A 57,671-nucleotide genomic window follows, 5' to 3' on the forward strand; every position below is an offset into this window, starting at 1 on the left:
ATCAGGTCGCGCCGCCGGTCGCCGTTCCTGCCGGCGAGAAGTCCGTGGTTCCGATCGAGCCGGTGCTGTTCGGCAGCGGCGCATGGCTCGAGCAGACCGGCGATGCCACCTCGCTCGTGGTCCCCATTCGGGTCCCGATGCCGCTGATCAAGCGGCAGGTCGTGGTGCCTCTGCCATCCGCCGCGGCGGCCGCTCCGGGGCAGCCGCCGATCGTGGCTGCCGGGCCGCGCGTCGGTGCCGCCACCGGCATGGTGATGGAAGCCGTGCATATCGATCAAAGCACGCTCGGCTCGCGGCCCGGCTACAAGCCGAACTTCATCGGCAGCGGCAAGCTGTCGGTGCCGTTGCCGAAGATTCCGGCCGGGCTCAAGTCGAAGGTGGCGACGCTGAAGGGCAAATCGGGACAGTCCGAGCTGAAATACTTCAACTACAGCGTGGTGATGAACAAGGAGCGCAAGTTCGCCTTCTTCAGTTGCGTCAACATCGACGGCGCCAAGCAGCAGGATGTCGGCAAGCGCGAAGGCGACCGCTGGCTGCGCGATCCCCGCATCGACGAGGCGTTCCAGATCGGCGACGAGTTCTACAAGAAGCAGGCCACCCTCGAGGCGGATCGCAGCGCCAATCCGTTCGATCGCGGCCATCTGGTCCGTCGGCTCGACGCCACCTGGGGCGATACGGTTGACGACGCCAAGGCGCATGGCGACGATTCATTCCACTTCACCAACTGCTCGCCGCAATTCTTCTCGTTCAACCAGGGCAAGCAATTGTGGGCCGGCCTGGAAGACTATACGCGCGACGTGCTGCTGAAGAACGAGGAGAAGGGCATCGTCATGAACGGGCCGGTGTTCGACGGCCCCGACGCCGACGGCGGCGACCTGCCCAATCCGTCCGGCCGGCCGCACAAGGATCCCAGCTTCGGCGGCGTCCAGATTCCGAAATATTTCTGGAAGATCCTGATTACCAAGGATGACGATGACAGCGGCCTGAAAGCCGCCGCGTTCCTGATGAGCCAGCGCGACCTGATCATGGACATCGATCGGATCCAGGAGAAGCTGTCGGAGGCCGACGTCAAGGTGTTCCAGGTCTCGATCGCGGATTTGACGAAACTGACCAAGCTCGATTTCGGCAATCTCGATTCCGTCGATACCCACGAGGCGACCGCCGTCGGGCCGCGCCGGATCGAGACGTTCGATGACATCCGGATCTAGCAGGGGCCGGTCGCCGCCATCTCAGGCGGCGATGACGCGCTCATCGCCGCCGAGGCAGGCCGCAAATCCCTGCAGCGCGCTGTACTGATGCGCGGTGCGGCGCCGGATGAACAGCGTCTCGACCCGTGCGTGCTGCTCCTTGAGTTTGTGGATGTTGATCTCGCGATGGACGTGATCGCGTTCGACCACGGCACGCGGCAGCATGGTCACGCCCATGTCGGCGGCGACGCAGCCGATCATGCCGTCCAGCGTGCCGAACTCGAGGCGGACTGCCGAGGGCCAGCCGAATTCGGCCAGCACCTGCTCGAGACGCTGGCGGTAGGTGCAGCCGGTGCGGAAGACGAGAACCGTCGGTCCCGATTCCGGCGTCCCGGCGCGCAGCGCGGCGAGCGAGGTCCAGCGCTTGGCGGTGACCAGCACCAGCTCCTCGCTGAATGCGACCGTCGATGTCAGCTCGGCGTGCTCGATCGGAGCGGCGACGAAGGCGCCGTCGAGCGAGCCGTCGAGCACCGCGGCGACGAGATCGGCGGTCGGCGCGGTGCGCAGCGTCAGCCGTACGGCGGGATAGCGGCGATGGAAGTCGGTGAGCAGGGCCGGCAGCCGCACCGCCGCCGTGGTCTCCATCGAGCCAATCGACAGCGGCCCCTTCGGCTCGCCATCGTCGCGCGCGGCGAGCACGGCCTCGCGCGACAGCGCCGCCATCCGTTGCGCGTAGGGCAGCAGGCGGCGGCCGGCGCCGGTCAGCGTCATGCCGCGGCTGTGCCGCTCGAACAGGGCGGTGCCGATCTCGGCTTCCAGCGCCTTGATGCGCTGGGTAACGTTGGACTGCACCGTATTGAGCTCTTCGGCGGCGCGGGTGATGCCGCCGAGCTGCGCAACCGCTGAGAAGGTGAGGAGATCGGTCAATTCCATCGCGAACTCCGTTTCATATTAGAGATGGTAGCGTTCTCTAGTATTTATTTTCCGAGAATGTTAGGCGCGCTTAGGCTTGAAGTCCAGAACAGGGAGCAAACGCATGCCGGTAAGCACCGAATTGACGGCACGTCTGGGCATCCAGCATCCGATCCTGCTGGCGCCGATGGACACGATCAGCGGCAGCCGGCTGGTGCGCGCGGTCAGCGACGCCGGCGGCTTCGGTATTCTGGGCGGCGGCTATGGCGACCGCATACGGCTGGCGACGGAGACCGCGCAGCTGAAGGGTTTTGCAAAGCCGTTCGGCATCGGCTTCATCACCTGGAGTCTCGCCAAGCAGCCCGAACTGCTCGACATCGCGCTCGAAGCACGGCCGCGCGCGGTGATGCTATCATTCGGCGATCCCGCGCCGTTCGCGCCCAAGATCAAGGCCGCGGGCGCGCTGCTGATCTGCCAGGTGCAGAGCGAGGATCTTGCACAACAGGCGCTCGACTGCGGCGCCGACATCCTGATCGCGCAGGGCACCGAGGCCGGCGGTCACGGCGCCTCGCGCACCACAATGGATATCGTGCCGGCGATCGTCGATTTCGCGGCGGGCCGCGTGCCGGTCGTTGCCGCGGGCGGCATCGCGGATGGCCGCGGCCTGGCCGCGATGATGATGCTCGGCGCATCAGGCGTGCTGATGGGAACGCGGTTCTATGCCAGCGCCGAGGCTGACGCAGCCGATGAGGCCAAGCAGCGGATACGCGCGGCGCGGAGCGGGGAGACCGTGCGAGGCGTGGTGTTCGACTGGTCGCGCAAGCTGATGTGGCCGGCGCCGTTCACCGCGCGCTCGCTGGTCAACGATCATCTGCGGCGCTGGAGCGGCCGCGAGATCGAACTGATGCAGCGTGCCGACGAGATCGCGGTGGACTACGCCGCGGCAAAGGCGGCCGGCAATTTCGAAGTGGCCGCCGTGTTCGCCGGTGAGTCCGCCGGGCTGATCCATGATATTCCTCCGGCAGCCGAGATCGTCGGCCGCATCGTCGCCGAGGCGGAACAGAGCCTGCTGGGACGGCGCAATTTCTTCCCTACTCCCCTTGTGGGAGAAGCCGGCTCGCATCGATAGATGCGAGCCGGATGCGGGGTCTGTGTCCGCGGAGACATAGCCCTCACCCGGCGCCTTCGGCGCCATCCTCTCCCACAGGGGGAGAGGGTACTTCCGAGCAAGCAAGGAAAGAGGCACACCATGTGGCCAGACCGTCGACTGATCGAGCGCTTCAAGACTGAATTCCCGATCGTGCTGGCGCCGATGGCCGGCGCGATGGATGCGGAGATGGCGATCGCGGTGGCGCAGGGCGGCGGTCTCGCCTCGCTACCTTGCGCGATGCTGTCGGCGGAGAAGGCGCGCGAGCAGGTTAACATCGTCCGCCAGCGCGTGGCGGGCCCGGTCAATCTGAACTTCTTCTGTCACCAGGCGGTCGACGCCGATCCGGCGCGCGAGGCGACATGGCGGCAGCGGCTGGCGCCGTATTATCGCGAGCATGGCCTCGATCCGAACGCACCGGTGAACGCCGCGAACCGCGCGCCGTTCGATGCCGCCTTCTGCGCGGTGGTCGAGGAATTGAAGCCGGAAATCGTCAGCTTCCATTTCGGGCTGCCGGACGAGAAGCTGCTGGCGCGCGTGAAGGCCACCGGCGCGATCGTGCTGTCGTCGGCGACGACGGTGCAGGAGGCGATCTGGCTGGAGGAGAACGGCGCCGACGTCATCATCGCGCAGGGCGCGGAGGCGGGCGGGCATCGCGGCATGTTCCTGACCGAAAACATCGCCGAGCAGCCCGGCACTTTCGCGCTGGTGCCGCAGGTGGTCGATGCTGTGACGGTGCCTGTCATCGCGGCCGGCGGCATCGCCGACGGGCGCGGCATTGCGGCGGCGTTCGCGCTCGGCGCCGCCGGCGTGCAGATCGGCACGGCCTATCTGCGCTGCCCGGAATCCAGGGTGAGCCCGGCGGCCCGCGTCGCGCTGGCGCAGGCACGCGACGATTCGACGGTCATCACCAATGTCATGACCGGCCGGCCGGCCCGCGGCGTCGCTAACCGTGTGATGCGCGAGGTCGGTCCGATTTCGTCAGATGCCCCGCCGTTCCCGCATGCCGCGACCGGTCTCGCGCCGCTCAAGGCGGCTGCCGAAAAACAGGGCAAGGTCGATTTCACCAATCTGTGGGCCGGGCAGGCGGTCCGGATGGGCCTCGAAATGCCCGCCGCCGAGCTGACCCGGGCGCTGGCGGGCGCCGCTTTGGTGCGGATGAGCCAGCTCGGGGGCTGATTCGCCCGCTTTCAAGCGCGGTTGCGGCGCAAAACCGAGCTCTGCTATACGGCGGGCTGACCTTTCAGCCCCGAGACCATATATAATGTCCGTAGACGCCACGACCGTCCGCCGTATCGCGCATCTGGCGCGGATCGCGGTCAGCGATGCCGAAGTTCCGCACCTCCAGGGCGAACTGAACGCGATCTTAGCCTTTGTCGAGCAGCTGTCGGAGGTGAACGTCGAGGGCGTCGAGCCGATGACCTCGGTGATGCCGATGGAGATGAAGAAGCGCCCCGACGTGGTCAATGACGGCGAGATCGCCGAAATCGTGGTCCGCAATGCGCCCGATACGGCGGAGCATTTCTTCGTGGTGCCGAAGGTGATCGAGTAACCAACCCGCTTACGGAAACGGCGAGCCGATGTGTCTGCTCTGCGACGATGAGAAGGCCTACAAGGCCTATATGGATTTCCTCGACGCGATGGAGCGGAAGGGCAAGGTCGCCGATCCCAACGAGGCGATCGACGCCGTGCTCGACCAGCTCGAGGCGCTCGATGCCGAGCGCGCCAAGACCAACAAGGCGAAGCTCGACGATCCCGCCAACGACAAGACCCTGTCCCCGTTCTTCTGCAGCCCGATTAATAAATGACTGATTTGACATCGCTGACGATCGCCGAGGCCCGCGCGGGTCTCGCGAGCAAATCCTTCACCGCGAGCGAACTGACCGACGCGCATCTCGCCGCGATCGAGGCCGCACGCGTGCTCAATGCCTATGTGTTGGAGACGCCGGACCGCGCTCGCGAGATGGCGAGGGCTGCGGATGAGAAGATCGCGAAGGGCGAGGGCGGCCCGCTCGCCGGCATTCCTCTCGGCATCAAGGACCTGTTCGCGACACGGGACATCCGCACCACCGCGTGCTCGAAGATCCTCGGTAATTTCATTCCCCCCTACGAGTCGACGGTAACCACGCAGCTCTGGCGCGACGGCGCCGTGCTGCTTGGCAAGCTCAACAACGACGAGTTCGCGATGGGCTCGTCGAACGAGACCTCATGCTTCGGCCCGGTCACCAATCCGTGGCGGCGCGACGGCTCCAACACCACGCTGGTGCCGGGCGGCTCGTCCGGCGGCTCGGCGTCCGCAGTGGCGGCGCAGCTCTGCATGGGCGCGACGGCGACCGACACCGGCGGCTCGATCCGCCAGCCCGCCGCGTTCACCGCAACCGTCGGCATCAAGCCGACCTATGGGCGCTGCTCGCGCTGGGGCATCGTGGCGTTCGCATCCTCGCTCGACCAGGCCGGCCCGATTGCGCGCAGCGTACGCGACGCGGCGATCCTGATGCGCTCGATGGCGGGCCACGATCCGAAGGACACGACCTCGGTCGACATCGCGGTGCCCGACTACGAAGCTTCGATTGGCAAGTCCGTGAAAGGCATGAAGATCGGCATCCCCAAGGAGTATCGCCTCGACGGCATGCCGGCCGAGATCGAAAAGCTTTGGAGCGAGGGCGCGGATTGGCTGAAAGCTGCCGGTGCCGAGCTCGTCGAGGTATCGCTGCCGCATACCAAATACGCGCTGCCGGCCTATTACATCGTGGCGCCCGCCGAGGCGTCGTCGAACCTCGCGCGCTATGACGGCGTACGCTACGGGCTGCGCGAGGGCGCCAAGAACATCATCGAGATGTACGAGGACACCCGCGCCGAAGGATTTGGCGCCGAGGTGCGCCGCCGCGTGCTGATCGGCACCTATGTGCTGTCGGCCGGCTATTACGATGCGTATTATCTGCGCGCGCAGAAGGTGCGCACGCTGATCAAGAAGGATTTTGAGGACTGCTTTGCCAAGGGCGTGAACGCGATCTTGACGCCGGCGACGCCGTCGGCCGCGTTCGGCATCGGCGAGAAGGGCGCCGATCCGGTCGAGATGTATCTCAACGACATCTTCACGGTGACCGTGAACATGGCCGGCCTGCCGGGCATCGCGGTGCCCGCGGGCAAGGATTCGCAGGGCCTCCCGCTCGGTTTGCAACTGATCGGCCGCGCCTTCGACGAGGAGACGCTGTTCTCGCTCGGCGACGTCATCGAGCAGGCTGCCGGCCGCTTCACGCCGGCCAAATGGTGGTGAACGATGGCGGATTTCCGCGCCAGTCTCGCGGAGGCCGCGCCTGATCAGGCGTTGTCGCCGCCGCTTGCCGCTTTGTGGTGGGCGGCGAAGGGCGACTGGGACCAGGCGCACCGCATCGTGCAGGACGAGAGCGACGCCAACTCGGCCTGGGTGCATGCCTATCTGCATCGCGTCGAGGGCGATCTCGGCAATGCCGGCTACTGGTATCGCCGCGCCGGCCAGCCGGTCGCAAATGACGGGCTCGAGGCCGAATGGGGACGGATCGTCTCCGCGCTTTTGACTGCACGCGGCTAAGTGCGCCGGTACCGTTTAGCCCGTTTTGCCGCATTAACCGTATTTCGCCCGCCATGCCGCCGCCCAGATTGGCCGTGATACGCTGATGGAACCGGGGGCGGGGGCCAAGCGGCAAGAGAGTATCGTGCGTAGGTCGGGCATAGGGGGATGGCTGTCGGCGGCCGGGACGGCGGCGGTCCTCGCGGCAGTCTTGGCGGGCTGCGCCTCCGTCTACAATCTGCCGGGCAACGTGCCGCTCGGCGCGGCGCTCGCCGACAGCAATGGCGTCAGCGACCTTCCGAGCTATGAAGACGACCTGCTGCTTGCCTTGTCGTTCTCCGGCGGTGGCACGCGCGCGGCGGCCTTTTCCTTCGGCGTGCTGCAGGAGCTCGATCATACACGTTCCGGCGCGGCCGGCAGCAAGACGCTGCTCGACCGCGTCGACTTCGTCTCGGGGGTATCCGGCGGTTCGATCACCGCGGCCTACTTCGGATTGAAGAAGCGTGCGGCGCTCGACGATTTCCGCGAACGTTTCCTGCTGCGCAACGCGGAGGAGGGACTGAAGACCCGGATCTCGCTCGGCAATATCGGGCGTGCGCTGGGTGGTGGCGTCAACGACAGCCAGTTCACCGACTGGCTCGACAGCAATCTGTTCAACGGCGCGCGCTTTGGCGCGCTACCCGACGACCGCCGGCCGCGGGTCTGGATCAACGCCTCCGACATCTACAACCGTACGCCGTTCGTGTTCGGCAAGACCTCCTTCGACGCGCTGTGCAGCGACATCCGCTCCTACCGTGTCGCCGAGGCGGTGGCGGCGTCGGCCGCGGTGCCGCTGGCGTTCGCGCCGATCGTGCTGGAAACCTTCCCCGGCGGCTGCGCCGCGCCGTTGCCGCCGTGGCTCGAGCGGGTCCGCAACGATCCCAACGCGCAGCCGCTGCTGCGTTCCTACGCCGAAGCGCAGGCGCGTTACCGCGACGGCTCGATGCGCTACGTCAAGCTGCTCGATGGCGGCCTCGTCGACAATTACGGCCTGTCCGGGCTGAGCATCGGCTTGCTCGCGGCCCAGCGCCCCTACGAGCCGCTGAGCGAGCGGCAGGCCGCAAAGCTCAGGCGCATCCTGTTCCTGGTGGTCGATGCCGGCCGCGGCATCTCCGGCGATTTCGTGCAGACCCTGGAAGGACCCAACGGCGTCGAACTGGTGTCCGCGGCTGCCGACACTGCGATCGATGCTAGCGTGCGCTCGAGCTACGCCGCGTTCACGACGCTCGCCGACGACTGGTCGGGCAAGCTGAAGCGCTGGCGCTGCGGACTGTCGGCGGCGGATCGCGCAAAACTCGGCGTCGGCGCCAACTGGAAATGCGGCGACGTCGCGATCTATGTCGAGCGGCTCGGCTTCGACCGCCTCGGGCCGGCCCGCGCCGGCATCCTGAACGCGATCCCGACCCGGCTCGCGCTGCCGCAGGAGCAGGTCGACCAGTTGATCGCGGGCGGCGCGGATGCGCTGCGTGCGAGCAAGGCCTATCAGCAGTTCCGGCGCGGACTGTAGACGCCGCGGATGCCGGTTCGGGGCGGCTTGACTGGCGCCATTGGTTGCGCGAAGCCGAGAACAATCCCAGATATTATACCCTATCCGGAAACCCGATCCATGAATGCACCTGCCGCCCCCCACAAACTAATCAAAGGCGCGACCGGCGACTGGGAAGTCGTGATCGGCATGGAGATCCATGCCCAGGTCACCTCGAATGCAAAACTGTTCTCAGGCGCGTCGACCGCGTTCGGCGGCGAGCCCAACAGCCACGTCTCGCTGGTCGACGCCGCGATGCCGGGCATGCTGCCCGTGATCAACGAGGAGTGCGTCCGCCAGGCCGTGCGCACCGGCCTCGGGCTCAACGCCAAGATCAACCTGCGCTCGGTTTTCGACCGGAAAAATTATTTCTATCCGGACCTGCCGCAGGGCTACCAGATCAGCCAGTACAAATCGCCGATCGTCGGCGAGGGCGAGGTCGAGCTCGAGCTCGACGGTGGCCGCAGCGTCACGATCAGCATCGAGCGGCTGCATCTGGAGCAGGATGCCGGCAAGTTGCTGCACGATCAGTCACCGACAATGACCTATGTCGACCTCAACCGCTCCGGCGTCGCGCTGATGGAGATCGTCTCCAAGCCCGACATCCGCGACGCGGAGCAAGCCAAGGCCTACGTGACCAAGCTGCGCTCGATCATGCGCTACCTCGGCACCTGCGATGGCGACATGGAGAAGGGCAGCCTGCGCGCCGACGTCAACGTCTCCGTGCGCAAGCCCGGCGGTCCGCTCGGCACCCGCTGCGAGATCAAGAACATGAACTCGGTCAACTTCATCGGCCAGGCGATCGAGTACGAGGCGCGGCGCCAGATCGAGATCATCGAGGACGGCGGCACGATCGAGCAGGAAACCCGGCTGTTCGACCCGAACAAGGGTGAGACGCGCTCGATGCGGTCCAAGGAAGAGGCGCACGACTACCGCTATTTCCCGGATCCCGATCTGTTGCCGCTGGAGTTCAGCCAGGCCTTCGTCGATGATCTCAAGGCCCATCTGCCGGAACTGCCAGATGAGAAGAAGTCCCGGTTTATCACGGGCTTCGGTCTCTCATCCTACGATGCGAGCGTGCTGGTCGCCGAGCGCGAGAGCGCCGAGTTCTACGAGGCGGTGCTCACCGGCCTCGCCGACAAGGCACGCGACGGCAAGCTCGCCGCCAACTGGGTGATCAACGAGCTGTTCGGCCGTCTGAACAAGGAGAGCATGGACATCGCGTCCTCGCCGGTGTCGGCGACGCAGCTATCCGCGATCGTCGATCTGATCGGCGAGGGAACGATTTCCGGCAAGATCGCCAAGGACTTGTTTGAGATTGTCTGGCAGGAGGGCGGCGATCCGCGCGCGCTCGTCGAGGCGCGCGGCATGAAGCAGGTCACCGATCTCGGCGCGATCGAGAAGGTGGTCGACGACATCATCGCCGCCAATCCCGACAAGGTCGAGCAAGCGAAGGCGAAGCCGCAACTGGTCGGCTGGTTCGTCGGTCAGGTGATGAAATCGTCAGGCGGCAAGGCGAACCCACAGGCGGTCAACGATCTCCTGAAGTCCAAGCTCGGCATCTGAACCAGGCGGACAACGACGTTGGCTGCGGCGCATGATCGATCCCGATCATGCGCTCGCGCCGTCTCCTCGGCGTCGCCGCATGCGCGTGAACGCGACGTAATCCCGCCTCACACCCTCCCTCGATCGTCGCATCGACGCGCTCGCCGCCGAATCGCCGGAGCCGTGGTTGGACCGGGAATCGGGTTCTGATGACCTCAGACGAGGCAAAACAGGGCTTACCCACGAAAATATTTTCGTTGCCAAAAATTGCGACTCGGAGGTCGTGACGCGCCGTTTCACGTCGTCGCTTCCGACTCAACGCAACGACGAATGCGTTTCGCTCCGTCGAATGCAAATTCAGGAAAAGCCTGCAATACAAGCGTTTCCCGCGACGTTGACAAATGCCGATGTCGGCGGCGTCTGCATTTCTTGCATCGTCGCGCGAACGCATCGTCGATTTGTTCGGCGGTGCGCGCTGCGCGCAGACGCACCGCTGCGTCAACACTTCCTTAAGCGGGACACTGTTTTTTTTGGCCTGTTGGTGTATTCGGGAAGTAGTGCATATCGATTCCCGAGTGCACGCAGCGAAGTAGAGCCATCTCACATACTGGAGGGCAACATGGCTAAGAAGGCAAAGAAGGCGAAGAAGGCGAAGAGCGCAGTGAAGAAGACTGCGAAGAAGACCCGCAAGGTCGCCAAGAAGAAGAAGTAAGCCTCTCGCCTCGAGAGGTTCGCCGGCGGAAGCCGGCACGTCGCGAGAGCCACGGGCGGACTGCTGAGAGGCACATCCATCTAGGCTCTAGCTGACGAAAGAGGGTGTCGGCGAGACATCAGGTCAAACGGCTGGATCGAATTTCGGAGAGGGCCCCTTTCCCAAACCGGTCCGGCAGAAGAACCAGAGATTTCTTCGTTCGGTGCGGAGCCCCGTTTGGTTCCGCAATTTCACCGGCAGCAGTGCCGGGCTGAAATCTGGTCCTGACGTGTTCGCCGACCCCCTCGATCCGGCGGCAAGCGCAATCCGCGCCCCGGTCATTATTTTCCCCAAAGCCAGTTCGATATCGTCACGCGGCCTCCAGGCCGGGTCGGTCGTTGTGCTTGCGCAGCCCGAGGCACGTGCCGCCACCCGCGTTCCGTCCGGCCGACGGTCTCCTCCGTCAATCTCAAGCTAACCGCCCGCGGTGTTCGCCGCGACGCTGCCGACGCGCGGCCATTCTCTGCAATGGTTATCGTTGTCCCAAAGGCAAGGGTAAACCGGCGTTCATGAATGCCAAGAAGTGCCTGCGGCACAGGCACTTCTGCGATTCCCGGAAGCCGTGTCCGCGCGGCGGATTTACATCCCGTTCATCGCGATACTTAAACCGCTCTTCAAATTTGATGGGCCATATTCGCTTCAACAAGCCGGCAAACGGCAGACGCTGATCCAAGGATTAGCGCGGCGCATGATCGGAAGATTGGCGCGGGGAGACAGAAGGCGTTTTGACAGTGGACGGGGGCCGCGCTCGGGGGAGGGCGGCCAAACAACAATAAGGGGAAAGACGATGTTTCAGGGCTTTATCGATCAGGACAGCGCCATTCCGGTTGCGGCGACCGCGATCCAGGACGTGCTGTTCGAGCGCGGACTGTATTGGGCCAGCGGCCGCTCCGGCGTCGTCAACCTCGTCGCGGCGCACAAATGGTTCAACCTGGCGGCGCTCAAGGGACGCACTGATGCGATCGCGCACCGCCGCGAAGTTGCCGAGCAGATGTCGGAGTCCGACATCGCCGCTGCGCAGCGTGAAGCCCGCGCCTGGATGTCGACGAACTAAGCTCACTGCGTTCGTTTGGCTTTGCCTTGGGGGCCTTCGGGCCCCTTTGTCATGTCTGGGCGCCGCGATCCGACGAAGGGTCGCGTAGCCCAGACGGCCGGTTGCCGGGCGTTATGATCGAACCGGCGAGGCGGTTCGCATCGTGGCCGCCGCGATCAGTGCGGCAACGATGTTGGCGGCCGCGCTGATCGCAACCGGAATGACGTAGCTGTGGCTGAAGTCGAACACGAAGCCTGCGGCGCTCGGGCCCAGCAGCGTGCCGATCGCGACGCTGGTGTAGAGCAGGCCGATGATGCCGCTGACATGGCGGCCGCCGAAATGATCGGTGACGACGGCGGGCAGGATCGCGACCCAGCCGCCATAGAACACGCCGAACAGCAACGCGAAGGCTACGAGCGACCAAAACCCGCCGGCACCAGCCCAGATCGCCAGCGAGACGGCCATCCCGGCGTACATCGCGATCAGGAACGCGTCCCGGCCGACGCGGTCGGCGATCCCGCCCAGGAAGAAGCGGCCGGCCGTGCTGCCGACGCCGATCAGTCCGAGCAGCACGGCGGCGGTGGTCGCCGTCACCTGATGATCGACGGCATAGGGCACGAGATGGACGAAAGGCACGAACACGCCGAACGCGCTGATCAGGCACGCCGCGTAGAGCCCGGCAAAGCGCAGCGTCCGTACCGCATCGCGGATCGAGACGCCGTGACGGACCTGTGCGCTTCCGCCAGCTTCAAGGGGATCGCCGTCCGGTCCGGTTCCATGACCGCGCGGATCGTCGGCGATCAGCAGCGATGACCCGACGCCGGTCACGGCAGCCAGGATGCCCAGCACGAGATAGGCGTCGCGCCAGCCGATGGCTGCGATCAGCCAGGTCGCGAGCGGCGGCATCACCAGCGTGCCGACGCCGATGCCGCTGACTGCGAGGCCCGACGCGAAACCGCGCCGCCGGACGAACCAGCGCTGCACGGCGCCGAGCGTCGGGACATAGGCGCAGCCGACTCCGGCGCCGATGCCGATGCTGTAGGCGGCATAAACCTGCAGGATGGTCTGGGCGCGGCTGGCGAACAACAGACCGAGACCGACCAGCGCCATGCCGAGTGCTGCGAGCCTGCGCGCGCCCCAGCGGTCGGCCAGCGGGCCCGAGATCACGCCGAGGCCGAAATACAGGAAGCCGGCCAAGGAGAACACCAGCGACACGGTGCCGCGCGAGGCACCGAACTCGCGTTGCAGCGACTCTACGAAGGACGAGAAGGTGTAGGCGCTGCCAAACCCGATGAAGGTCACGATGAAGGCCGCTGTCACGACGTACCAGCCGTAGAATGGCTTTGCCTTGCGACGGCCGGTGCTCACGGCTGTGCTTCTCATGATGGCTCCGATCGTGTTGGGTGGCTGTGTGCGTTGACCGGCGGGTAGAGCAGCATCTGCGTGCAGCGGAACAGCGCGATGGTCTTTCCGGTGACCTCGCTGCGGATCTCGGCATCCCACACCTGGGTCGTGCGTCCGGCATGGACGAGGCGCGCATCGCAGCTCACCGCTCCCTGGCGCGCGGTGCCGATGAAGTTGGTCTTCAGCTCTCCAGTCGCGAAGCCGCTTGCACCTTCCGGCAAGGATGCGAGACAGCCGAAGCCGCAGGCGGTGTCGGCGAGCGCGACGATGGTCGCGCTATGCAGGAGGCCGTGCGGCGAAAAATGTCTTGCCGTGATCTCGAAGCGGCCACGGACCAGACCGTAACCGGCTTCGATCCAGCGAAACTCCAGCAGGCCCGGCAGGCTGCCGGCTTGCGAGGCATTGATCTGATCGATGCGCGTGCTCATGCGGCTTCTATGGAACTAGAAAATCTAATCTGGCCGGCAAGACGCACTGCCTTGCGTGGCCGGTTACCGAAGGATATCCTGATAAATGGATCGGGAAGCGCAGAGCCGCAAACCAGAATTCCTGCGCATTTCAGATTAGAAAATCTAAGCCATGGAGCAGAAGCTTCCGCCCCTGAATGCGCTCAAGGCGTTCGAAGCCGCCGCCCGCCATCTCTCGGTGAAGCTCGCGGCCGAGGAATTGTGCGTGACGCCTGGCGCAGTCAGCCAGATGCTCAAGACACTCGAACTGCATCTCGGCACGAAACTGTTCGAGCGGGTGCCGCGCGGCATCTATCTCACCGACGCCGGGCGCGACTATCTGCCGTCGATCCGCAACGCGTTTCGCCAGATCGCGGAAGCCTCGCGCCGTGTCGCGGCCTCGAACGATGCCGGCGTGCTCACCGTCAGCGTGACGCCGTTCTTTGCATCGGCCTGGCTGGTACCGCGCATGGCCTCGTTCCAGCATGCGCATCCCGAGATCGATTTGCAGATCGTCACCGGCAACGCGCTGGTGGACTTCTCGCGCAGCGGCATCGACGTCGCGGTGCGTCACGGCCTTGGCCGCTATCCGGGTCTGCGCAGCGACCGCGTTGTTACCGTCGAGATGGTGGTGGTCGCGGCGCCGTCGCTGGTCGCGCAGCGCGGGCGGCCGCAATCTCCGGATGACCTAGCGGACTGGCCGCAGGTGCATGACGCCGAGCGCAAGGGATGGAGCCTGTGGTTTCAGAGCAACGGCATCGCGGACGTCCGCGCGCCGCGCGGGCCATCGTTCGACGATTCCGGTCTTCTCTTGAAGGCGGTGCTGTCGGGGCAGGGCGCGGGGCTGCTGCCGGCAGCGATGGTTGCGAATGAAATCCGCGACGGCGCGCTGATCCAGTTGCTTGAGACCGCGCAGATGGAGGAGTTCGCGTATTATCTCGTCTGCCCCGACAACCGGCAGCAGCTCCCGAAGATCGCGGCGTTCAGGGAGTGGATATTGGGCCCGCTCGCGCAGTCGGCACCGGCGGACCGGTAACTGGCCGCACGCTTCTATCGATAGGACACGTTCGGCGGCACCCCAAAATGCCTGCGGAACATCGCGGAGAAGGCGCTCTGGCTGGCATAGCCGCTGTCGAGCGCGACGTCGACGACCCGTTCGCCGCGCGCCAGACGCTCGAGTGCGAACAGCAGGTGCGCCTGCTGGCGCCATTCGCCGAAGGTCATGCCGGTCTCCTTTGCGAACAGGCGGTGCATGGTCTTCGACGTCAGCTTTAATCTGCGGCCGCTCGGATAATCGATCTCCATCGCCGCCATTGGCCGTGTCGTAGCGTGATGGCTGAAATGTCGCGTGATCAGTTCGTCCAGCACGTCCCAAATTCGCCAGGTGTGGTCATCCTAGCGTGAGACGGATGACCAGCACCTTGCTAAGTCGCGGCCGATTTGGCACTCTTGACGCGGACCCGTCATCTTATTGGGGGCGTTATGCATAAGTCATTTCTTGCAATCATTGCCGCGGCCGCTGTGACCGTCGTCGTGTCGTCGACGGCAGCGCGCAGCGCCGAGTATGTGATCGGCGACGCGCCGTATCGGCTCGATTACGGCCACGACCGTCCGATCGAAACGGGTTGCCTGAAATGGAATTGGCAGCTGTATCAGTGGCAGGACCTCTGCCCGGTCTACATCCGTCCCAAGGCCTACATGTACCCACGAGGCGGTCGCGTGGTGCTTCGCACCAGAGGGTGAGGCTGTCTCCCGATGATTTCGCCGCGTCACGCCGAGCGTGCTGACGCGGTCGCTGCGCGAGAGCATGCGTGACACGCACGACCCGTCGCGCGAAGACAATCCTCAATCAGGACTAAACACTATAGCGTCGTCCGATCGCGCTCAGTGCGCGATGGTGCATGCCACTTGGCTGTGCTTGCCGAAGTTGAGCAGGGCGCTTTCGCCGAAGCCGTCGAGCCAGATGCCGCGGCCGGCATAGCGATAACCCACGCCCATCGGCACATGCCGCACGTGCACGCCGCCGTGACGGCCGGTGCGAAGCGAGGCCGTCACCACTTCGCCCTCGACCGTGACAGCGCGCGGGCACAGCGGATAGTTGCGGCCATTCTCACAGGTGAAGACGATCTCGGAGCAGCTGCCGACCGGTGCTTTCGTGATCAAGCCAAGGTCCGCCGCCGCTACCGGCGCAGAACTGCCGAATGACGTCACACCCAAAGCCAGAAGGCCAGCGACGGCGTAACGAAAGCGAATATGCATCAGGGCCCCCTCGTGGCGATACACGCGGCAAATCAGTAAAAAATATCCCTGGTAAATGAGCAAAAATATCCTGCAACGTCAAACCCGAGCGGGCCTGGGAGGTCAGGCGGGGATCGGGTGTTGCAACTTTGCTGCAGTGGATCGGAATTGAACTGGAAGTCGTTTCACGGCGCCGCCGCGCCTTTACTCGCCACAATTGGCCTGCAACTGGTTGATCGATACCGAATCTCGTCGTGGAGCATTTCTTCACGGACCTGATCCGGACCCACATCGCGAGCGGTCCGGAATTGCTGTTGGGGGCGGGAATGATCGTACGGAATGCCATTGCAGGTTCGTTGCTGACCATGATGATCGTGACGGCGCTGTCGTGCGGTGCCTACGCACAGACGCCGTTGCCGCAGCCGGCAAAGAGCCGTGACGCGGCCGTGCAGCCCAATCAGGAATCGTTCTCCGGTCCGAGCTTCCGCAAGGGCTTGTGGCGCTTCGTGCGAACGCTCGACATCGTCAGAAACGCCAACAAGAACGTCAAGTATCGGGTGGTCAATGCGGAGATGACCCGCTGCGTCGATCCGACCCACGCGATGAAGGCGACCTTCTCGTCGGGATCGGTCGGGACCTGCGTCTCCGACAAGCCCGAGAAGAACGGCAACCAGTACACCTTCGGACGCCGTTGCGATGTCATGGGCGCCGTCAGCACCGTGATCACGGTGAGCAGCGACGAGGCCTACACCGAGTTGAACGAGGTGAGCACCGGCGAAAATCCCAGAACCGACATGGTCGTCGCGACGCGGCTTGGCGATTGCGATGAGGGTGTGGCGGCGGGCGCCGACAAAGCGGCGGCAGCGCGCTTGACCCATTGATGGGTTGATCCGGCGGCCAGTGTCCGTCGCTGCTCTGACGGAAATTCGACAATGAGGGAAACTTAACCGACATCGCTCTTGCGGTGTCCTCTCGGCGCCGGAACCCTGCAAAAACTCAGCTGATTTACGGGAATTTAACGTGAAGCGTCATGGAATGGATCCATGCTAGGCTTGCGGGCGTGGCTCCAACCGTGCGGCCGCGGTGGTTCAGCCGATAGGAATCCATCATATGATGTTGGGTGAGGACTTCGGGTCGTCGAGAATCATCGCGCGCTCCGTTGGCGTGGTGATCGCCCTTTCTGTGTCCTTTGCCTCGCACGCTGCGGCGGCCGAGGAGAGCTTTGGCGGTCCGACCTTCCGCAAGGGGATGTGGCGCTTCGTCCGCACGCTCGAGCTCGTGTCGGACTCGAAGGTCCGGCAGCGATTGTTCGAGCGGGAGATGACGCGTTGCGTCGACCCAACCCAGGCAATGAAGGCGACGTTCTCATCGGCGTCGGTCGGCAATTGTCACTCGTCGAAGCCCGAGAAGGTCAGCAACAAGTACATCTTCTCCAACCGGTGCGATTATCTCGGGCCGGTCAGCACGGTGATCACCGTGCTCAGCGATGAAGCCTATACGGAAGTCAACGAAGTCAGGGTCGGCGCGCAGCGCAGGGACCGCGTGGTCGCCCGCCGGATCAGCGACTGCCATGAGGACAGGACTTCGCTCGATCAGCAGACCGCTGAACGGCGCGACGTCTCGCCGCCCCAGGTGCAGGACACCGATGAGAGCGAACCTCTCTAGAGGGTGATGGGGTCAGGGTAGGTCCTGGCTTCGGACTCGCTGCACGTCTCGGCGTGCTGGGCAGGTGCGCGCTGCCAAATCTCGAAAAACAACCCCATGCAAAGGAGCCGGCGGCTGCCGGCCGCTCGACAAGGCAACGCTCGACAAGGCAACTTGACATGTCGGGCAACTCAGGGATATATTTCCAATATTCCGAAATGGCGGCGGCGAGAGCGCGCCGCCCTTCGTCAGATCTTCTGCTGAGCTCCAGGGCCGCTGACCGTCACCGTGATCTTCTGGATTTCGGTGCGGCCGCCCGGATACTTCACCTCGATCGTCAGCGAATCGGCACCGACGAATTCGGCCGGCGCCTTGTAGAGGGCGACGTAAGCCGGCACCTCGAGCGCAAGGCAGGCCTTGTAATTGGTGGCCTTCGCCTTTCCGGACCGCACCACCACCTTTCCTGCTGCCGGCGGGCTGACCAGGCGGATGGTCGGCAGGGGGCCTGACGTACAGTCAGGTAACACATTGAGATAAATGCCGATTTGGGTGTCCCGGTTGGGCAGGGCCTTGACCTGGCGCTCGACCGTGGTCTCCGACGGGACGGGCTTGGGAGCCTGTGCGGACGCCGTGCCGATAGAGCCCCACAGCAGGGCCAGGGCAGTCACCTCAACGATCACGCGCATCGACCGCTCCAAATTGCCCGAAAGAATCCGGGTGCGGCAGCACCTATTGGCCTGCCCGGTTTAGCTAAGCATCTGATCTTGCTGAACCGACATGGTCAATTTTTACCACACCTGCACGGAAAGTATTGATTAACCAAATGCATTTCTTGACCGGGCCCGTCGTTAACAATAGCTTAAACGTAAATTTTTCTACAAGTTTTCCTCTAATCGCTTTTTTGCGGAGTTGATAATGCAGGGACAGTTTCAGGTGGCTCAGGCCACCGGTGCGGGAAATTCTGTCAATTCGGCTCCTGTTCGAATCTACAAGCTGACGAAGCCGCTGACCGACCAGGCCGTCGTCATCAATCTCGGATACGACCAGAAGGTGAAGGTCGACTTTTCGTCGATCGCCAATGAGAAAATCACGCTGGTCCATGTCGGCGAGAAGCTGATCATCCTGTTCGACAACCAGTCGACCGTCACAGTCGAGCCGTTCTTCGATTCCCGCGCGGACTCGCAAGGCCAGTCGCAAGATGGCGGCGCGCGCAGCAACATCACCGTCGAGATGGCGCCCGGCCGCGACGTCACGGTGCAGGAATTCGCGAGCCTGTTTCCGATCACCACGGATTCCTCCGTGCTGCCGGCGGCGGACGGGACGGGCGGCAACGCGCAGGCGAGCGGTGCGAATTTCAGGCCCTCCGTTGTCGATCCACTCGATCCCGTTCCCACCAATCAGTTGGCGGGGCAGGAAGATCTGCCGAATTTCGTGACGCCGCCGCAGACCGGCTTTGTGCTCACGCAGAACAATCCAGCTCCGACCATCTCTCTCGGTTTCGTGCCGGGCCTCGCCGTGGACGAGAGCTTCCTGACCGCCGCGACCAACGGCGGCGTTGCCGGTTCGGGCCAGGCTCCGCTCGGATCGACCGTGGCATCCACGCTGGTGCCATTCACTGTCGATGCGCCGTCCGGCCAGCAGTCGCTGACCTTCGCGCTCTCGGTGAGCGCGCCGGGCGCAGATTCCGGCTTGATCGATTCAGCGACCGGCCAGCATGTGCTGCTGTCCGTCAACGCCGGCGTTGTTGAAGGCCGCACCGCCGTTGGCGGCGATCTGGTGTTTACGGTTTCGGTTGATTCGACCGGTCACGTGACGTTCACCGATCTGCGCAGCGTCCACGAGGCTGCTCCGGGCAATCCCAACGAAGCGATTTCGCTGGCGCAAGGCCTGATCACGCTGACTGCGACGGTCACGGACACTGCGAACCAGACGGCGAGCGCGCAGACCGATGTCGGTTCGCACCTGACGTTCCTGGACGACGGTCCGGTGGCGAGCACGGCAACCGGCGCGGTCGACACCTTCGTGCTGGACGAAACGCGTCCGGCGGGGACGGACTCAGCGGGCGGCTCGGCCCCGAACGGCCTTGCCAGCGTGACGGCGAACTTCTCCGACAATTTCACCGGCGGCAGCTATGGCGCCGATGGCGCTGGCACGACCACCTACACGCTGAAGCTGACCGGCACGAACGTCGCCTCCGGCCTCTATGCGCTGGATCCGACCGACAGCAACCCGGCCCATTTCGGGCAGGGGACGCAGATCGTGCTGAACCAGTCCGGCGACACGATCACCGGTTCGGCCAACGGCACGACGTATTTCACGATCACGATCAACGAGACGACCGGCGTGGTGACGTTCACGCAGGTCAACAACATCTGGCACGCGGATCCGGCCAATCCGGATGACGCGGCGACGATGACGCTGACGAGCGCCAATCTGCTGCAGGTGGTGCAGACCATCACCGACGCGGACGGCGACAGCGTGGCGACGCCGCTCGACGTCGGCAACGGTGTGTTCACAATCCAGGACAGCGGTCCGACGGCAAGCACGGTGGCCGGCGCGGTCGACACCCTGGTGCTGGACGAGACGCGTCCGGTCGGCTCGGACACGGCGGGCGGCTCGGCTCCGGGCGGCCTTGCCAGCGTGACGGCGAACTTCGCCGACAACTTCACCGGCGGGAGCTACGGCAGCGATGGGGCGGGCAATACCGTCTACACCCTGGTGCTGGCCGGCTCGAACGTGGCTTCGGGCCTGTACGCGCTGGAGCCGACCGACAAGAGCGCGCTCGACGGCGACGGCATCGGGCAGGGTGCCCAGATCGTGCTGAACCAGTCGGGTGACACGATCACCGGCTCGGCGAACGGCACGACGTATTTCACCATCACGATCAACGAGACGACCGGCGTGGTGACGTTCACGCAGGTCAACAACGTCTGGCACGCTGATCCGGCCAATCCGGATGATGCTGCGACGCTGACGCTGTCGAGCGCCGATCTGCTGCAACTGGTGCAGACCATCACCGATGCGGACGGCGACACCGTGACGACGCCGCTCAACCTCGGCAACGGCGTGTTCACGATCCAGGACAGCGGTCCGGGCAATCCGACCGTGACAATCTCCGGTGTCGAGCCTGGCGCGCTGACTTTCGACGGCGGCCTCGTGAGCGGCAACTTCGTCGGCGCCGAAGGCGCTGGCGACACCAATTCGTCTCCGACGGTGGCATCGGCGAGCTTTGCCGCCGCATTCACATTCGGCAATCTGAACGACTTCGGCACCGATGGCGCCGGTGCGACGACGATCAGCTACGCGCTGCAATTCCACGCCGGGTTTGCCGAAGGCAGCGCCTCCGGCCTGACCTCGGGTGGCCTTGCCATCAATCTGTATGAGAGTGGCGGCGTCATCACCGGCTCGACCGCGCTGACGGAAGGCGCCATCACGGCAGCCAACACGGTGTTCACGCTCAGTGTTGATAACGCCGGCGTGGTGACGCTGACGCAGACCCATGCGGTCGACCACGCTCAGCATGACGTCTACAACAATGCCTATATCTCCGACCTGCAATCACTTGCCAGCAATCTGATCGACCTGAAGGCCAGCGTTGTCACCACGGACGCCGACGGCGACACATCGGCGACGGCGACTGCATTGCTCGACCTCGGCGGCAACGTCCAGTTCGGTGACGACGGTCCGGGCACTCCGACGGTGACGGTTTCGGGTGTCGAACCGGTTGCGCTGACCTTCGATGGCGGCCTGGTCAACGGCAACTTCGTCGGTGCGGACCTGGCCGGCGATACCGACGCGTCCTCGACGGTGGCATCGGTGAGCTTTGCCGGCGCCTTCACCTTCGGCAATTTGAACGACTTCGGCGCCGACGGCGCCGGCGCGACCACGATCAGCTACGCGCTGCAGTTCCACTCCGGCTTCCTCGAGGGCAGTGCCTCCGGCCTGACATCGGGCGGCCTTGCGATCCGGCTGTACGAGAGCGGCGGTGTCATCACGGGGTCGACCGCGCTGACCGAAGGCGCGATCAACGCGGCGAACACCATGTTCACGCTGAGCGTGGACAATGCCGGCGTCGTCACGCTGACCCAGACCCATGCGGTCGACCACGCCCAGCACGACGTCTACAACAACGCCTATATCTCCGACCTGCAATCGCTTGCGAGCAACCTGATCGACCTGAAGGCCAGCGTTGTTACCACCGACAGCGACGGCGACACGTCGACCACGGCGACGGCGCTGCTCGATCTCGGCGGCAACGTCCAGTTCGGCGACGACGGTCCGGGCAACCCGACCGTGACGACCTCCGGTGTCGAGCCGGTGGCGCTGACCTTCGACGGCGGCACAGCCAACGGCAACTTCGTCGGCGCCAACCTGGCGGGCGATACTAATGCGTCACCCGCGGTGGCGTCGGTGAGCTTCGCCGGTGCCTTCACGTTCGGCAATTTGAACGACTTCGGTGCGGACGGCGCCGGCGCGACGACGATCAGCTACGCGCTGCAGTTCCACTCCGGCTTCCTCGAGGGCAGCGCCTCCGGCCTGACCTCGGGCGGTGCGGCGATCCGGCTGTACGAAAGCGGCGGCGTGATCACCGGCTCGACCGCGCTGACGGAAGGCGCGATCACGGCGGCTAACACCGTGTTCACGCTCAGTGTTGATAACGCCGGCGTCGTCACGCTGACGCAGACCCATGCGGTCGACCACGCCCAGCACGACGTCTACAACAACGCCTATATCTCCGACCTGCAATCGCTGGCTGCCAACCTGATCGACCTGAAGGCGAGCGTCGTCACCACCGACAGCGACGGCGACAGCTCGACCACGGCGACGGCGCTGCTCGACCTCGGCGGCAACGTCCAGTTCGGCGATGACGGCCCGGGCAATCCGACGGTTACGCCGTCGCGAGTCGAGCCGGTTGCGCTGACCTTCGATGGTGGCACTGCAAATGGTAACTTCGTTGGTGCGGAGCTCCCGGGCGATACCAATGCGTCACCCGCGGTGGCGTCGGTGAGCTTTGCCGGTGCCTTCACCTTCGGCAACCTCAACGACTTCGGCGCCGACGGCGCCGGCGCGACTACGATCAGCTATGCGCTGCAGTTCCATGCGGGGTTCACCGAGGGCAGCGCCTCCGGCCTGACCTCGGGCGGCCTTGCCATCAATCTGTACGAGAGCGGCGGCGTGATCACCGGCTCGACGGCGCTGACCGAAGGCGCGATCACGGCAGCCAACACCATATTCACGCTGAGCGTGGACAATGCCGGCGTTGTGACGCTGACGCAAACCCATGCGGTCGACCACGCTCAGCACGACGTCTACAACAACGCCTATATCTCCGACCTGCAGTCGCTGGCTGCCAACCTGATCGACCTGAAGGCCAGCGTCGTCACCACCGACAGCGACGGCGACAGCTCGACCACGGCGACGGCGCTGCTCGACCTCGGCGGCAATGTCCAGTTCGGGGATGACGGCCCGGGCAATCCGACGGTTACCCCGTCGCGAGTCGAGCCGGTTGCGCTGACCTTCGACGGCGGCACAGCGAACGGCAACTTCGTTGGTGCGGACCTGGCCGGCGATACCAATGCGTCACCCGCGGTGGCGTCGGTGAGCTTCGCCGGTGCCTTCACCTTCGGCAACCTCAACGACTTCGGTGCGGACGGCGCCGGTGCGACCACGATCAGCTATGCGCTGCAGTTCCACTCCGGCTTCCTCGAGGGCAGTGCCTCCGGCCTGACCTCGGGCGGCCTTGCCATCAATCTGTACGAGAGCGGCGGTGTCATCACGGGGTCGACCGCGCTGACCGAAGGCGCGATCAACGCGGCGAACACCGTGTTCACGCTGAGTGTTGACAATGCCGGCGTGGTGACGCTGACCCAGACCCATGCGGTCGACCACGCCCAGCATGATGTCTACAACAACGCCTATATCTCCGACCTGCAATCGCTTGCGAGCAACCTGATCGACCTGAAGGCCAGCGTTGTCACCACCGACAGCGACGGTGACAGCTCGACCACGGCGACCGCGCTGCTGGATCTCGGTGGCAACGTCCAGTTTGGCGATGACGGCCCGAGCAATCCGACGGTGACGACCTCCGGCGTCGAGCCGGTGGCGCTGACCTTCGACGGCGGCACAGCCAACGGCAACTTCGTCGGTGCGGATCTGGTCGGTGACACCAACGGGTCGCCGGCGATTGCATCGGTAAGCTTTGCCGGTGCCTTCACCTTCGGCAACCTCAACGACTACGGCGCCGATGGTGCCGGTGCGACCACGATCAGCTATGCGCTGCAGTTCCACTCCGGCTTCCTCGAGGGCAGCACCTCCGGCCTGACCTCGGGCGGCCTTGCGATCCGGCTCTACGAGAGCGGCGGCGTGATCACGGGCTCGACCGCGCTGACGGAAGGCGCGATCACGGCAGCCAACACCGTGTTCACGCTGAGCGTTGACAATGCCGGCGTCGTCACGCTGACCCAGACCCATGCGGTCGACCATGCCCAGCACGACGTCTACAACAATGCCTATATCTCCGATCTGCAGTCACTGGCTGCCAACCTGATCGACCTGAAGGCCAGCGTTGTTACCACCGACAGCGACGGCGACACGTCGACCACGGCGACGGCGCTGCTCGATCTCGGCGGCAACGTCCAGTTCGGCGACGACGGTCCGGGCAACCCGACGGTTACCCCGTCGCGAGTCGAGCCGGTGGCGCTGACCTTCGATGGTGGCACTGCCAATGGCAACTTCGTCGGCACCAACCTGGCCGGCGATACCAATGCGTCACCCGCGGTGGCGTCGGTGAGCTTTGCCGGTGCCTTCACCTTCGGCAACCTCAACGACTTCGGCGCCGACGGCGCCGGCGCGACTACGATCAGCTATGCGCTGCAGTTCCATGCGGGGTTCACCGAGGGCAGCGCCTCCGGCCTGACCTCGGGCGGCCTTGCGATCCGGCTGTACGAGAGCGGCGGCGTGATCACGGGCTCGACGGCGCTGACCGAAGGCGCGATCACGGCAGCCAACACCGTGTTCACGCTCAGTGTTGATAACGCCGGTGTGGTGACGCTGACGCAGACCCATGCGGTCGACCACGCCCAGCACGACGTCTACAACAACGCCTATATCTCCGACCTGCAATCGCTGGCCAGCAATCTGATCGACCTGAAGGCCAGTGTCGTTACCACCGACAGCGACGGTGACAGCTCGACCACGGCGACGGCGCTGCTCGATCTCGGCGGCAACGTCCAGTTCGGCGACGACGGCCCGGGCAACCCGACCGCGACGACCTCCGGCGTCGAGCCGGTGGCGCTGACCTTCGACGGCGGCACGGCCAACGGCAACTTCGTCGGCGCCAACCTGGCGGGCGATACCAATGCGTCACCGGCGATCGCGTCGGTGAGCTTTGCCGGTGCCTTCACCTTCGGCAATTTGAACGACTACGGCGCCGATGGCGCCGGTGCGACCACGATCAGCTACGCGCTGCAGTTCCACTCCGGCTTCCTTGAGGGCAGCGCCTCCGGCCTGACCTCGGGCGGCCTTGCCATCAATCTGTATGAGAGTGGCGGTGTCATCACGGGCTCGACCGCGCTGACGGAAGGCGCGATCACGGCAGCCAACACCATATTCACGCTGAGCGTGGACAATGCCGGCGTTGTGACGCTGACCCAGACCCATGCGGTCGATCATGCCCAGCATGATGTCTACAACAACGCCTATATCTCCGACCTGCAATCGCTTGCGAGCAACCTGATCGACCTGAAGGCTAGCGTTGTTACCACCGACAGCGACGGCGACACGTCGACCACGGCGACCGCGCTGCTCGATCTCGGTGGCAACGTCCAGTTTGGCGATGACGGTCCGAGCAACCCGACGGTGACGACCTCCGGTGTTGAGCCGGTGGCGCTGACCTTCGACGGCGGCACGGCCAACGGCAACTTCGTCGGCGCCAACCTGGCGGGCGATACCAATGCGTCACCCGCGGTGGCGTCGGTGAGCTTCGCCAGTGCCTTCACCTTCGGCAACCTCAACGACTACGGTGCCGATGGCGCCGGCGCGACCACGATCAGCTACGCGCTGCAGTTCCACTCCGGCTTCCTCGAGGGCAGCGCCTCCGGCCTGACCTCGGGCGGCCTTGCGATCCGGCTGTACGAGAGCGGCGGCGTGATCACGGGCTCGACCGCGCTGACGGAAGGCGCGATCACGGCAGCCAACACCGTGTTCACGCTCAGTGTTGATAACGCCGGCGTGGTGACGCTGACGCAGACCCATGCGGTCGACCACGCCCAGCATGACGTCTACAACAATGCCTATATCTCCGACCTGCAGTCGCTGGCTGCCAACCTGATCGACCTGAAGGCCAGCGTCGTCACCACCGACAGCGACGGCGACAGCTCGACCACGGCGACCGCGCTGCTCGACCTCGGCGGCAATGTCCAGTTCGGGGATGACGGCCCGGGCAATCCGACGGTTACGCCGTCGCGAGTCGAGCCGGTTGCGCTGACCTTCGACGGCGGCACAGCGAACGGCAACTTCGTTGGTGCGGACCTGGCCGGCGATACCAATGCGTCACCCGCGGTGGCGTCGGTGAGCTTTGCCGGTGCCTTCACCTTCGGCAACCTCAACGACTTCGGCGCCGACGGCGCCGGCGCGACTACGATCAGCTATGCGCTGCAGTTCCATGCGGGGTTCACCGAGGGCAGCGCCTCCGGCCTGACCTCGGGCGGCCTTGCGATCCGGCTGTACGAGAGCGGCGGCGTGATCACGGGCTCGACGGCGCTGACCGAAGGCGCGATCACGGCAGCCAACACCGTGTTCACGCTGAGCGTGGACAATGCCGGCGTTGTGACGCTGACGCAAACCCATGCGGTCGACCATGCCCAGGCTGACGTCTACAACAACGCCTATATCTCCGACCTGCAATCGCTGGCCAGCAATCTGATCGACCTGAAGGCCAGTGTCGTTACCACCGACAGCGACGGTGACAGCTCGACCACGGCGACGGCGCTGCTCGATCTCGGCGGCAACGTCCAGTTCGGCGACGACGGCCCGGGCAACCCGACCGCGACGACCTCCGGCGTCGAGCCGGTGGCGCTGACCTTCGACGGCGGCACGGCCAACGGCAACTTCGTCGGCGCCAACCTGGCGGGCGATACCAATGCGTCACCCGCGGTGGCGTCGGTGAGCTTTGCCGGTGCCTTCACCTTCGGCAATTTGAACGACTACGGCGCCGATGGCGCCGGTGCGACCACGATCAGCTACGCGCTGCAGTTCCACTCCGGCTTCCTTGAGGGCAGCGCCTCCGGCCTGACCTCGGGCGGCGCAGCGATCCGGCTGTACGAGAGCGGCGGTGTCATCACCGGCTCGACCGCGCTGACGGAAGGCGCGATCACGGCAGCCAACACGGTGTTCACGCTCAGTGTTGATAACGCCGGCGTTGTGACGCTGACCCAGACCCATGCGGTCGACCACGCTCAGCACGACGTCTACAACAACGCCTACATCTCCGACCTGCAATCGCTTGCGAGCAACCTGATCGACCTGAAGGCCAGCGTCGTTACCACCGACAGCGACGGCGACAGCTCGACCACGGCGACCGCGCTGCTCGATCTCGGCGGCAACGTCCAGTTCGGCGACGACGGTCCGGGCAACCCGACCGCGACGACCTCCGGCGTCGAGCCGGTGGCGCTGACCTTCGACGGCGGAACAGCGAACGGCAACTTCGTCGGCGCCAACCTGGCGGGCGATACCAATGCGTCACCCGCGGTGGCGTCGGTGAGCTTTGCCAGTGCCTTCACCTTCGGCAATCTGAACGACTACGGTGCGGACGGCGCCGGTGCGACCACGATCAGCTATGCGCTGCAGTTCCACTCCGGCTTCCTCGAGGGCAGCGCCTCCGGCCTGACCTCGGGCGGCCTTGCGATCCGGCTGTACGAGAGCGGCGGCGTGATCACCGGCTCGACCGCGCTGACGGAAGGCGCGATCACGGCAGCCAACACGGTGTTCACGCTCAGCGTTGACAATGCCGGCGTGGTGACGCTGACGCAGACCCATGCGGTCGACCATGCCCAGCACGACGTCTACAACAATGCCTACATCTCCGACCTGCAGTCACTGGCCGCCAACCTGATCGACCTGAAGGCGAGCGTTGTCACGACCGACAGCGACGGCGACAGCTCGACCACGGCGACCGCGCTGCTCGATCTCGGCGGCAACATCCAGTTCGGCGATGACGGTCCGAAGACAATTGTGCCCGATCCCGCCATCATGTCCAACGCGGCCGGCGCAATGTTCTCAGGCTTCCTCGATGCTGACCACAATATCGATAACAATGTCGGCGCGGACCAGTCCGGAACGATTGCCTTTGCCAATATCACAAACGGCCAACTGGCCACCGGTGTTGTCAACGGAACCAACGCGATCCTGACGTCGGGCGGGCAGCAGATCCATCTTTACCTGGTCGATCACGACGCCAATGCGGCGACGCCAGACCAGCTCCAGGGATGGATCGGCAGCGCTCCGGGCGGCGGCGGAACGGAAGTGTTCGCCATCACCTTGCAGCCTGACGGCAGCTTGCCGACGAGCAATGATCAGTATCACGTCGATCTGTTTGCCCAGATCGGAGCAAGCACGATCACGACGGTGAACGACTTCTCCGCTCTCGGTTCGAACAACCAGCAGTTCAAGGCGCTGGACGTCGCCAACACCACGGCGGACCTGCTGTTCTCGGGCTACCAGCAGGCTTCCGACGGCACGACCGACGCTCTGACCGGTGATTCCGTGTCGGCCAGTAATGTCGGTATCGGCGTCGCCAACAACTCCATGAACGACGGCGACGTCCTGCGCATCGATTTCGTCAATAACGCAACGGTGTCCGGCTCGAACAACAACACCTACGACTACACGACCCACTACAACATCAACGACTTCCAGTTCGGCATCGTTCAGGTGAACGGCAGCCCGGGAGCCGATGCGCTCGAGGTGTGGGTCAAGATCTACAACGCCAATGACGACAATCCCGGAGGCAACATGGCAGCGCATTCGGCTGCGCTTGTGAACGGAGACTCGCAGCTCAACACGATCACGAGCATCCTGGTGAACGGGGTCGCGGTCAGTCTCGCGAGCCTGGTCACCGACGGCAACGGCGGATATCTGGTCACGGGTCTCGACCTGCATGACACCGTTCAGGTCCATGCGTCGGGTAACGGCTACAACCGGATCGAAATCGAGAACGCGATCAACACTCCCTTGCTGAGCAATCCGTCCCTCAACGGAGAGTCGTTCGACATCGGAGCGTTCTCCTTCGTCTCGACGACCACCAGCATCCCGACGGTGGGCATGAACTACGATGTCGCATTGACGGACAGCGACGGCGACAAGTCGATCAGCGATCTGTCGCTCACCTTGACCACGCCGGGCACGCTGTTCAACGACTGGTCCGCCTCGGCAACCGCCGTGACGGCGACGGTCGGCGACGCCAACAACCCGCAAGCCAATATCAAGGGCTCGAACTTCAACGACACTCTGACCGGCAGCGCGGCCGCGAACATCCTGTCGGGCGGGCTCGGGGACGATACCCTCCAGGGCAACGGCGGCAACGACACGCTGATCGGCGGAGCCGGCAACGACAAGTTCGTGCTCGCGGCGACGGCGGCGTTGAACGGTCACGATACGATCGCCGATCTGGCTGCCGGCGACAGCATCATCGTCGATGTCGCAAGCCTGAACCTGACGATCAACACCGCGGCATTGGCGACGTTCACGGCCGCGACCGACGCCAATCAGGCATCGACCTGGAATGGCACGGCCAACCAGTTCGTCTTCAACACGACCACCAACGAGCTCTGGTATTCGGCCAACGGCACAGCGGCAGCGGCAGTCGACCTTGCGCATGTCAGCACCGGCGTGCCGGCCGCCAACGCGGTTCACGTCATGTAGTCCATAGGGCTCGGGCTAAACTGCAAAGCCGCCGGCGACAAGCGTCGCCGGCGGCTTTTGTCTGTCCGGGGCAATCCGCCTGCCGCGCCAGATGTCCGCCCGGAAGCAGCCGCTGGCGGCCTGGCTGCGGATCACATCCAGAGCGGAAGCGAAGGCAACTGGAAGCCGGCGCTGCCAGTGGATTCGGATCCAGCCCACTCGGCGTCGCTGGTGTCGGCGGCCGCCGGCGCGGCCTCGAGCTCGGAAAGCGGCAGCCGGGCGTAGGGCGCGGCGAACAGCTGCACGCCGCGCTGGTCGAGCGCGAACATGGGCGTGAAATTCGCGGTGCCGGATGCATCCACGATCTCCGACAGCCGGCTGTCCAGGATCAGCCAGCGGCCCTCGACGCGGGCCGCCAGCACCGCGTGATCCTGCCGGATGGCGCGGTCGCGGCCCAGCACCAGGCGCAGGTCGTCGCGCCGGAAGCCGGCCTCGCTGAGCGCGATATACTTTGCGATCGCATAATCCTCGCAGTCGCCCTTGCCGGTCGCGAAGGTGGCGAGCGGGGCAGTCCAGCGATCGGGCACGCCATGCTGCGCGAAGTCGCTCATGTAGCGGATCGCCTGATTGACGGCCCGGTTGGCCTCATTCAGCCGTTCGCGCCCCGATTTGAGCCTGACCGCGTTGATCAGGCGGAGGAATTGCGCGGCGTGGGACGGGCAACCGGCGGCGTCCTCGCGGCACTGTGCGAGCACGGCCTGCTCCTTGACGAGGTCCGCCTCGAGGCCGCGCCATTTGCTCCAGAGGTTGCTCTCGGGCGCGCGGAAGGTGAACAGGCCGAACGGCTCGGGACCGACCGCAGGCTGCGGCTTCGCGGCGGGCAGGGCATCGGTCGCGGTATTCGCCGGTGTGAGCGCGGCGGTGCGCACGGCGTTGGGACCACGGCCGCGCTGCCGGTCGAGCTTGGCCAGAACGTCGTTGATGGTGAAGAAGGTGGCGGGCGGACGGTGCGCGGCGGCGTCGGACGCGGGTGCAAGCTCGCCGCTCGTCTCGCCGAGGGCGGTGTTATCGGTCGCGAACGCCGGCGGTGCCGCGCACAGCGCAATTGACAGGGCAGCTGCAGCCGCGACCGCCGATGAAGCAAACTTCAGCGACACCATATGACGTCCCCAATGTCGGGGATCGTCAACGTCTGTGCGTCGATCTGCATCCCCGGTCTGTTATCGGGACGCAGACTGCTGTCTTCGCGGCTTAAGTGGAGTTAAGCAGGGCCGGGGCGCGGCGGGGATGTCGGAAAGGCGGTCAATTCGGGGTTTGCCCGTTCGTTCAAAGTTGAGCGAACGGAAGTCACCATTCCTTAACCAGAGGCGCGCCTCCCGATCAGCGCTCGCGCAGAGCCTCGTCGCGGAGCAGGCGGGCGGGCTTCACGATGTAATCCAGCACCGACTTCTCGCCGGTCAGGACCTCGACCGTGGTCACCATGCCCGGAATGATCGGAAGCGGATGCTGTTCGGTGCCGAGATGGTTCTTCTCGGTGCGCACCATGACCCGGTAGTAGGTTTCCTGCCGCTCGTTCTTTTCCGTCTTCTCGTCGACGATCGTATCGGCGCTGATGCGCTCGACTTTCCCCTTCAGCGATCCGTAGACCGAGGAGTCGTAGGCGGTGATTTTTACCACCGCATCCTGGTTGGGACGAATGAAGGCGATGTCCTGGGGACGAATGCGGCCTTCGACCAGCAGCGTGTCGTCCAGCGGCACGATGTCCATGAGATTGGCGCCGGGCGCCACCACCGCGCCGATGGTGCTGACATTCAATTTGTTGACGATGCCGTGGACCGGCGACCTCAGGTCGGTGCGGCGCACCCGGTCCTGGGCGGACTTGATGTTTTCGTCGAGCACGGCGAGGTCGCCGCGCGACTTGGCCAGATCCTCATCCGCCTGCGAACGGAACGAAGCGGTGATGTTGGCGATCTTCGATTGCGCTTCGGCGAGCTGTCCCTTCATCTCGGTGGCCTGCCGGTCAAGCCGCAGCATCTCGATCTCCGGGACGACCTTCTGCTCATAGAGCTTGCGCGTCAGGGTCTGCTCGCGCTCAAGCAGCTTGAGCGAGCCGGTGAGGCGGGTGACCTGCTGGTTCAGCACGTCGATGTCCTGCGCGACCTTCTGCGCCCGCATCTTGAACACGCTGGCCTCGGTCGCGACGGCGGTGGGCACCATTTGATCGAGCTGATCGGGAAAGGTGATCTCGCTCCGTCCCCGCGCTTCGGCCTCCAGACGCGCAACGCGCGCGGCCACGGCGGCGCGGCGCTCGCGGATTTCGCCGAACTCGGCGGCGAACTTGGTGTCGTCGATCCGCATCAGGGACTGGCCCTGCTGAACGATGGCGCCTTCCTGGACCAGGATATCGCCGACGATGCCGCCTTCGAGCGATTGCACCACCTGAATCTGCCGCGACGGCACCACGCGCCCGCTGCCGCGCTTGACTTCGTCCAGCACGGCGAAATGCGCCCAGATCACAAAGGTCGCAAACAGCGCGCATGAGGTCCACAGCAGCATGCGCGAGGTGCGCGGCGTGCGCAGCTTGGCTGCGGCCCGGATATCGTTTGCAAATGCAAAATCGGAAGACGCCATAATATTCGCTCGTTATGCAGACTTCGTCTGAATCGTATTCTCGGGCGAGGGCGGCGTGGCCGCGGGCTTGCCCTGCAGGATCGCCAGCACCTTGTCGCGCGGGCCGTCGGCAACCAGACGGCCGTTGTCGAACAGCAGCAGCCGGTCGACCATGTTCAGCAACGACAGACGGTGAGTGGAAATGATGATGGTCATGCGCTCGTCGCGCAGCCCCTTGAGCCGCTCGAGGAATTCCTGCTCGCTGCGAACGTCGAAGTGCGCCGTCGGCTCGTCGAGGAACAGCACGCGTGGCTTGCGGATCAGGACGCGGGCGAGGCCGATGGCCTGCTTCTGACCGCCGGAGAGGCTGCGGCCGCCTTCCGAGATCGGCATGTCGTAGCCCATCGGATGGCCGGCGATGAAGCTCTCGACGCCGGAGAGGCGTGCGGCGAGCAGAATTTCCTCGTCGGTGGCTTCGGGCTTGCCGAGGGCGATGTTGTCGCGCAGCTTGCCGTAGAACAGGTCGGTATCCTGCATCGAGAAGCCGATGCCGGCGCGCAGGTCGGAGGGATCGTATTGGCGCGAGTCGACGCCATCGATCAGGATGCGGCCTTGCTCAGGCTCGTAGAAGCCGAGCAGCAGCCGACCGACCGTCGTCTTGCCCGATCCGACGCGGCCGATGATGCCGACCCTTTCGCCGCCCTCGATCTTGAAGCTGACCTTTTCGAGCGCCTTGCCCGGTGCATTCGGGTAGGCGAACGTGACGTCCTCGAAGGCAATGCGGCCCTCTTCGATCCGCCTTGCGACATAGGAGCGGCTCGGCGAGCGCTCGCGGGCGAGCGACATGATGCGGTCGATCGCCTTGAGGGCGGTGATCGTCTGCGTTCCCTTGGTGATCACGGAAGCGATGCCGGCGATCGGCGCCAGAACGCGGCCTGCCAGCATGTTCGCGGCGACCAGCGCGCCGACGCTGAGCTTGCCGTCGAGGATCAGGAAGATGCCGACGATGACGAGGAGCAGGCTGGTGATCTGCTGGGCCGTGCTCGCGCTGGTCAGCGACAGCGACGACCAGAAGTGAACGTCCTCGCCCGAGCGGGCCGTTGCCGCCACCGAGCGCTCGTACAAGGTCTGCATACGCGACTCGGCGCCGGTCGCGCGGACGGTCTCGAGACCGGACAAGGACTCGACGAGCACGCCGTGCCGGGCGGCGGATTCGGCCTGCAGGCGCTTCATGGCGCGGTCCAGCGGGCGTTGCAGCAGGAAGCCGATCGCCATCACGATCGGCAGCATGACCAGCGGGATCCAGGCCAGCGGTCCGGCGATGATGAACAGCACGCCGACGAAGAGGATGGCAAACAGCAGGTCGGTCGCCGAGACCACGCTTCCGGAGGTGAAGAATTCGCGCACCGAGTCGAAGTCGCGGAGCTGATTGGCGATGATGCCCACCGAGGTCGGCCGCTGTGCCATCCGCACCGCCAAGACATGTTCGAAGATGTTGGCGGCGAGCACGACGTCGATGGTCTTGCCGGTCACATCGATCATGCGGCTGCGGACCATGCGGAAGACGAAGTCGAAGACGATGGCGAGCCCCATGCCGATCGCGAGCGCGATCAGGGAGGGGATCGCGCCGTTGGGGATGACGCGGTCGTAGACGCTCATCGTGAACAGCGGCGTCGCCAGCGCGAGGATGTTGGTGAGGAAAGCGGCGAGCGCGATGTGGCCGTAACTGCGCCAGTGCTCCTGCACGACCGACCAGAACCAGTGGCTCTTGGGCAGATCTCCGGCGGCAACGGCGCGCGCATCGGCCTGCGGGGCGACCTTCACCAGGAAAGCATAGCCGGTGTAGTCCGCCGCTAGCGAAGCGATTTCGACGGTGCGGGGAACGCCCGGCGTCACGGTCGGGTCGACGGCCTTGATCGTCTTGCTTGCAAGGTCCACACCTTGCAGGATGAGGGCCGTGCCGTTCTTCAGGATGAGAACGGCGGGGAGCACCAGCGCGGGAATGTCTGCAATGTCGCGCTTGACGGCCTCGGTCTCGAGGCCTGCGCGCCTGGCAGCGCGATCGTACAGCGAAACGGACAGCCGTCCGTCGGTGATTGGAAGTCCGCCGAGCAGCGCTTCGCGGCTTACGGCGCGGCCGTGATGCGCAGCAAGATAGGTCAGGGAAGCGGTGAGGGGATCATCGCCTAACGTGCTCGGCCGAAATTGCGCGGCGGGCTTTACGTCCGGCTCATCCGACGGCGGTTTGCCGGCATCAGCGGCCGGGCTGAGAGTTCGAAACAACAACTGGAAATCCTTGATGGCAAAAAGCGACGTTACAAAAAAATGCGTACGATCAGCTCGGCAGATTACGCCAAACGGCCAGCGAAATCATCGGAACTTGCGTTGACAGTTAATTAAGAAATGGAAAGGGGCCCCGTAACCGTAGCGTTACGGAGCCCCCCGGAAAACTTTAGCCTTAGGTCGCGGGCTCCTACTGGGCCCGGGTCGGGAAGGCCGACAGCAGCCAATGCGGCTTGGTCGAGGCGTACGAATTCGCGGCAGGATCGGCGTAGATCACCTGCGGGCCCTGATCGCTCTTCTGCTGCATCACCCACTCGGAAGCGCCCGGGACGGACGCGGTCGCCGTCGAACCCTGCCAGCGATCGGCAAAGCCGGCATCCTTCGGCTCGACCGCCGCGTAGGCCGCGGGGACCCGGCGGGGGGCCGCCACCGGGGCGGGAACGGCGACCCGCAGCGGCTCGGAGCCGGTCTGCGGCAGGTTCACCCGAAGCGTGGGGAACGAGTAACGGGGCAGGCCGATTTCGAGCATATCGGCCGGAGCAGCGTCGACCGGCGGCGGCGCCTTCAGATACTCGATCAACGTACCCATCGCCGCGAGCAGCTGATAGTCGGCGAACACCACCACGCCACGCGCGGAGGTGAGCGACACGGACGCATTGAAGAACTGGTTCTGCGCGTTCAGCAGGTCGATCAGCGAACGCTGGCCGAGCTCATATTCCTTCTGGAAAGCCGCGATGGTCTTCCTGTCGGCTTCGAGCTGGCGCCGCAGCGCGGCAATGCGGGTCGCCGTGATCGTGCGGGCGTTCCACGCCTTGTCGATCGATTCATAAGCGTCGCGCTGCAACCGGGCGTGCCGCATGGTCGCTTCGGTGAACCGCTCGGCCTTCTCCGAGCGATTCCAGGCATCCTGGCCACCACGGAAGATGTCCCACGACATCACCACCTTGCCGCTGTAGTCCTCATGCGTCACGCTCGGGTTTCCGGGGCTGGTGACGTAGGGAAACGAGTTGTCGTAGTGCGTTGCCCGTCCTTCGAGATAGAATTTCGGGCCGAATAGACCGTCGGTCGCCTTGTAGGCGTGCTTGGCAGCGTCAGCGTCCGACTGCGCCGCTGCAATCGTCGAATTGAAGCGCAGGGTCGTTGCCAGGGCTTCGTCGCGGCTGCGCGGCAGGCCCGCGAGCGGAGCCGGGAAGCGGACATTGATCGGTTCGAGGCCGACGGTCTTGCGGTACTTTGCCCGGGAGTCTTCGAGGCTGCGCTGGAATTCCGCGAGGGCGGCGCGGGCATTTTCGACGCGCTCCCGCGATTGCTCCAGGTCGCCTTCGCCGGCCCGGCCGCCCGAGAAGCGCGAGTTCACATTGGCGAAGATCTTCTCGTGGTTGGCGACGTTCTGCTGGGCAAGGCTGACCAGGCGCATGTAGCGCACCACGTCGACATAGGCTTCAGCCGCGTCCAGCGCCAGCAGTTCGGTTCGTTCCTTGACGCGGGAGGCGGCGGCATTGACGCGCGCCGTCTGACGCCAAACCTCATTGATCGACGTGAAGCCGTCCCAGAGCAGCTGCCGGACGACCACCGATTCCTGGCTGCCGTTTCGCCACGGGCCCGAACCCGCGGTGGGCACCTGCAGGGAAGGGCTGATCACGCCCGGCGACTGGTCGAACTTCTCGGGCCCGTAGCTCGCATCAATGCGCACCTGGGGCAACAGGGTGCTCTGGGTCTGCCTCAGCTCGCTTTCCGTGGCTCGGCGATTGGCCGATGCCTCGCCGACACCCGGGTTGGTCTGCATGGCCTGACGCAGGGCGTCGTTGATCGAGAAGACCTCAGCATAGGACGGGCTAGCCGCCAAGCAGAGGCCCGCTACCACGATGTATGCCGTCTTCATTAATCCCGCCCCTAATCGAAAAAAATTGCCTAGAAGAATCTACTCGACGGTAACAAAAGCGGGTTTCTTAACCTATGACATTTCGGTCACACCGCCGCTCTAAGTGAGTCTCGTCCGATCACACTTCCGGCACGGCTACTTCCCTGTATCATCAATAAATTCAAAGTTTTATGGCGGGGGTTGACGGCCGATTCGGATCGACTTCCAGGTGCCGAATTGCATCGGAAACGGGAAGGTAGGTTAAGTCCCCGCTAACGACGGGCATCGGGCCGCGGCGCGCTTCACTGCTCGCGGCAGTTCGCAAGATAGGTCGCAACGAACGGCGACGGCAACCTGCCGTCAGGCGCGGCGGTTGGCGCCCGGGTCGTCAGCTTGTAGAGCACCTTGCTGCCAAAATAGAACCGGAAAATCTCGGCAGTCGCCTCGTCCATGCGGGTCGCGACGATCGACGTGGCGTCGCGCCGGGCGGCAGCGAAGACATAGGTGGTGAGCTTCGCTCCCTTGCTCTCCGGCGTGGGAGACGATCCCCAGGTCACCGAGAGGGTCTGTCCGTCGATCGCGACCGCGGGGCGCACGGCATCCAGATCGTCGTCGATCCATTGCGCATCGCCGGACTTGGCCGAAGGGCCGAGCTCGATCCGCTTGCCGCGCGGCGGGTCGCAGGTGAATCGTGTCTCAGCGGCAGTCGCGGACGCCGCCAGCAGCAACAACAGCAGACAACCAGCCAGTCTCTGCATGGGCCTTCCCCCGGGTGGTCCCATTCGCCGAGCCCATACTGAGATTTCTTCGCGGACCGCGCAACTTGATGGCATACCTCATTGCGCCGGTGATACCAGCACTTGCCGCGTAGTCGTACCGTGATGCTGTTGCTGCAGCTTGTAGCAGCGGCCTTACTGTCGTTGAGCTATTTCGTCATTGAGCCTATCATGCAGCGTCGATTCAATCGGCTCGCCGTCAGCTGGTTGCGGACATTTGGCCACCAGAGAAGCGTTGCCAGAAGCGCGTTCGGACGGATCGGGCGGGGGCTCAGATGAGCGTCAACGTTGCCGGGGACGGGCAACCCGACGCCAGGCAGAAAGGCCTGCGGCCGCCGCGGGGCGTGCTGATCGGCGGCCTGATCACGTCGATCTACGCGCTGACGGTCTTGGTCACGACCATTCCCTATCCCGGCAAGATCGGGGTCAACTACAATACTCTCGGCACCGACTGGATGGTCTTCTACGGTGCGATCCGCTCAGTACTGGAAGGCCACGCATCGCTGGTCTTCGACGCCGAGCGCTTCACCGATTTCCTGAACACGGCTTTCGCGGACTGGCTGTCCAAGCCGCTCGACTTGAGGCCATGGGCCTATCCGCCAAGCTTCCTGGTGCTGCTGCTGCCATTTGCGCCGCTGGGCTTCTTCGGCTCCTACGTTGCGTTTCAACTCGCAAGTGGTGGCCTGCTGGCTGTCGCCCTGCGGTTCGGAGAGGATGACCAGGCGGCAGCTAATGTCCTGCTTGCGATTGTTCTGCTCTGTCCCGCGTCCTTCATCAATGTGATCGATGGCCAAGCGGTTTTTTTAGTGGCCGCGTTGATCGTCGGCGGACTGCGCCTTCTCGATTCCCGCCCCGCGTTGGGGGGATTGATCCTGGGACTGCTGACCTTCAAGCCGCAGTTTTGCATTCTCGTGCCGCTGGCCCTGATTGCCGCCGGGCAATGGCGCGCTTTCTGGGCCGCCGGCCTGTCCGCGTTCGCCCTGGCAGCTGCAAGCGGGGCGATATTCGGATGGGAGCTCTGGCTACGCTGGTTTCCCCTTATGATCGAGAATCTGGCCGGCTCCGACACCAAATGGATCGAAGTCGGCCGGATATGGGGCAACAGCGTCTTCACCTGCGCGATGCTGCTGGGCGCGCCGCAGGGATTGGCGTCCGGGCTGCAATTGATCGCAGCCTTATTTGCCGCGGCTTCGGTTGTCCTTGCGTTCCGGTCACACTTGGGCGTTAGGGAGAGGATTGCGATCTTTCTGGCTGCCGCTCTGCTCGCTGCGCCTCATTCCGGACCCTACGACCAGGAACTGCTCATGCTGGCCGCTGTCCTTTGGCTGACGGTATCGGATTCGTCGCGCCGGCCGCTGTGGTGCTGGACATTGGCGCTGTTAATCTGGCTGGTGCCGTTGGTCAGTCCACCTGTCCTCATCCCGGTAAGCAGGCCCGCACCTCTGCTGACGATAGCACTGATCGTGCTTTTGCTTTGCCGTCGGCCTGCGCCAACGGAATCGCCGCAGTAAAGAAAAGAACGGGATGATAGCCATTGCGTGCCTGGCGAGCCAACATCTCGAACGTTGTGCACATCACTCCGGTGCGATGGGATGCGGCGGGCGCTCGATCGATGCCCTGAGCGTGTCGAGCTCGAGGAAGACGTCGGCCTGCCGCCGCAGTTCGTCGGCGACCATGGGCGGTTTGGTGCGAATGCTGGAGACGACGGTGACGCGGACGCCCAGCCGCCTGACGGCTTCGACGACGGCGCGCAGATCGCCATCGCCCGAGAACAGGAACGCCTGGTCGATGCGGCGCGCGATCTCCAGCGCGTCGACGGCGATCTCGACGCCGACGTTGCGCTTGATCTTTCGCCGGCCTTCGCCGTCATTGTGCTCCTTGGCCGGTTTGGTCCTGACTGCATACCCATTGTAATCGAGCCAATCGACAAGCGGCCGGATGCTGCTGAACTCGTCGTCGTCCCGCACCACGGTGTAGAAATAGGCGCGGACGATCTGTCCGTGCTTGCCGAACTCCGCGAGCAGACGCCGGAAATCGACTTCGAAGCCAAGACTCTTGACCGTGGCGTGCAGATTCGCGCCGTCGATGAACAGTGCAATGCGATCCGTCATCTCAAATCCCCTTGACGCCGGATCATTCGCCGCGCGTTCAGTTCTCGACGCTGCTTGAGCGTGTCGCGGGGCAAGCGTTCCGACTGAAAATAATTGATCTTAGAGCAAGGACTTGGGGAGGAAGAAGCGGAAATTTTCAGTTCTTTCCGCCGCCGGCGTCGTCGTGCAATTCGTCGATCCGATTGCCGCGGAAGTGACGCTGGCCGGCACCAGGCAACCGGCCCGGGACAGCCCGGGCCCGCTCTGCGGACCAATGCGTGCGGTCATCCTCCGGGACTCCCCGATTGGTGGAGGCATGCGGCGGCCAGACGCCGAGCGGGAGCCCACCCAGCGTGGGCACCGCAAAGCCTGGCCGACCTTGTGGGGCCGTCCGCCATTGCCAAGGTTGCTATTGCGTTAACGGCAAGAATACATCTAGAGTTGATTCAAAGGTGCTGGCGCCGGTTTTGCGCCAAAACCCCCGTGTTTTTCCGGATACAGCTTTGCCAATTTCAGTTTTTCGCCACAGGAAGGAAGGCAGTTGCGCCTCTGATTGCATGGACAGGTCTTGCTGCCGACGGGCGTGACGCCGGGCAGCGTGTCCAAAGCCCCATCCCGATAGATCTTCTCACTCTCACTGATAGCGAACCGGTCCAGGCCGGCCGTTGCCGAATATTGATGTGTTCATATTGGAAGGACCTCTTGCATGTCTATTTACAGGTACGACGCAAGCTTCAATACATTCGTCCTCGTCGATGACGCGCTTCTTTCGAGCGATCCTTCGCTGGCGAGTTTCTCAGTTGCCACCGATCTTGCCGATTATGCGCCGGGTTCGACCGCCAGCATCACCGCGACCGTCGGCGTCGGCGACACCGTTACGTTCAATGTCTCTGACGTGGCAGGGACGGCGGTGTCCGGCACCGACCAGCCTTGGACAGTGACCGACGGTGGCGCCGGAGATCTTGATGCAATTGCCAACGGTGTGATCCAGACCTCCTGGGCGGTCGGCATGGATGCTGCCGGCGAGGCGTTCGCGTTGAGCGCGCTCGACCAGACGGCCGGCGTCATGATGACGACCGGCTTCACCGACAGCCCCCCGAAGATTCCGGTCGCGGCCGTCGTCCCGGCAAATCTGACCAACGGCATCGTGTTTCTGACCGGTGATACCGCCACTGCGACCGGCACTGGCATCTTCCCGTCATTCGTGACGATCCAGAACAAGGGCGTCGAGGAAGGGTTCAACACCGACGCCCCGCCCATTCTGAATACTGGAAGCTCACCGGATCACAACCACAGCCTTCTGCTTGGCGCGGTGCCGATCGTCGTCGTCAACGGGGTGGAATACCGGGAATTCCGCCTCGACCTGAACGAGCAGGACGATCCGATCAGCCTGGACAAGCTGCAGATCTATGCGGCGTCGGCGGGCAATCTCACGTCGCTGGCCGGGCTGACCCAGCTCTACGACATGGATGGCGGAGCGGATGGAAAGACCGGTGGCGCGGCCGATGTCGATGTCTCGGTCGGCCTCACCGCCTGGTCGTCGGGCAGCGGCCACAGCGACTACAAGGTCCTGATCCCGAACTCCTATTTCGCCGGGACCGATCCCGGGGCCTATATCTACTTCTACTCGCAGTTCTCGAATGCGGATGCCGGATTTGAGGAGTGGTCGGTCGGGCCGGTCACTCCCACCGGCACCACGCCGAATGCGGCGGTGGGGATCGACAAGCAGATCTCGGTCGACGGCATCAACTGGCAGGACGTTGGCCAATACGGCATCGACCCCGGGAGCGACGAGGCGCCGACGCTGCTGGCCGGCTCGACCGTCTATTACAAGGTGATCGTCACCAACCTGACGATCCCCAATGCGTCCAACGTGGACCCCAAGCTGCTGCTGACCTCGCTGACCGACGATCCGGTGCTCACGTTCACCTATCAGGACGGCGATGCCAACCACAACGGCCTGATCGACCTCGGCGAGTCCTGGACCTACGCCGCCTCGACGACGGCGGTCGACGGCTTGCAGCCGGGCGGCAACGGTCTGCTCCGGCAGGTCGACACCGTGACCGCGGTCGGCACCGTGACGGACGCCAACGGCACGACCACCGGCACGAGCAGCGACAAGGCCAACTATATCGGCGTGACGCCCAAGATCGCGATCGACAAGGTGACCGTCGACGGCACCCTGGATGCGAACGGCAATCTCGTGCTGGTCGACGGCAAGGGGGCAGCCGGCGACAACCTGACCATTATTGCCGGCGAGAGCATCATCTGGGAGTACAAGGTCAGCAACGCCGGCGATGTCGCGCTGTCGGATGTGACCGTGACCGACGATCATGCCGGCGTCACGCCGGTCGGCCTGATGAGCGGCGGCTTCAATGTCGGCGACGTCAACCAGGACGGCAAGCTCGACACCAACGAGACCTGGGTCTTCACGGCGGCCGGCACGGCCATCGACGGCGCCTACACCAACAAGGGCACGGCAGCCGGCAGCTTCACCGACGATGCCGGGCATGTCGCACCGGTGACCGCCACCGATACCTCCGGCTACACCGGCGTCACTCCGGCGATCCATATCGAGAAGGTGACGACCGGCGTCGAGTCCGTGACCATCGTGAACAACGTGGTCACTCCGCATCTGGCGACCGGCGACAACCTCAGCCTGCTGGCGGGTTATGGCGTCAGCTGGACCTACACGGTCACCAACGCCGGCGATGTCGCGCTTTCGAATATCGCCGTGACCGACAATCAGCTCGGCGTTTCCCCCGCGGCCGTCCTGCAGGCCGACCACATTCACAATGTCGGCGATACCAACAACGACGGCCTGCTCGATGTCGGCGAGAGCTGGATCTTCACGGCCTCCGGCACGACCATCCTCGGCGACTATACCAACACCGGGACTGCGACCGGCCAGTTTACCGACACGGCGTTGCATACGGCGACCGCGACGGATGACGACCAATCGAACTACACCGGCACCTTCACCGAGCAGGGTGGCACGCTGACCCAGGGATATTGGGGAAGCCATACCGATGCGTGGGACGGCGTGCTGGGCAAGGAAAGCAATCCAACCAAGAGCGGGTTCAAGAACGGCGATCTTTCGGCCCTCGACATCAATCCGCGGCACGACGGCAATCTTCTGCTCGGCGATTCCAACGGCGACGGCATCGCCAACGATGCGCACAATCTGCTGATCTCGAATGCGCTGGCGTCGTCGATCCTGTCGTCGAGCACGACCGGCGATGCGCGCATCATCATGCTGCAGCAGACCATTGCGGCGCAGCTGAACATCGACAACGGCAAGGTGCAGCCGAACGATCTGATCGACGAAGCCGTGATGTGGCTGACCGGCAAAGACAGATGGAGCGGCAACGGCTTCACTCTCGATGCCGACGGTGACGGCAAGGTTGACGTGACGTCGAATGGCAAGCTTGCCGGCTCGGCGGTCGCGACCAGCGGCAACGCCTGGCAGAAATATGTCGACGTGACTAACCCGGCCTCCATCACCGACTGGAATGGCGGCAAGGAGGCCGACGGCGAAGGTCTCAAGAACGCGCTGATGTGGTGGAACGACGGTCATCTGGTGACGAGCACGTCGGGGCAGGTCGCCTACGACAGCAACGGCGCGTCTGCGGGCGGCATCAATCCGGCAACGGTCCACCTGAACACGCAGGATGAGTTCTGGGTGACGCTGCACCAGCAGACTTCCCTGACCGGGATCGCCTGATCGTTCGGCCTGGACGAGCGGGGCGAGCATGGGCGAGCTGGCTCGCGCCGACGGCTCGCGGGCCGATCGGCGAAGGAGCAGGGCAGGCTCGCCAGGACGAGCCCGCCGCGGGCGGCGAGCTTTCGACGGCGCCGATCGTGGATCGTGGCAACATGTCCCGGCCGGCGCGGCGGCTGGCCGTCCTGTCGTTTTGCATCCTGCTGGCGACCTGCGGGCCCGCCCGGCAGGCGATCGAGGAGCAGGCGGCGGAGCCGGCGTCGGCCAGTCTCAATGACGCGCTGGCGGAGTGTCGCAATGCCTTTCCGGACCAGATCGCCCAGGCCGTGGCGCGCGCCTCATGCGTGATCAAGGCGACCGAACTGGTGCGGCCGCTGTTGCCGTTTCCCGACCTGCTCGACCGCGAGAACGCGCTGCGCAAATCATTGGCCGAGCAGGTTCAGGGCGGGACGGTCTCGTTGCTGGAGCGCAACATCCAGATCCAGAAGCTGCATGCGCAGTTGCTCGACGAAGAGCGGAGCCGGCCGCCGCCCACCCCGGCGGCCTCCGGCAAGCCGCCTCTGGCCGTGATCCAGTGGCGGCAATCCAACCCGGAGAGCTGCGGCCGGCTCGGAGGCGACTCGACGAGCTGTTACTGAGGGCGGGGGCGTCCGAACCCAGTACGTTGCACTCGCATGCAGAACTTGACATTGATTGACATCCCGGGACGGAGAGCATGCCTTTAGGCAACAACTCGCTGCAGGCGGACACGGAAGTGAGCGCGGCTGCAATGCGCCGCGATCATCTTCGGCCCTGGTTGCCATTCACATTTGCAGCGACGGCCTATCTGACGCTCATCACCAGGATCGGCAGCCTGTTGAGGGACTCAGACATCCATTGGCATATCGTGGTCGGCCAATGGATCGTGGACCATCGTGCCGTCCCTCACGTCGATCCATTCTCCTTCACGATGCACGGCACGCCCTGGATCACCAGCGGCTGGCTATCTGAGGTGCTGTTTTTCGCGGCCTTCAAATGCGCAGGATGGGCTGGGCCTGCGATCCTGACCGCGCTGTCGGCCTCCGCAGCGTTCTACCTGCTGACGCAACTGCTGCTGAAGAAGTTGCCGAACGTACCGGTCATGGTCCTGGTAGGCGCCGGCTTGACCCTGACCGCGTTCCACATGCTGGCTCGGCCGCATATCCTGATCTTTCCCTTGATGGTGCTGTGGGCCAGCGCGCTGGTTGCGGCGAGCGACGAGCAACGGACGCCTTCGCTCGCCTATCTCGTGCTCATCACGCTCTGGGCCAACCTTCACGGCAGCTTCACGCTGGGGCTTGCGTTGATCGCGCCGTTTGCCCTGGAGGCGATCTGGAACGCAGATAGATCCGCGCGCGCGACGACCGCGTTGCGATGGCTCCGGTTTGGGTTGCTCGCGCTCGCGGCCGCTTGCCTCACGCCGTATGGGCCGGAGTCGATCCTGGTCACATTCCGCGTTCTGAAGCTGGGGCCGGTGCTTTCGACCATCGGGGAGTGGAGGGCGCTGGACTTCGGCACCGCCAATCCGATCACGATCTGCTTTCTCGGTGGTGCTGCGTACGTCCTTTATAGCGGGCTCAGGCTGCCTCCGCTCAGGATCGCGATGCTGCTGGCGGTGGTCTACCAGACGCTTGCCCATGTCCGTTATGTCGACGTTTGTGCGCTGGTGGCGCCGTTCTTCATTGCCGGTCCATTGGGCCAACATTTGGCGCGGCCCGAGGCGCCGCACGGCCGCAAGGTCGTCCCCGCGTCGAGGACGGCGTTGACTGCAGCGATTGCGGCGGTCCTGCTCGCAAGCGGCGTGATCGTGGCGGCAAAGGACAACGCGCCACCACGCGTTCCGCGCGCCGCAGTGGAGAAGCTCAGGGAGCTGAAGGCCGAGCGCACCTTCAACGACTACTACTTCGGCGGATATCTGATTGCCCAGGGCATTCCGACGTTCATCGATTCACGTGCCGAACTGTATGGGCCGGAATTTCTCAACCGCTATTTGCGAGCGGTCTCGCTCGATGACCTCGCGGATTTCGTCAAATTGCTCGATGAGTACAGGATTGACGCGACGCTGCTGTTTCCGTCGACGCAGGCGGTCGCGCTGCTCGATCGGCTGCCGGAATGGGAGCGGGCTCATGCCGACGACGTGGCCGTTGTCCACGTCTGGCGCGGGCGGGAAGGGCGCATGCGCTGAACAAGCGGGATCGGCGAAGGCTCCCTGCGTGCTGGTCCAATGTGACATCGTCACTATTCTTGCCTCGGGGAGTGACGCCTCAGAGTGAGGCAATTCTCGCCACGAGCATTGGAACTCGATGGGAAAGATGAGCGGGGTTGCCCACGGAAGATTACGGGATCGGAGACGTTGGCCCGCCGGGGTAGGGTTAACGAAGGATTACCGGATGACAGCTTTCCCGCCGCGTATTAAAATAAAATCTGGTTGGTACTGGTTCTGCCTGCCATCGAATTTTGTAAAATTAATCGTCAAAGGGATTTGTCCTATGTTGAAGTATTACATCAAGACCACGGAAGCCTTTAAGCAGCTGCGTGCGGATCAGGACGGCGTGGTGTCGTTCGAATACGTCATCGTTGCGGCCTGCATCGTCGCTGCGGTGGTCGCGGCGTTCGGTACCGACGGCACGACCGGTATCGGGGCGGCGCTGTCGAGCGCGATCAGCGCGATCACCACGAAGGTCACTTCTGCTGTCGGATAACAGGGGGCTGCATCGAGGCAAGCCTTCTGGCGAACCCTGCCAGTCAAGCAAGCATCTTGTTGACGCGATTGCCGGTGTTCCCTGCCATGTGAATCCGTTCACGAGGGTACGCCGCCAGCTGGCTGCAGGATGTCTGGTTGTCGATGGTTGGGTCAGAATCCATCCGCGAAGCAGCGTTTGACAGGTGATGTGATGATCCCGCCCGTGGGAGCGGCCATTGCACGGGTCGTGGTCCTCGTGGAGGCGCTACAGCTCCGGCGCCGCTGACAAGAGTGAGCTGCCGACAAGCGTCGATACGGCGTCAGTTGTGTCGACGATGTCGTGTGTCCGGCGCAGCGCTCGGCGCTGACTGAAGGAAGCAAAGAACCATGCCGGTCGGGCAGTCGGCAATGAGCCGATCTTCAACAGCGAAGCTGGCGATGTGCGCGCGCTTCGTTCTCTACGGACTGACGATCGTTCTCATCCTGTTGACCGGGTGGCTCGCAAGCTGGAAGGTCGGGCAAAAAAGGCCCCTGATCGATTTCGACGCCTTTTACATCGTCGCGCAACGCGTTTGGCTCGGCGACGCCGAACGGGCCTACCATCTGGACCAGTTCGCAAAGATGCAAACGGAGGCGGTCGGCGGCAAGGTCGACCTGCTGCACTGGACCTATCCACCGCAGTTTGACCTATTGATCGCTCCCCTGGCGCTCGTCCCGGTTGCGGCCGCGTATTTCCTCTTCGTTGCAGTCACGCTCGCCTTCTATCTCCTGATACTGAGGGCAATCGCGAGGAGCTATTTGGCGCTGGTCGTGATTCTGCTTTCACCTTCACTGTTTCTGAATGTCGCTTGCGGCCAGAACGGCTTTCTGACCGGCGGCCTCATTGGCCTTGCCTGCCTGGCTATTGAACGGCGGCAGGTGGAGGCCGGCGCGAGCCTGGGCGTGATGGTGATCAAGCCACATCTCGCCATCGCGATCGGACTCTATGCGCTGCTGGCTCGGCGCTGGGGTGTCGTCATCACCGCGGCAGCGGTCGTCCTTTTGAGTTCGGTTCTCTGCACGCTGGTGCTCGGATCCCAGATCTGGGGTGCGTTTGTCGACGGCGTGCGAGAATCCAGCGCCCATCTAGAGAGCGGAACTGCTTTCGCCTTGTTTCGCTCTGTCTCGGTGTACGCCGTACTGCGAACGGCTGGCCTGTCCTCCTCGCTGGCTCTTCTGGGCCAGGCCGCGGCGGCCGTACTCTCGCTCTCGGTGGTCGCCCTTGCGATCTACCGCGCCATGCCTGCACGCTGGTCGCTGGGGTTCGCGGTCATCGCGTCGCTCTCGATCAGCCCCTATGCTTACGATTACGACCTGCCGATCCTCGGCATAGGCTTGGCGCTCTTGTTGCCCGATGCCGCACGTCTTGCGAGCGCACACGAACGCGTTGCGATCTATGGCCTGGCATTCATGGCAGGATTTTACGGCTTCCTTCAGACGTTGCGGCTGAGCATTCAGTACGGGACCGGCGCGATCGAGCATCCGGTTCCGGCGTTCAGTGGGTGCGTGCTGATCATCCTGGTCTGGCTCATGCTTCGCGTCCTGCTGCGGGGCGCAAGCGACCCTCTGCCGGCGCTTCAGCAGACGCCCGTCCAGCCCGCCGGGCGCTGATCGTCAGCGCAGTTCTCACTCCGCGCGGAGGAGGCCCCGTATCATTCCGGGATGCCGCGGTCCGTAATTGCCCGGAGCGGGCGATGAAGGAGGAAGCAACCTGCGGAAAGTCCCGGCAAACGTCGAAAATCAGGGGATCGTCGGCAGGACGCGATTGCGCTCGCGAGCGATTTGTCACGCTTGCGCGGTAAGGTTAACAAAGGATTACCGGGTGACAGCTTTCGCGACCCGTACTATAAATTGTGCCCAGTTGGCACTGGAATTGCCTGCCAACATTCAGTGTGTATTAGTCATAAACCCAAGGGATTTTGTCCTATGTTGAAGTATTACATCCAGACCACCGAAGCCTTCAAGCGTCTGCGCTCGGACCAGGACGGCGTCGTGTCGTTCGAGTACGTGATCGTCGCCGCTTGCATCGTCGCGGCCGTGGCCGCCGCGTTTGGCACGACGACCGGCACCGGCATCGGCGCCGCGCTGTCCAGCGCGATCAGCGCGATCACCACGAAGGTTACCAGCGCCGTCGGCTAACGACAGTTACGACTATCGGGACATTGGAATCATTATCCAGTGTCCCGCTCTCCTTTTTTGAAGATTGATTGCATCGGCCCCGCGCGTTCGTATGGGAAGTCCTACCTCGGGCCGAGGAAGGATAACTGCCGTGTTGAGGTATTTTACCGACACCGACCGTGCATTGAAGCGATTGCTTGCGGACAACGGCGGCGTGGCTTCCTTCGAGTACGTGGTCCTCGCGGCTTGTATCATTGCCATCACGGCGGCTGTGTTCAGCGCTGGTGGCACTGGATCCATCCAAGCCACTCTGTCAAGTGCGCTGAACACGATCGCCGGTGCTGTCACCAGCGCCGTTGGCAGTTGATCTGGTTGGCTTGATTACTGGCATTGGGAGGTGCCAGCGCCGTTTCTGAGACGTGTATTTGATGAATTTTCTGAGGCGTCCGTTTGATGAATTGGATTGTCCCCATCGTCTCGTTCTTCGAGATCCTGTTGTTGCTCTATGTCGCAACGATCGATATCGCGACGCGACTGATCCGGAATGAGATCTGTCTGGCGCTCGCGCTGCTCGGGATTGTCGGTCAATTGGCCAGCCCGATGCTGCTTGCGCAGTCGCTGATCGTTGCCGCGATCCTCTTGATGCTGCTGTTCGTCATCTACCAGCGCGGAATGATCGGCGGCGGCGACGTCAAATTGCTGGTCGCTCTCGCGATCGGCCTCCCGTTGAGCGGCGTCATCGAACTGCTGGGTGCCACCGCGCTGGCCGGCGGCGTTCTGGCCGCCGTGCATCTGATGATGCGCCGTCTGCCGTATCCGAGGCTCGCGCCTGCGGGCTCGTCGCTCGTGCGCCGCGTCTACGCGGTCGAGCGCTGGCGTCACTTGCGACATGCACCGCTGCCCTACGGGGTTGCGATCGCATGCGGCGGTATCTGGACCATTTTGAGCAAAGGATTTTGACATGTCTTCCGCCTTGCGCCTTTCGATCATTATGGTGCTGTTGCTCGCCGCCACGGCGCTCGGGCTCATTGCCTACAACGTGAACCAGCCCCACGCACCGGCGCCGGTGGTCGCCGAAAAGGCGCCGGCGCCGGCCGCGGTCGCTACCGTCGGATATTTCGTTGCGGCACGACCGCTGTCCAAGGGCACGTTGGCACGCGATGAAGACTTCGGCGTCCGTCAGGCGGCGCCCGATAAGGTCCCGGCAGGGGCGATCCTGGAATCGCCGGACGCCAAGGCCGGGCTCCCGGGTTCGCTGGTCCGCAAGTTCGTCGAGGCCGGCAGCCCGATCATGTTGCAGGACATCCTGCGTCCGAAGGATCGCGGCTTCCTCGCCAGCGTTCTGGCGCCCGACAGCCGCGCCATCAGCATCAAGGTCGACGAGGAGACCGGCGTCTCGGGTCTGATCAGGCCGGGCGACTATGTCGACGTCGTGTTGACCCAAGTGTTCGACAAAGCGGATCCGGCGCGCCGCGCTGTCAGCGAAACCGTTCTGGGCAACGTGCGCGTCATCGCGATCGACCAGGAGATCGCGCAGGGCGGGCGTCCCGTGACCAATGCCGTGGCAGGCAAGCCGGCGCAGACCGTATCGCTCGAGCTGATGCCGGATCAGGTCAAGAAGGTCGCCGTCGCCAAGCAGCTCGGGACGCTGTCCCTGGTGGTGCGGGCAGCAGCCGAGCAGTGGGACAAGGCCGATACCGGCGTGATGTCGAGCTGCGACGTGTCGCCCGAACTCGCCCGGCAGAGTGCGATCGCCGGCCAGAGCGCGACCGTGGCGATCCATTCCGGCGGCGAGATCAAGCGCTACTCAGTGAGGAAGCAGGATCTCGACGACGATCTCCGCGCCGGCTGCGATGGGTCGGAGAGTGCCCGTCAGACCACGACGGCGATGAGTAACGCTGGCAAATTGCCGGAGAAACGTTGATGAGCGTCAATATGGCAGTCGTGACTCCGCCTGAAGAAACTACATCCGTCGTAACGCGTAACCGCGTCGTCTGTTTCGTCGATGACGAGCTGAGCGCAGCGGCCCTGCGCAAGGGCCTCGACGGCAGCAATCTCGTGATCCGGCGCGGCACCATCCGCCACGCGACGCGGATGCTGGAAACCGACACCGACCTGGCGGTCCTGGTGACAGACATCAGCGGAATCGATGATCCCTTCACCGAGCTGGAGCGGCTGGCCGGCGTCTGCCCGCCCGACGTGCGGGTGGCCTTGATCGGCGACAACAGGGAGATCACTTTCTACCGCGAACTGATGGAGCTCGGCGTGACCGAGTACCTGCCGCGGCCGATCACCCGCGACATGGTGCTCGACCAGCTGCGTCCGAAGCTGCTCGGCGACGTCGCCGCCGCGCAGGTCGATCGCGGCGGCCACGTGGTTTCGATCTGCGGCGCGCAGGGCGGGGCCGGGGCCACCAGCATCGCCATCAATCTCGCGCTGCAATTGGCCGAGACCACCAAGGCCAAGGTCGCGCTGCTCGACCTTCACCTGCAGAACGGCGAGACATCGGTGATGCTCGGCCTGCGGCCGGGGCCGGGGCTGCGGATCGCCCTGGAAAACCCGATGCGCGCGGACACGTTGTTCCTCGAGCGCGCGGGCATCGACGTCAACGAGAAGGTCTGCCTGATCTCGGCCGACGAGGACCTCGATGCCCAGCTCGACATCACCGAAGCCGGCGTGCGGCATGTGCTCAGTCTGCTGCGTCAGCGCTTCAACTACATCGTGGTCGATGTGCCGGTGCCGTTCCCGCCGTCGATCTATCCGGTGATCAAGACGTCGCGGCACGTGCTGGTGCTGCTGGAGGCGGAGGTGACCGGCTTGCGCAATGCCCATGCCCTGCGCACCGCGGTCACCAACATCGCCGGCAAGGATCGCGTCTTCACCCTGCTCAACCGTGCCAATCGCGCCGGCGGCCTGCCCAAGGCGACGATCGTCAAGGCGCTCGGTGCGGAGCCCGACATGGTGATCCCCGATCTTGGAAAGGGCATGACCCAAGCGGTCAATCTCGGAATTCCCGCGCTCAAGCACGTGTCCGGGCTGCGGCGCCACCTCGCGCCGATCGTTCGGGAGATCACGGGCGTCGGCAGCCAGCGGAAGTCACGGTGGAGGAGGTTGCTCCGGCTATGAAGAAGTTCGGGAGGCGCGCGGACGAGACGCCGGTCCGTCTGTCCGCACTGACGCCAAGCTTGCCGACTGCGGCAGCGACCATGCTGCCGAAACCGCCTGTCGCGCCGCCGCCGCCGAACCTGGTCGTGGCACCGCCGAGCGCACCCGCTCCGGCACCGAAGCGCGACGAACCCGCCGCGCACCACCCCGTGCTGTCAGCCTCGCTCCGCGAACGCGTCATCGAACAGATCGAGCCGTCGGTTGCCGCGACCGTATCGCGCGAAGTGCTGCGGCGGCAGATCGAGGAAATCATCCACGGCATCGCCAACCAGGAACGGCTCGAGATCTCGGGCCGCGAGCAGCTTTATCTGGCGGAGGAGATTGCCGACGACATGACCGGCTACGGGCCGCTTCGTCCGCTGCTGTTGGACGAGACGGTCAACGACATCATGATCAACGGGCCGAACAACGTCTACGTTGAACGGGCCGGCAAGCTGGAGCGGGTCGCGGTCCGCTTCCGCGACAATGACCACATCGCATCGGTGGCGCAGAAGATCGCCGCACAGGTCGGCCGGCGCGTCGACGAATCCAGCCCGATGGTGGACTGCCGTCTGCCGGACGGCAGCCGCGTCAACATCATCCTGCCGCCGCTGGCGATCCACAGCCCCTGCATCTCGATCCGCAAATTCCCGAGCCAGCGCTTGAACATTGCCGGGATGATCGAGAACGGCTCGATGAGCGCGGGCATCGGCCAACTGCTCGAGATCGCCTCGCGCTGCCGGCTCAATGTGCTGATCTCCGGCGGCACCGGCTCCGGCAAGACGACGATGCTCAACGCGATGAGCCAGTTCATCGATCACAGCGAGCGTATCGTCACGATCGAGGACGCGGCGGAGCTGCAACTCCAGCAGCCGCACGTGATCAGCCTGGAAACGCGGCCGCCGAGCCTCGAAGGCACGGGGCAGGTGACGCAGCGCGACCTGTTGTGGAACGCGCTGCGCATGCGGCCGGACCGGATCGTGGTCGGCGAAGTCCGCAGCGTCGAGGCATTCGACATGCTGCAGGCGATGAACACCGGCCATGACGGCTCGATCTCCACGGTGCACGCCAACAGCACCCGCGACGCCCTGACCCGCATCGAGAACATGGTGCAGATGGGGCAGGTCAATCTGCCGTCGCGGGCGATCCGGGCCCAGATCGTCGCCGCGCTCGATCTCATCGTGCAGGTCGAGCGTATGCGCGACGGCCAGCGCCGCATCGTGCAGGTCAGCGAGGTGATCGGCCTCGAGGGTGAAGTGATCACCACTAACGACATTGCGCTGTTCGAATACAAGGACGAGGACGTGCACGGGCGGATCTCGGGCACCTACCGGTCCACCAACGCAATCCCGAAGTTCAAGAGCCGACTTGTCTATTACGGGCTCGAGCGAGCCTGGGCGGAGGCCATGAGGCAGATATGATACCGGACTTCGTGATCGGGACTGTTCTGGGGCTGCTGGTGTGCGCGGCGATGGTCTCGCTGTGGCTTGACGCAAGGCAGCGGCGCATCAATCGCCAGCTCGAGATTGCGCTGCCGACCTCACAGGCGGCCAGTCTGCCATCCATCCGTCGCGCGGAGACGGCGTCGAACTGGCAATCGCTCCACAACCTGGCGAGCTACCGGCCCGAAATACCCTACGCGATCCATCCGGCCTATGTGCTGCTCGCCGGCGTGGCTGCGGCGGGAGCGGTCTTCTACGTCAACCGCCTGGTCAACTTTTCCACGTTCACGGTGTCGGCGGCGGCTTTAATCGTGGCCCTGATGGTGGTGCGGGGGATGTTCAAGTGGCAGCAACACCGTTTCGCCAACAGGCTGTTCCGCCAGCTTCCCGATACGATTCAACTGGTGACGAGCACGGTCCGGTCGGGATTGCCCGTCAACGAGGCGTTCCGCACCATCGCGCGCGAGATGCCGCAACCGACCTCGGGGCAGTTCGCCATCGTCTGCAGCGAATTGAACCTGGGCAGGCCGCCCGAAGAGGCCGTCGAGGCGATCTATCGTCGAACCCTGGTGCCTGAATACGCGATGTTCGCGGTGACCCTGGCGGTGCAGTTGAAGTCCGGCGGCAGTCTGGCCGAAACGCTGCAGACGCTGGGCGAGACCGTCAGCCAGCGCGTCGCACTGGCTGCCCGCGCCAAGGCGCTAGCTGGCGAGGTGATCTTCTCCTCGCGCGCGCTTTCGGCCGCGCCGGTCGTGGTGGGCGGACTGCTCTACATGATCAGCCCGCAGTCGATCGATCTCCTGTTCACCGATCCGACCGGCAACGTGCTCTTGGCCTATGCAATCGGATCGGTGCTGGTCGGGCACTTCGTCATCCGCTGGATGATCAGACGGGAAACAGCGCTATGACAGCCGGTCTCGGTTTTGCGGCCCTTGCCATCGCAGCCCTGGCTGCGACTTTTGTGTTGGTCATTCGCGAGATGCATATCCGCGCGTTGAACACGCGGGTATCGAATGCCGTGCTGGGCATTTCCGACCGCTCGAGCTCCCGCCAGGACATGGTCAGCTGGCTCTCCTCGGTCGGCGCGCGCTATCGCCGCTTTTATGCCGAGGAGAATCTAAGCGAGCTTCGCACGATCCTGCAGGCCTCCGGCTTCAATCATTACCGCACCCTGCCGATCTGGATTGGTGTCAAGGTCGTCAGCACGTTCCTGTTTCCGATTGCGGCGTTCATCATTGCGCAGCTTCTCGGACGGCCGTTGACGGACGTGCTGATCTACACGCTGCTCGGCGTGGCGATCGGAATCATGCTGCCGCGGTTCATCCTTTTCATGTTGAAGCGGCGCTTCGATGCGGCCATCCGGCTGGGTACACCGGATACGATCGATTTGCTGGTGGTGTGCAGCGAGGCCGGCATGGGCCTCGAGAGCGGGCTGGAGCGCGTCGCCGAAGAGATGAAGGAAACCAATCCGGCCATGACCCAGGTGCTGCGCGGCCTGCTCGACGACCTGCGGATCCTGCCGAACCGCGCCGAAGCCTTCGAGAAGCTGTCGGCCAGGTCGGACGGGCTCCGCCGTTTCGGCACCATGGTGAGCCAGAGCCTGCAATACGGCACGCCGCTGAGCCAGGCGCTGCGCACCATCGCGGCCGATCTTCGTCAGGAGCGCATCACCAAGCTGGAGGAGCGGGCGCACAAGCTCGGCGCCAAGCTGACCGTTCCAATGGTGCTGTTCCTACTCCCGGCGATGTTCATTATCCTCGGTGCAAGCCCGTTCCTGCACCTCGTGCAGGCCTTCAAGAACATCCAGTAGGCGACCAATGAGCATGGTTCGAGCGAGGCATACGGGCTGCAGGAGGTCCCTCATCAGGGATCAGCGCGGCGCCGTCTCGTTCGAGATGCCGTTCGTCACGTTGTTCCTGATCATGCTCCTGCTGCTGCCGCTTGCCGACATGGCGATCGCGGGCTTTCAATTCGTATCGGCCTGGGAGTCGTTGCGCGCGTTCGGGCAGGTGATCCAGTACGACGCGCCGACGGACCTTGATAACACCACGACCTGGAAATCAACGGCGATCGGCAAAGCCGATTCCAGGTATCCGATTTCCAATCTTCAGATCATTTGCGGCGATACGGGTGCTACCTGCACGTCGACCAATGCACTGACGGCGCCCATCAAGTACTACTCGTACCAGACGAGTGTCACCTTGGCACCCATGGTCCTGAGCACGGTGCTGTGCAACCCGTCCTGCACGTACACGCTGTCTTATTCGGAGCGGTTTCAATGAGGCGTTCCATGCGCAACATGCTCAAGAGCCGTCGCGGCTCGGCCGCGTTCGCAACCGTCGTGGCGCTGATCCCCCTGATGGGAGCGATCGCGCTCGGGGGCGAGGCGGGAACGTGGTACGTCACCAGGCATCACGCCCAGAATGCCGCCGATGCCGCGGCCTATTCGGGCGCTTTGGCGCTGTCGTGCTCGCTCGCCGCCTCGTCAAGCGTAAGCAGTTGCATCGATACAAATACGTTCGAGTACCGCGGCAAGCAATTTGCTGCACAGAATGGCTTCTGCAACTCCGGCGACACGTCGTATCCGGGCTCGCGCTGTATAACCAGCATGCCGACCGGGACTTCGCAGACCGTCACGATCACGCAACTTACAACATGGAATGGAGATACCGGGAATTTTGTTCAGGCCAACGTCAGTCAGCAGCAGCCTGCGTTCCTGGCAAAATTCCTCGGTCTGTCCACGGTTACCATTGCTGCGAGAGGCACCGCGAAGATAGTCGAAGTGACGAATCCGTGTGTTCTGGCCCTGAAGGACTCGATTACCTTCCAGGGGAGCACAACCGTAAACTCTCCGAAATGCGGACTGGCATCGAACAACACCTCCCAGAATTCGGTCGACTTCACGGGTAACGGGCTCAACGTCACCAATGTTGGTACGATCTCCGGCGCGGGTGGCTGCAAGGACACGGGCGGTGCCCAGTGCGGCAAGGCAATTACATTTGCACCGCCGTCGCCTGATCCGTTGAGCGGGCTGAATGCAGCGATTTCCGCGTTGACCCCGGCAAACTTCACAGGCGGCTCGTGTGGTTCGACGCTGAAGGCGTATGGGCCCGCAACCTCCACTACCGGGCCCTGTTACAACACGACGTGGCCATCGGGAAATGTGACCCTGAGTGGCGTCTATTTCCTGACCGGAGATATCAGGATCAACGGTAGCCCCACGATCAGTGGAACGGCCACTTTGATCCTGATGCCTCCGAAGTTTCTAAACGCCTCTGACACGGGGGCGACCCTGACGATCACGGGTAATCCGACGATCCAGCTCACCGCCTTGGATAGCGTATCCACCACGCAAGTGCCGGCTGCAATGGCTTCAGTTGTCGGTCTGATGAGCAAATTGCTCATCTATGATCCCGAAGTGAGCTCGAACCTCAAGATATCGGGCAATTCGAGCAGCTACTTCAATGGCATTACGTACGCGCCGAATGCTGACGTTCTGTACCAAGGCAGCACTGCGAGTTACACCTGCGTCGAGGTTATAGCCAAGGGTGTGCAATTGTCGGGCAACTCCTACTTCGACAATACAGGGTGCCCCGCCAGCGTCATGGCGCATAGCCGGTACGTCCGAATGGTGCCGTGATGAGAAAGCTCGACCAGCGCGGCGTCGCGGCATTTGAGTTCTGCGTGATCGCGTTTGCGCTGTTCATGGCGATGTTCTCGATCATCGATCTCGCGCGCTACGCGATCACCATGCAGTCATTGCGGACGCTTGCGAGCGTTGCTGCCCGGACGATCACGGTCAGCGACTGCTACGTGAATGCCGCCCTCAACAAGACGACCCCAGCTTGCCCGAGCGACCCATTGTCTCTCACGCAAAAGCAGGACGCCGCTCCGTTCCTGTACACCAACGGTGCCGCGGCGGCGCCCACCGTGAGTTCGACAGTCGGGACATCTGTCATCACCGTCACGGCGTCGCAAAATTTCACGATGATACTGCCGTTCTGGGGCACGCTGGCGAACGCGCCGAGCGCGTACATCAAGGTCCCATTCTAGGCGCCGGCGATTCGCCTGGCACGAATTGTCGGACGGGTGCCGGTCCGGCAGCCCGGGCGCGGCCGTTTGCGGCCGGGCCTGTCGTAACCACTCAAGGCGGCTCGGAAGTGGTGCGCGCTGGCAACATCGGGCAGTTTTCTCCAGTGTTGCCGCAAGCTTCCGACGGTCTTTTCTTGCAAACGAGGCGTATGGCGGGGAATGATCGCGGTGCCGCATTTTTGCGGTCGGCGAGTGGCCGGGACGTACCCCGGGGCAGCGCGCGCCGGAAATGGGATTTCCAAGTAACTATTTGTAGTCGGACACATTGTAAGCTCCACGGCGTCGTGTGCGAAGGAGAGTGAAGGGAAGCCGGGGAGCCGTAAATTTACGGAAGTCGCGATTGCTGCGGCGGAGGGGATTCGAATGAGAAGCGGTCGCGTCTGGGGTAGCGCGGAACGTGGTCTGTTCGCCTTGAGCGTGGTCGCTCTTGGAGGGGCGCTGGCCTTTTTCCCGGCCGTGGATCGCGCGACGGCTGCGGACCGGCGGGGTGGCGGCGGCGTCTTCGTCAGCGAGATGAACGACGTCCAGCGCATCAAGTTGACCGTCAACAAGTCGCGCACCTTCAGGGTCGATACGCCGTTCACGACCATCGTGGCGGGCTCGCCCGAGATCATCGACGTGAAGTCGCTGAGCGATCACCTGATCTACATCCAGGGCAAGAAGACCGGCTCCACCAACGTCATCCTGTTCGACAGCTCGATGAAGCAGATCGGCATTCTCGACGTCGAGGTGACCGTCGACATCGGCAATCTGCAGCAGAACATCGCGAGCAGCACAGGTGCACGGGGCATCCGTGTTTCTGCGTCCCAGGGTCAGGTGGTGCTGAGCGGAACGGCCGCCGATGCGGTCTCCGCCGAGCGCGCGCTGACGATTGCCAAGGGCAGCGTTCCCGAGGGCGGCATTGTCGTCAACGCGATGAGCGTTGCGGCACCGCAGCAGGTGATGCTCGAGGTACGCTTCCTCGAGGTCAACCGGCAGGCCGGCCGCAATCTCGGTGTCAACCTTTATGCGGCGAACGCCAATGGCACCAATGTGGGGAACACGGGGCTGGGCGGCATCAACATCATCGGTCGAGCGCCTATCGGTGGTCGGAACGGTAGTGTTGGCGCGCCACCGACGGGAAGCCTCCCGCTGCTTGAAACGGCTCAAACGCTGGTCGGCACCGCCGGCGGCATTTCTCCGGCTCCGTTCGGAAGCCTCTTGACCAGCATCATCAGAACCAGCAGCGGCGCCTCGGTCGATCTGCTGATCACGGCGCTGGAGCAAAAGGGATTGGCTCGCCGCCTGGCGGAGCCGAATTTGACCACGCTGTCGGGCGATGCCGCGCGCTTCCTGGCCGGCGGTGAGTTTCCGGTGCCGGTCCCGACACAGTCGGCAGCCGGCTTTCCGACCGTGTCGATCGACTACAAGAAGTTCGGCGTTGAGCTGGCCTTTGTGCCGACCGTTCTGTCGCGCGGCGTGATCAACCTCCGGGT

The 57,671-nt window shown here is 64.1% G+C and carries 45 protein-coding genes (2 of these 45 cut by a window edge); 33 read left to right on the forward strand and 12 right to left on the reverse strand.

Going from position 1 to position 57,671, the window contains the following annotated elements:
* On the forward strand, nucleotides 1–1,208 hold the 3' portion of the coding sequence (locus J6500_RS12715; RefSeq protein WP_225713047.1) for a DNA/RNA non-specific endonuclease. Its footprint begins 952 nt before the window's first position; the window shows 1,208 of its 2,160 coding nt (coding positions 953–2,160); its start codon lies off the left edge, out of view; it ends in the stop codon at nucleotides 1,206–1,208.
* Between the two features lie 21 nt (nucleotides 1,209–1,229).
* Here J6500_RS12715 and J6500_RS12720 read toward each other — a convergent pair whose 3' ends face one another.
* The gene (locus tag J6500_RS12720; RefSeq protein ID WP_225713048.1) at nucleotides 1,230–2,120 is read right to left on the reverse strand and encodes a LysR family transcriptional regulator; all 891 of its coding nucleotides are present in this window, start codon (nucleotides 2,118–2,120) and stop codon (nucleotides 1,230–1,232) included.
* A gap of 76 nt (nucleotides 2,121–2,196) precedes the next feature.
* Here J6500_RS12720 and J6500_RS12725 point away from each other — a divergent pair, with 76 nt between their 5' ends.
* The 9 genes from J6500_RS12725 to J6500_RS12765 all read left to right on the forward strand — a co-directional run bounded on the left by J6500_RS12725 (nucleotide 2,197) and on the right by J6500_RS12765 (nucleotide 11,710).
* Nucleotides 2,197–3,228 (forward strand): NAD(P)H-dependent flavin oxidoreductase, encoded by a 1,032-nt coding sequence (locus tag J6500_RS12725; protein ID WP_225713049.1) that lies wholly within the window; start codon nucleotides 2,197–2,199, stop codon nucleotides 3,226–3,228.
* A gap of 120 nt (nucleotides 3,229–3,348) precedes the next feature.
* A complete protein-coding gene (locus J6500_RS12730; RefSeq protein ID WP_225713050.1) occupies nucleotides 3,349–4,425 on the forward strand; it encodes an NAD(P)H-dependent flavin oxidoreductase in 1,077 nt (358 codons plus the stop codon).
* Nucleotides 4,426–4,510: 85 nt separating this feature from the next.
* The gene (gene gatC / locus J6500_RS12735; RefSeq protein WP_225713051.1) at nucleotides 4,511–4,798 is read left to right on the forward strand and encodes an Asp-tRNA(Asn)/Glu-tRNA(Gln) amidotransferase subunit GatC; all 288 of its coding nucleotides are present in this window, start codon (nucleotides 4,511–4,513) and stop codon (nucleotides 4,796–4,798) included.
* Between the two features lie 28 nt (nucleotides 4,799–4,826).
* On the forward strand, nucleotides 4,827–5,054 hold the full coding sequence (locus J6500_RS12740; RefSeq protein ID WP_225713052.1) for a hypothetical protein: 228 nt from the start codon (nucleotides 4,827–4,829) through the stop codon (nucleotides 5,052–5,054).
* Nucleotides 5,051–6,523 (forward strand): Asp-tRNA(Asn)/Glu-tRNA(Gln) amidotransferase subunit GatA, encoded by a 1,473-nt coding sequence (gatA, locus tag J6500_RS12745; RefSeq protein ID WP_225713053.1) that lies wholly within the window; start codon nucleotides 5,051–5,053, stop codon nucleotides 6,521–6,523. Before J6500_RS12740 ends, gatA begins: the two co-directional genes overlap by 4 nt.
* A 3-nt stretch (nucleotides 6,524–6,526) precedes the next feature.
* Entirely contained in the window at nucleotides 6,527–6,817 is a 291-nt protein-coding gene (locus J6500_RS12750) for a hypothetical protein (RefSeq protein ID WP_225713054.1), read from the forward strand.
* Nucleotides 6,818–6,941: 124 nt separating this feature from the next.
* Complete coding sequence (locus tag J6500_RS12755) at nucleotides 6,942–8,342, forward strand: patatin-like phospholipase family protein (RefSeq protein WP_225713055.1); 1,401 nt, start codon at nucleotides 6,942–6,944, stop codon at nucleotides 8,340–8,342.
* 99 nt (nucleotides 8,343–8,441) lie between these two features.
* Complete coding sequence (gene gatB / locus J6500_RS12760) at nucleotides 8,442–9,926, forward strand: Asp-tRNA(Asn)/Glu-tRNA(Gln) amidotransferase subunit GatB (protein ID WP_225713056.1); 1,485 nt, start codon at nucleotides 8,442–8,444, stop codon at nucleotides 9,924–9,926.
* A gap of 1,517 nt (nucleotides 9,927–11,443) precedes the next feature.
* Entirely contained in the window at nucleotides 11,444–11,710 is a 267-nt protein-coding gene (locus J6500_RS12765) for a hypothetical protein (protein ID WP_225713057.1), read from the forward strand.
* Nucleotides 11,711–11,821: 111 nt separating this feature from the next.
* Here the strand turns inward: J6500_RS12765 and J6500_RS12770 are convergent, their stop codons facing one another.
* Nucleotides 11,822–13,072, reverse strand: a complete 1,251-nt coding sequence (locus J6500_RS12770; RefSeq protein ID WP_225713058.1) for an MFS transporter — start codon at nucleotides 13,070–13,072, stop codon at nucleotides 11,822–11,824.
* Entirely contained in the window at nucleotides 13,069–13,521 is a 453-nt protein-coding gene (locus J6500_RS12775) for a PaaI family thioesterase (RefSeq protein ID WP_225713059.1), read from the reverse strand. The genes J6500_RS12770 and J6500_RS12775 overlap by 4 nt, the downstream gene beginning before the upstream one ends.
* A gap of 151 nt (nucleotides 13,522–13,672) precedes the next feature.
* Here J6500_RS12775 and gcvA point away from each other — a divergent pair, with 151 nt between their 5' ends.
* Nucleotides 13,673–14,575, forward strand: coding sequence for a transcriptional regulator GcvA (gene gcvA / locus J6500_RS12780; protein ID WP_225713060.1), 903 nt, complete (start codon nucleotides 13,673–13,675; stop codon nucleotides 14,573–14,575).
* Between the two features lie 14 nt (nucleotides 14,576–14,589).
* Here gcvA and J6500_RS12785 read toward each other — a convergent pair whose 3' ends face one another.
* Nucleotides 14,590–14,907 (reverse strand): helix-turn-helix domain-containing protein, encoded by a 318-nt coding sequence (locus J6500_RS12785; protein ID WP_225713061.1) that lies wholly within the window; start codon nucleotides 14,905–14,907, stop codon nucleotides 14,590–14,592.
* A 114-nt stretch (nucleotides 14,908–15,021) separates the two neighbouring features.
* On the opposite strand from J6500_RS12785, the gene J6500_RS12790 reads away from it, so the two are divergent.
* The gene (locus J6500_RS12790; protein ID WP_225713062.1) at nucleotides 15,022–15,282 is read left to right on the forward strand and encodes a hypothetical protein; all 261 of its coding nucleotides are present in this window, start codon (nucleotides 15,022–15,024) and stop codon (nucleotides 15,280–15,282) included.
* Nucleotides 15,283–15,423: 141 nt separating this feature from the next.
* Here the strand turns inward: J6500_RS12790 and J6500_RS12795 are convergent, their stop codons facing one another.
* A complete protein-coding gene (locus J6500_RS12795) occupies nucleotides 15,424–15,798 on the reverse strand; it encodes a hypothetical protein (RefSeq protein ID WP_225713063.1) in 375 nt (124 codons plus the stop codon).
* A gap of 305 nt (nucleotides 15,799–16,103) precedes the next feature.
* Between J6500_RS12795 and J6500_RS12800 the strand changes: the two genes are divergently transcribed.
* Both J6500_RS12800 and J6500_RS12805 read left to right on the forward strand, forming a co-directional pair.
* Entirely contained in the window at nucleotides 16,104–16,658 is a 555-nt protein-coding gene (locus J6500_RS12800) for a DUF3617 domain-containing protein (protein WP_225713064.1), read from the forward strand.
* Between the two features lie 286 nt (nucleotides 16,659–16,944).
* Complete coding sequence (locus tag J6500_RS12805) at nucleotides 16,945–17,442, forward strand: DUF3617 domain-containing protein (protein WP_225713065.1); 498 nt, start codon at nucleotides 16,945–16,947, stop codon at nucleotides 17,440–17,442.
* Nucleotides 17,443–17,669: 227 nt separating this feature from the next.
* Here the strand turns inward: J6500_RS12805 and J6500_RS12810 are convergent, their stop codons facing one another.
* The gene (locus J6500_RS12810) at nucleotides 17,670–18,107 is read right to left on the reverse strand and encodes a hypothetical protein (protein ID WP_225713066.1); all 438 of its coding nucleotides are present in this window, start codon (nucleotides 18,105–18,107) and stop codon (nucleotides 17,670–17,672) included.
* 229 nt (nucleotides 18,108–18,336) lie between these two features.
* Here J6500_RS12810 and J6500_RS12815 point away from each other — a divergent pair, with 229 nt between their 5' ends.
* A complete protein-coding gene (locus tag J6500_RS12815) occupies nucleotides 18,337–29,340 on the forward strand; it encodes a DUF5801 repeats-in-toxin domain-containing protein (protein WP_225713067.1) in 11,004 nt (3,667 codons plus the stop codon).
* Between the two features lie 131 nt (nucleotides 29,341–29,471).
* Here the strand turns inward: J6500_RS12815 and J6500_RS12820 are convergent, their stop codons facing one another.
* The 5 genes from J6500_RS12820 to J6500_RS12840 form a co-directional block, all read right to left on the reverse strand.
* Nucleotides 29,472–30,479 carry a transglutaminase-like cysteine peptidase gene (locus tag J6500_RS12820; RefSeq protein WP_225713068.1) on the reverse strand — a complete coding sequence of 336 codons (1,008 nt, stop codon included), beginning with the start codon at nucleotides 30,477–30,479 and terminating at the stop codon, nucleotides 29,472–29,474.
* Between the two features lie 220 nt (nucleotides 30,480–30,699).
* Nucleotides 30,700–31,950 carry an HlyD family type I secretion periplasmic adaptor subunit gene (locus J6500_RS12825; RefSeq protein WP_225713069.1) on the reverse strand — a complete coding sequence of 417 codons (1,251 nt, stop codon included), beginning with the start codon at nucleotides 31,948–31,950 and terminating at the stop codon, nucleotides 30,700–30,702.
* Nucleotides 31,951–31,962: 12 nt separating this feature from the next.
* Nucleotides 31,963–34,092, reverse strand: a complete 2,130-nt coding sequence (locus J6500_RS12830) for a type I secretion system permease/ATPase (protein WP_249781470.1) — start codon at nucleotides 34,090–34,092, stop codon at nucleotides 31,963–31,965.
* Nucleotides 34,093–34,402: 310 nt separating this feature from the next.
* A complete protein-coding gene (locus J6500_RS12835; RefSeq protein WP_225713071.1) occupies nucleotides 34,403–36,094 on the reverse strand; it encodes a TolC family outer membrane protein in 1,692 nt (563 codons plus the stop codon).
* A 281-nt stretch (nucleotides 36,095–36,375) separates the two neighbouring features.
* Nucleotides 36,376–36,831, reverse strand: coding sequence for a hypothetical protein (locus J6500_RS12840; RefSeq protein WP_225713072.1), 456 nt, complete (start codon nucleotides 36,829–36,831; stop codon nucleotides 36,376–36,378).
* Nucleotides 36,832–37,124: 293 nt separating this feature from the next.
* Between J6500_RS12840 and J6500_RS12845 the strand changes: the two genes are divergently transcribed.
* Nucleotides 37,125–38,360: a glycosyltransferase family 87 protein gene (locus tag J6500_RS12845; protein WP_225713073.1), complete on the forward strand. Its 1,236-nt coding sequence runs from the start codon at nucleotides 37,125–37,127 to the stop codon at nucleotides 38,358–38,360.
* A gap of 63 nt (nucleotides 38,361–38,423) precedes the next feature.
* On the opposite strand, the gene J6500_RS12850 is transcribed toward J6500_RS12845, so the two are convergent.
* On the reverse strand, nucleotides 38,424–38,960 hold the full coding sequence (locus J6500_RS12850) for a LabA-like NYN domain-containing protein (RefSeq protein ID WP_225713074.1): 537 nt from the start codon (nucleotides 38,958–38,960) through the stop codon (nucleotides 38,424–38,426).
* 685 nt (nucleotides 38,961–39,645) lie between these two features.
* On the opposite strand from J6500_RS12850, the gene J6500_RS12855 reads away from it, so the two are divergent.
* The 17 genes from J6500_RS12855 to J6500_RS12935 all read left to right on the forward strand — a co-directional run.
* Nucleotides 39,646–42,663 carry a hypothetical protein gene (locus J6500_RS12855; protein ID WP_225713075.1) on the forward strand — a complete coding sequence of 1,006 codons (3,018 nt, stop codon included), beginning with the start codon at nucleotides 39,646–39,648 and terminating at the stop codon, nucleotides 42,661–42,663.
* A 152-nt stretch (nucleotides 42,664–42,815) separates the two neighbouring features.
* Nucleotides 42,816–43,298 (forward strand): hypothetical protein, encoded by a 483-nt coding sequence (locus J6500_RS12860; RefSeq protein WP_225713076.1) that lies wholly within the window; start codon nucleotides 42,816–42,818, stop codon nucleotides 43,296–43,298.
* Nucleotides 43,299–43,375: 77 nt separating this feature from the next.
* Entirely contained in the window at nucleotides 43,376–44,863 is a 1,488-nt protein-coding gene (locus tag J6500_RS12865) for a hypothetical protein (RefSeq protein WP_225713077.1), read from the forward strand.
* Nucleotides 44,864–45,068: 205 nt separating this feature from the next.
* On the forward strand, nucleotides 45,069–45,380 hold the full coding sequence (locus J6500_RS12870) for a hypothetical protein (protein WP_312018214.1): 312 nt from the start codon (nucleotides 45,069–45,071) through the stop codon (nucleotides 45,378–45,380).
* A 368-nt stretch (nucleotides 45,381–45,748) separates the two neighbouring features.
* Nucleotides 45,749–47,011 (forward strand): glycosyltransferase family 87 protein, encoded by a 1,263-nt coding sequence (locus tag J6500_RS12875; protein ID WP_225713078.1) that lies wholly within the window; start codon nucleotides 45,749–45,751, stop codon nucleotides 47,009–47,011.
* Nucleotides 47,012–47,326: 315 nt separating this feature from the next.
* Nucleotides 47,327–47,539: a hypothetical protein gene (locus J6500_RS12880; RefSeq protein WP_225713079.1), complete on the forward strand. Its 213-nt coding sequence runs from the start codon at nucleotides 47,327–47,329 to the stop codon at nucleotides 47,537–47,539.
* Between the two features lie 130 nt (nucleotides 47,540–47,669).
* On the forward strand, nucleotides 47,670–47,885 hold the full coding sequence (locus J6500_RS12885) for a hypothetical protein (RefSeq protein WP_225713080.1): 216 nt from the start codon (nucleotides 47,670–47,672) through the stop codon (nucleotides 47,883–47,885).
* Between the two features lie 86 nt (nucleotides 47,886–47,971).
* Nucleotides 47,972–48,478 carry an A24 family peptidase gene (locus J6500_RS12890; protein ID WP_225713081.1) on the forward strand — a complete coding sequence of 169 codons (507 nt, stop codon included), beginning with the start codon at nucleotides 47,972–47,974 and terminating at the stop codon, nucleotides 48,476–48,478.
* Between the two features lies 1 nt (nucleotide 48,479).
* Nucleotides 48,480–49,442 (forward strand): Flp pilus assembly protein CpaB, encoded by a 963-nt coding sequence (gene cpaB, locus J6500_RS12895; protein ID WP_225713082.1) that lies wholly within the window; start codon nucleotides 48,480–48,482, stop codon nucleotides 49,440–49,442.
* Nucleotides 49,443–49,453: 11 nt separating this feature from the next.
* Complete coding sequence (locus J6500_RS12900) at nucleotides 49,454–50,644, forward strand: CpaE/TadZ family protein (RefSeq protein ID WP_225713083.1); 1,191 nt, start codon at nucleotides 49,454–49,456, stop codon at nucleotides 50,642–50,644.
* On the forward strand, nucleotides 50,641–52,083 hold the full coding sequence (locus tag J6500_RS12905) for a TadA family conjugal transfer-associated ATPase (RefSeq protein WP_225713084.1): 1,443 nt from the start codon (nucleotides 50,641–50,643) through the stop codon (nucleotides 52,081–52,083). Before J6500_RS12900 ends, J6500_RS12905 begins: the two co-directional genes overlap by 4 nt.
* Complete coding sequence (locus J6500_RS12910; protein WP_225713085.1) at nucleotides 52,080–53,012, forward strand: type II secretion system F family protein; 933 nt, start codon at nucleotides 52,080–52,082, stop codon at nucleotides 53,010–53,012. The genes J6500_RS12905 and J6500_RS12910 overlap by 4 nt, the downstream gene beginning before the upstream one ends.
* On the forward strand, nucleotides 53,009–53,914 hold the full coding sequence (locus tag J6500_RS12915) for a type II secretion system F family protein (RefSeq protein ID WP_225713086.1): 906 nt from the start codon (nucleotides 53,009–53,011) through the stop codon (nucleotides 53,912–53,914). The genes J6500_RS12910 and J6500_RS12915 overlap by 4 nt, the downstream gene beginning before the upstream one ends.
* A gap of 85 nt (nucleotides 53,915–53,999) precedes the next feature.
* Nucleotides 54,000–54,386, forward strand: a complete 387-nt coding sequence (locus J6500_RS12920; RefSeq protein WP_225713087.1) for a hypothetical protein — start codon at nucleotides 54,000–54,002, stop codon at nucleotides 54,384–54,386.
* Between the two features lie 8 nt (nucleotides 54,387–54,394).
* Entirely contained in the window at nucleotides 54,395–55,744 is a 1,350-nt protein-coding gene (locus J6500_RS12925; RefSeq protein WP_225713088.1) for a pilus assembly protein TadG-related protein, read from the forward strand.
* Nucleotides 55,744–56,157, forward strand: a complete 414-nt coding sequence (locus J6500_RS12930) for a TadE/TadG family type IV pilus assembly protein (protein ID WP_225713089.1) — start codon at nucleotides 55,744–55,746, stop codon at nucleotides 56,155–56,157. The genes J6500_RS12925 and J6500_RS12930 overlap by 1 nt, the downstream gene beginning before the upstream one ends.
* A gap of 402 nt (nucleotides 56,158–56,559) precedes the next feature.
* A protein-coding gene (locus tag J6500_RS12935; protein WP_225713090.1) for a type II and III secretion system protein family protein crosses the window boundary here: on the forward strand, nucleotides 56,560–57,671 show its 5' portion. 511 nt of this gene lie beyond the right edge of the window; only the first 1,112 of its 1,623 coding nucleotides appear in the window; its start codon is at nucleotides 56,560–56,562; the stop codon falls past the right edge of the window.

It is taken from the genome of Bradyrhizobium semiaridum (assembly GCF_020329505.1).
GTDB classification, from domain to species: Bacteria; Pseudomonadota; Alphaproteobacteria; order Rhizobiales; family Xanthobacteraceae; genus Bradyrhizobium; species Bradyrhizobium semiaridum.

What these genes read in the sequence shown, in the direction of transcription:
- J6500_RS12740 (WP_225713052.1), top strand. Translation starts at nt 4,827, where the DNA reads ATGTGTCTGCTCTGCGACGATGAGAAGGCCTACAAGGCCTATATGGAT.
- J6500_RS12875 (WP_225713078.1), top strand. Translation starts at nt 45,749, where the DNA reads ATGCCGGTCGGGCAGTCGGCAATGAGCCGATCTTCAACAGCGAAGCTG.
- J6500_RS12765 (WP_225713057.1), top strand. Translation starts at nt 11,444, where the DNA reads ATGTTTCAGGGCTTTATCGATCAGGACAGCGCCATTCCGGTTGCGGCG.
- J6500_RS12915 (WP_225713086.1), top strand. Translation starts at nt 53,009, where the DNA reads ATGACAGCCGGTCTCGGTTTTGCGGCCCTTGCCATCGCAGCCCTGGCT.
- J6500_RS12800 (WP_225713064.1), top strand. Translation starts at nt 16,104, where the DNA reads ATGATCGTACGGAATGCCATTGCAGGTTCGTTGCTGACCATGATGATC.
- J6500_RS12835 (WP_225713071.1), bottom strand. Translation starts at nt 36,094, where the DNA reads ATGAAGACGGCATACATCGTGGTAGCGGGCCTCTGCTTGGCGGCTAGC.
- J6500_RS12750 (WP_225713054.1), top strand. Translation starts at nt 6,527, where the DNA reads ATGGCGGATTTCCGCGCCAGTCTCGCGGAGGCCGCGCCTGATCAGGCG.
- J6500_RS12880 (WP_225713079.1), top strand. Translation starts at nt 47,327, where the DNA reads ATGTTGAAGTATTACATCCAGACCACCGAAGCCTTCAAGCGTCTGCGC.
- J6500_RS12860 (WP_225713076.1), top strand. Translation starts at nt 42,816, where the DNA reads ATGTCCCGGCCGGCGCGGCGGCTGGCCGTCCTGTCGTTTTGCATCCTG.
- J6500_RS12900 (WP_225713083.1), top strand. Translation starts at nt 49,454, where the DNA reads ATGGCAGTCGTGACTCCGCCTGAAGAAACTACATCCGTCGTAACGCGT.
- J6500_RS12905 (WP_225713084.1), top strand. Translation starts at nt 50,641, where the DNA reads ATGAAGAAGTTCGGGAGGCGCGCGGACGAGACGCCGGTCCGTCTGTCC.
- J6500_RS12865 (WP_225713077.1), top strand. Translation starts at nt 43,376, where the DNA reads ATGCCTTTAGGCAACAACTCGCTGCAGGCGGACACGGAAGTGAGCGCG.
- J6500_RS12920 (WP_225713087.1), top strand. Translation starts at nt 54,000, where the DNA reads ATGCCGTTCGTCACGTTGTTCCTGATCATGCTCCTGCTGCTGCCGCTT.
- gatC (WP_225713051.1), top strand. Translation starts at nt 4,511, where the DNA reads ATGTCCGTAGACGCCACGACCGTCCGCCGTATCGCGCATCTGGCGCGG.
- J6500_RS12810 (WP_225713066.1), bottom strand. Translation starts at nt 18,107, where the DNA reads ATGCGCGTGATCGTTGAGGTGACTGCCCTGGCCCTGCTGTGGGGCTCT.
- J6500_RS12850 (WP_225713074.1), bottom strand. Translation starts at nt 38,960, where the DNA reads ATGACGGATCGCATTGCACTGTTCATCGACGGCGCGAATCTGCACGCC.
- gatA (WP_225713053.1), top strand. Translation starts at nt 5,051, where the DNA reads ATGACTGATTTGACATCGCTGACGATCGCCGAGGCCCGCGCGGGTCTC.
- J6500_RS12840 (WP_225713072.1), bottom strand. Translation starts at nt 36,831, where the DNA reads ATGCAGAGACTGGCTGGTTGTCTGCTGTTGTTGCTGCTGGCGGCGTCC.
- J6500_RS12825 (WP_225713069.1), bottom strand. Translation starts at nt 31,950, where the DNA reads ATGGCGTCTTCCGATTTTGCATTTGCAAACGATATCCGGGCCGCAGCC.
- J6500_RS12890 (WP_225713081.1), top strand. Translation starts at nt 47,972, where the DNA reads ATGAATTGGATTGTCCCCATCGTCTCGTTCTTCGAGATCCTGTTGTTG.
- gcvA (WP_225713060.1), top strand. Translation starts at nt 13,673, where the DNA reads ATGGAGCAGAAGCTTCCGCCCCTGAATGCGCTCAAGGCGTTCGAAGCC.
- J6500_RS12930 (WP_225713089.1), top strand. Translation starts at nt 55,744, where the DNA reads ATGAGAAAGCTCGACCAGCGCGGCGTCGCGGCATTTGAGTTCTGCGTG.
- J6500_RS12870 (WP_312018214.1), top strand. Translation starts at nt 45,069, where the DNA reads ATGACAGCTTTCCCGCCGCGTATTAAAATAAAATCTGGTTGGTACTGG.
- J6500_RS12730 (WP_225713050.1), top strand. Translation starts at nt 3,349, where the DNA reads ATGTGGCCAGACCGTCGACTGATCGAGCGCTTCAAGACTGAATTCCCG.
- J6500_RS12770 (WP_225713058.1), bottom strand. Translation starts at nt 13,072, where the DNA reads ATGAGAAGCACAGCCGTGAGCACCGGCCGTCGCAAGGCAAAGCCATTC.
- J6500_RS12720 (WP_225713048.1), bottom strand. Translation starts at nt 2,120, where the DNA reads ATGGAATTGACCGATCTCCTCACCTTCTCAGCGGTTGCGCAGCTCGGC.
- J6500_RS12790 (WP_225713062.1), top strand. Translation starts at nt 15,022, where the DNA reads ATGCATAAGTCATTTCTTGCAATCATTGCCGCGGCCGCTGTGACCGTC.
- J6500_RS12820 (WP_225713068.1), bottom strand. Translation starts at nt 30,479, where the DNA reads ATGGTGTCGCTGAAGTTTGCTTCATCGGCGGTCGCGGCTGCAGCTGCC.
- J6500_RS12815 (WP_225713067.1), top strand. Translation starts at nt 18,337, where the DNA reads ATGCAGGGACAGTTTCAGGTGGCTCAGGCCACCGGTGCGGGAAATTCT.
- J6500_RS12925 (WP_225713088.1), top strand. Translation starts at nt 54,395, where the DNA reads ATGCGCAACATGCTCAAGAGCCGTCGCGGCTCGGCCGCGTTCGCAACC.
- cpaB (WP_225713082.1), top strand. Translation starts at nt 48,480, where the DNA reads ATGTCTTCCGCCTTGCGCCTTTCGATCATTATGGTGCTGTTGCTCGCC.
- J6500_RS12855 (WP_225713075.1), top strand. Translation starts at nt 39,646, where the DNA reads ATGTCTATTTACAGGTACGACGCAAGCTTCAATACATTCGTCCTCGTC.
- J6500_RS12845 (WP_225713073.1), top strand. Translation starts at nt 37,125, where the DNA reads ATGAGCGTCAACGTTGCCGGGGACGGGCAACCCGACGCCAGGCAGAAA.
- J6500_RS12775 (WP_225713059.1), bottom strand. Translation starts at nt 13,521, where the DNA reads ATGAGCACGCGCATCGATCAGATCAATGCCTCGCAAGCCGGCAGCCTG.
- gatB (WP_225713056.1), top strand. Translation starts at nt 8,442, where the DNA reads ATGAATGCACCTGCCGCCCCCCACAAACTAATCAAAGGCGCGACCGGC.
- J6500_RS12910 (WP_225713085.1), top strand. Translation starts at nt 52,080, where the DNA reads ATGATACCGGACTTCGTGATCGGGACTGTTCTGGGGCTGCTGGTGTGC.
- J6500_RS12795 (WP_225713063.1), bottom strand. Translation starts at nt 15,798, where the DNA reads ATGCATATTCGCTTTCGTTACGCCGTCGCTGGCCTTCTGGCTTTGGGT.